50 protein-coding genes and 3 pseudogenes (1 of these 53 running past the window's edge) are annotated in these 57671 nt (G+C 37.0%); 12 read left to right on the top strand and 41 right to left on the bottom strand.

Translation table 11 applies throughout. The annotated features are described in order from the left end of the window. From PQ474_RS12565 to PQ474_RS12535, 7 genes and pseudogenes are all read right to left on the bottom strand, one after another. On the bottom strand, window positions 1-1055 hold the 5' portion of the coding sequence (locus PQ474_RS12565; RefSeq protein ID WP_273843719.1) for a SpoVR family protein. 358 nt of this gene lie to the left of the window's left edge; the window shows 1055 of its 1413 coding nt (coding positions 1-1055); the start codon lies at window positions 1053-1055; the stop codon falls past the left edge of the window. Window positions 1056-1270: 215 nt separating this feature from the next. Then, window positions 1271-2230, bottom strand: coding sequence for an arsenic resistance protein (locus PQ474_RS12560; RefSeq protein WP_273843717.1), 960 nt, complete (start codon window positions 2228-2230; stop codon window positions 1271-1273). Between the two features lie 305 nt (window positions 2231-2535). Further along, entirely contained in the window at window positions 2536-4272 is a 1737-nt protein-coding gene (locus tag PQ474_RS12555) for a phospho-sugar mutase (protein WP_273843715.1), read from the bottom strand. A gap of 122 nt (window positions 4273-4394) precedes the next feature. Then, window positions 4395-4916 (bottom strand): FixH family protein, encoded by a 522-nt coding sequence (locus tag PQ474_RS12550; protein ID WP_273843713.1) that lies wholly within the window; start codon window positions 4914-4916, stop codon window positions 4395-4397. A gap of 76 nt (window positions 4917-4992) precedes the next feature. Next, window positions 4993-6534, bottom strand: a complete 1542-nt coding sequence (locus PQ474_RS12545; RefSeq protein ID WP_273843712.1) for a bifunctional GNAT family N-acetyltransferase/carbon-nitrogen hydrolase family protein — start codon at window positions 6532-6534, stop codon at window positions 4993-4995. Window positions 6535-6741: 207 nt separating this feature from the next. Continuing rightward, complete coding sequence (locus PQ474_RS12540; protein ID WP_273843710.1) at window positions 6742-7200, bottom strand: chemotaxis protein CheX; 459 nt, start codon at window positions 7198-7200, stop codon at window positions 6742-6744. Between the two features lie 101 nt (window positions 7201-7301). Continuing rightward, window positions 7302-8000: pseudogene (locus PQ474_RS12535) on the bottom strand (DUF2225 domain-containing protein). Between the two features lie 297 nt (window positions 8001-8297). Between PQ474_RS12535 and PQ474_RS12530 the strand changes: the two are divergent. The 4 genes from PQ474_RS12530 to PQ474_RS12515 are packed head-to-tail and all read left to right on the top strand — an operon-like array spanning window position 8298 to window position 14490. After that, window positions 8298-9452 carry a glucose-1-phosphate adenylyltransferase gene (locus tag PQ474_RS12530; RefSeq protein ID WP_273843707.1) on the top strand — a complete coding sequence of 385 codons (1155 nt, stop codon included), beginning with the start codon at window positions 8298-8300 and terminating at the stop codon, window positions 9450-9452. Between the two features lie 30 nt (window positions 9453-9482). Next, window positions 9483-10589, top strand: coding sequence for a glucose-1-phosphate adenylyltransferase subunit GlgD (glgD, locus tag PQ474_RS12525; protein ID WP_273843706.1), 1107 nt, complete (start codon window positions 9483-9485; stop codon window positions 10587-10589). Window positions 10590-10613: 24 nt separating this feature from the next. Next, window positions 10614-12110 (top strand): glycogen synthase GlgA, encoded by a 1497-nt coding sequence (glgA, locus tag PQ474_RS12520; protein ID WP_273843702.1) that lies wholly within the window; start codon window positions 10614-10616, stop codon window positions 12108-12110. Then, window positions 12046-14490 carry a glycogen/starch/alpha-glucan phosphorylase gene (locus tag PQ474_RS12515; RefSeq protein WP_273843699.1) on the top strand — a complete coding sequence of 815 codons (2445 nt, stop codon included), beginning with the start codon at window positions 12046-12048 and terminating at the stop codon, window positions 14488-14490. The genes glgA and PQ474_RS12515 overlap by 65 nt, the downstream gene beginning before the upstream one ends. Window positions 14491-14738: 248 nt before the next feature. Here the strand turns inward: PQ474_RS12515 and PQ474_RS12510 are convergent, their stop codons facing one another. From PQ474_RS12510 to nfsA, 6 genes are all read right to left on the bottom strand, one after another. After that, complete coding sequence (locus tag PQ474_RS12510; protein ID WP_273843696.1) at window positions 14739-15608, bottom strand: protein-glutamine gamma-glutamyltransferase; 870 nt, start codon at window positions 15606-15608, stop codon at window positions 14739-14741. 340 nt (window positions 15609-15948) lie between these two features. Further along, a complete protein-coding gene (locus tag PQ474_RS12505; protein ID WP_390187440.1) occupies window positions 15949-16689 on the bottom strand; it encodes a glycerophosphodiester phosphodiesterase in 741 nt (246 codons plus the stop codon). 28 nt (window positions 16690-16717) lie between these two features. Next, window positions 16718-17326 (bottom strand): fumarylacetoacetate hydrolase family protein, encoded by a 609-nt coding sequence (locus PQ474_RS12500; RefSeq protein WP_273843690.1) that lies wholly within the window; start codon window positions 17324-17326, stop codon window positions 16718-16720. 163 nt (window positions 17327-17489) lie between these two features. Continuing rightward, entirely contained in the window at window positions 17490-18386 is an 897-nt protein-coding gene (locus PQ474_RS12495; protein ID WP_273843687.1) for a manganese catalase family protein, read from the bottom strand. Between the two features lie 95 nt (window positions 18387-18481). Further along, window positions 18482-19654: a pyridoxal phosphate-dependent aminotransferase gene (locus PQ474_RS12490; RefSeq protein ID WP_273843685.1), complete on the bottom strand. Its 1173-nt coding sequence runs from the start codon at window positions 19652-19654 to the stop codon at window positions 18482-18484. Window positions 19655-19865: 211 nt separating this feature from the next. Continuing rightward, window positions 19866-20606 (bottom strand): oxygen-insensitive NADPH nitroreductase, encoded by a 741-nt coding sequence (nfsA, locus tag PQ474_RS12485; protein WP_273843682.1) that lies wholly within the window; start codon window positions 20604-20606, stop codon window positions 19866-19868. 120 nt (window positions 20607-20726) lie between these two features. Between nfsA and PQ474_RS12480 the strand changes: the two genes are divergently transcribed. Then, entirely contained in the window at window positions 20727-21920 is a 1194-nt protein-coding gene (locus PQ474_RS12480) for a DUF418 domain-containing protein (protein ID WP_273843679.1), read from the top strand. A 74-nt stretch (window positions 21921-21994) separates the two neighbouring features. Here the strand turns inward: PQ474_RS12480 and PQ474_RS12475 are convergent, their stop codons facing one another. The 6 genes from PQ474_RS12475 to PQ474_RS12450 all read right to left on the bottom strand — a co-directional run bounded on the left by PQ474_RS12475 (window position 21995) and on the right by PQ474_RS12450 (window position 28093). Continuing rightward, the gene (locus PQ474_RS12475) at window positions 21995-22993 is read right to left on the bottom strand and encodes a siderophore ABC transporter substrate-binding protein (protein WP_273843677.1); all 999 of its coding nucleotides are present in this window, start codon (window positions 22991-22993) and stop codon (window positions 21995-21997) included. Between the two features lie 260 nt (window positions 22994-23253). Beyond that, the gene (locus PQ474_RS12470; protein ID WP_273843675.1) at window positions 23254-24012 is read right to left on the bottom strand and encodes an iron ABC transporter ATP-binding protein; all 759 of its coding nucleotides are present in this window, start codon (window positions 24010-24012) and stop codon (window positions 23254-23256) included. Continuing rightward, window positions 24006-24956, bottom strand: a complete 951-nt coding sequence (locus PQ474_RS12465; protein WP_273843673.1) for an iron chelate uptake ABC transporter family permease subunit — start codon at window positions 24954-24956, stop codon at window positions 24006-24008. Before PQ474_RS12465 ends, PQ474_RS12470 begins: the two co-directional genes overlap by 7 nt. Next, the gene (locus tag PQ474_RS12460) at window positions 24946-25899 is read right to left on the bottom strand and encodes an ABC transporter permease (RefSeq protein WP_273843671.1); all 954 of its coding nucleotides are present in this window, start codon (window positions 25897-25899) and stop codon (window positions 24946-24948) included. Before PQ474_RS12460 ends, PQ474_RS12465 begins: the two co-directional genes overlap by 11 nt. Window positions 25900-26286: 387 nt before the next feature. Continuing rightward, window positions 26287-26730, bottom strand: a complete 444-nt coding sequence (locus PQ474_RS12455) for a MarR family winged helix-turn-helix transcriptional regulator (protein WP_273843669.1) — start codon at window positions 26728-26730, stop codon at window positions 26287-26289. Between the two features lie 169 nt (window positions 26731-26899). Continuing rightward, window positions 26900-28093 carry an ornithine--oxo-acid transaminase gene (locus PQ474_RS12450; protein ID WP_273843667.1) on the bottom strand — a complete coding sequence of 398 codons (1194 nt, stop codon included), beginning with the start codon at window positions 28091-28093 and terminating at the stop codon, window positions 26900-26902. 213 nt (window positions 28094-28306) lie between these two features. Between PQ474_RS12450 and PQ474_RS12445 the strand changes: the two genes are divergently transcribed. Further along, entirely contained in the window at window positions 28307-29722 is a 1416-nt protein-coding gene (locus PQ474_RS12445; protein WP_273843665.1) for a sigma-54 interaction domain-containing protein, read from the top strand. Window positions 29723-30023: 301 nt separating this feature from the next. Here the strand turns inward: PQ474_RS12445 and PQ474_RS12440 are convergent, their stop codons facing one another. From PQ474_RS12440 to PQ474_RS26610, 5 genes are all read right to left on the bottom strand, one after another. Further along, window positions 30024-31316 (bottom strand): YjiH family protein, encoded by a 1293-nt coding sequence (locus tag PQ474_RS12440; RefSeq protein WP_273844043.1) that lies wholly within the window; start codon window positions 31314-31316, stop codon window positions 30024-30026. A gap of 127 nt (window positions 31317-31443) precedes the next feature. Next, window positions 31444-32349, bottom strand: coding sequence for an arginase (gene rocF / locus PQ474_RS12435; protein ID WP_273843663.1), 906 nt, complete (start codon window positions 32347-32349; stop codon window positions 31444-31446). Window positions 32350-32550: 201 nt separating this feature from the next. Then, window positions 32551-33468: a proline dehydrogenase gene (locus PQ474_RS12430; RefSeq protein WP_273843661.1), complete on the bottom strand. Its 918-nt coding sequence runs from the start codon at window positions 33466-33468 to the stop codon at window positions 32551-32553. Between the two features lie 21 nt (window positions 33469-33489). After that, window positions 33490-35034 (bottom strand): L-glutamate gamma-semialdehyde dehydrogenase, encoded by a 1545-nt coding sequence (gene pruA / locus PQ474_RS12425; protein ID WP_273843639.1) that lies wholly within the window; start codon window positions 35032-35034, stop codon window positions 33490-33492. Between the two features lie 210 nt (window positions 35035-35244). Continuing rightward, window positions 35245-35418, bottom strand: a complete 174-nt coding sequence (locus tag PQ474_RS26610; RefSeq protein WP_390187514.1) for a hypothetical protein — start codon at window positions 35416-35418, stop codon at window positions 35245-35247. Here PQ474_RS26610 and PQ474_RS26605 point away from each other — a divergent pair. Next, window positions 35370-35620 (top strand): annotated as a pseudogene (locus PQ474_RS26605) (AAA-type ATPase lid domain-containing protein); the annotation flags it as partial. The gene PQ474_RS26610 and the pseudogene PQ474_RS26605 sit on opposite strands and share 49 nt — an antisense overlap. Before the next feature lie 35 nt (window positions 35621-35655). On the opposite strand, the gene PQ474_RS12415 reads toward PQ474_RS26605, so the two are convergent. The 7 genes from PQ474_RS12415 to PQ474_RS12385 all read right to left on the bottom strand — a co-directional run bounded on the left by PQ474_RS12415 (window position 35656) and on the right by PQ474_RS12385 (window position 44122). Further along, on the bottom strand, window positions 35656-35787 hold the full coding sequence (locus PQ474_RS12415) for a hypothetical protein (protein ID WP_273843636.1): 132 nt from the start codon (window positions 35785-35787) through the stop codon (window positions 35656-35658). A 264-nt stretch (window positions 35788-36051) separates the two neighbouring features. Further along, on the bottom strand, window positions 36052-37035 hold the full coding sequence (locus PQ474_RS12410) for a Gfo/Idh/MocA family protein (protein ID WP_273843633.1): 984 nt from the start codon (window positions 37033-37035) through the stop codon (window positions 36052-36054). A gap of 12 nt (window positions 37036-37047) precedes the next feature. Beyond that, complete coding sequence (locus PQ474_RS12405) at window positions 37048-39282, bottom strand: MASE3 domain-containing protein (RefSeq protein WP_273843632.1); 2235 nt, start codon at window positions 39280-39282, stop codon at window positions 37048-37050. 134 nt (window positions 39283-39416) lie between these two features. Then, window positions 39417-39791: a PilZ domain-containing protein gene (locus PQ474_RS12400; RefSeq protein ID WP_273843630.1), complete on the bottom strand. Its 375-nt coding sequence runs from the start codon at window positions 39789-39791 to the stop codon at window positions 39417-39419. 220 nt (window positions 39792-40011) lie between these two features. Beyond that, a complete protein-coding gene (gene yhbH / locus PQ474_RS12395; protein WP_273843629.1) occupies window positions 40012-41187 on the bottom strand; it encodes a sporulation protein YhbH in 1176 nt (391 codons plus the stop codon). 368 nt (window positions 41188-41555) lie between these two features. Further along, window positions 41556-42086 carry a signal peptidase I gene (gene lepB, locus PQ474_RS12390; RefSeq protein ID WP_273844041.1) on the bottom strand — a complete coding sequence of 177 codons (531 nt, stop codon included), beginning with the start codon at window positions 42084-42086 and terminating at the stop codon, window positions 41556-41558. 140 nt (window positions 42087-42226) lie between these two features. Next, complete coding sequence (locus PQ474_RS12385; protein ID WP_273843626.1) at window positions 42227-44122, bottom strand: PrkA family serine protein kinase; 1896 nt, start codon at window positions 44120-44122, stop codon at window positions 42227-42229. 271 nt (window positions 44123-44393) lie between these two features. On the opposite strand from PQ474_RS12385, the gene PQ474_RS12380 reads away from it, so the two are divergent. Further along, window positions 44394-46268 (top strand): transglycosylase domain-containing protein, encoded by a 1875-nt coding sequence (locus tag PQ474_RS12380; RefSeq protein WP_273843624.1) that lies wholly within the window; start codon window positions 44394-44396, stop codon window positions 46266-46268. A gap of 80 nt (window positions 46269-46348) precedes the next feature. Here the strand turns inward: PQ474_RS12380 and PQ474_RS12375 are convergent, their stop codons facing one another. From PQ474_RS12375 to queG, 5 genes are all read right to left on the bottom strand, one after another. Further along, window positions 46349-46906 carry a YufK family protein gene (locus PQ474_RS12375; protein WP_273843622.1) on the bottom strand — a complete coding sequence of 186 codons (558 nt, stop codon included), beginning with the start codon at window positions 46904-46906 and terminating at the stop codon, window positions 46349-46351. Window positions 46907-47221: 315 nt separating this feature from the next. Further along, window positions 47222-47695 carry a tRNA (uridine(34)/cytosine(34)/5-carboxymethylaminomethyluridine(34)-2'-O)-methyltransferase TrmL gene (gene trmL / locus PQ474_RS12370; RefSeq protein ID WP_273843621.1) on the bottom strand — a complete coding sequence of 158 codons (474 nt, stop codon included), beginning with the start codon at window positions 47693-47695 and terminating at the stop codon, window positions 47222-47224. 175 nt (window positions 47696-47870) lie between these two features. Then, window positions 47871-48749, bottom strand: coding sequence for an amidase domain-containing protein (locus PQ474_RS12365; protein WP_273843619.1), 879 nt, complete (start codon window positions 48747-48749; stop codon window positions 47871-47873). A 112-nt stretch (window positions 48750-48861) separates the two neighbouring features. Further along, a complete protein-coding gene (locus PQ474_RS12360) occupies window positions 48862-49392 on the bottom strand; it encodes a methylated-DNA--[protein]-cysteine S-methyltransferase (RefSeq protein ID WP_273843617.1) in 531 nt (176 codons plus the stop codon). 71 nt (window positions 49393-49463) lie between these two features. Next, a complete protein-coding gene (gene queG, locus PQ474_RS12355) occupies window positions 49464-50603 on the bottom strand; it encodes a tRNA epoxyqueuosine(34) reductase QueG (RefSeq protein ID WP_273843615.1) in 1140 nt (379 codons plus the stop codon). 79 nt (window positions 50604-50682) lie between these two features. Here queG and PQ474_RS12350 point away from each other — a divergent pair, with 79 nt between their 5' ends. Both PQ474_RS12350 and PQ474_RS12345 read left to right on the top strand, forming a co-directional pair. After that, a complete protein-coding gene (locus tag PQ474_RS12350) occupies window positions 50683-51354 on the top strand; it encodes a B3/B4 domain-containing protein (RefSeq protein ID WP_273843613.1) in 672 nt (223 codons plus the stop codon). A 165-nt stretch (window positions 51355-51519) separates the two neighbouring features. Further along, a complete protein-coding gene (locus tag PQ474_RS12345; protein ID WP_273843611.1) occupies window positions 51520-51960 on the top strand; it encodes a Dps family protein in 441 nt (146 codons plus the stop codon). Between the two features lie 60 nt (window positions 51961-52020). Here the strand turns inward: PQ474_RS12345 and PQ474_RS12340 are convergent, their stop codons facing one another. Then, window positions 52021-52626, bottom strand: a complete 606-nt coding sequence (locus PQ474_RS12340) for a DUF3298 and DUF4163 domain-containing protein (protein WP_273843608.1) — start codon at window positions 52624-52626, stop codon at window positions 52021-52023. 120 nt (window positions 52627-52746) lie between these two features. Continuing rightward, window positions 52747-53253: a ferritin gene (locus PQ474_RS12335; RefSeq protein ID WP_273843607.1), complete on the bottom strand. Its 507-nt coding sequence runs from the start codon at window positions 53251-53253 to the stop codon at window positions 52747-52749. Window positions 53254-53460: 207 nt separating this feature from the next. Between PQ474_RS12335 and PQ474_RS12330 the strand changes: the two genes are divergently transcribed. Beyond that, window positions 53461-54249 carry a GNAT family N-acetyltransferase gene (locus PQ474_RS12330; protein ID WP_273843605.1) on the top strand — a complete coding sequence of 263 codons (789 nt, stop codon included), beginning with the start codon at window positions 53461-53463 and terminating at the stop codon, window positions 54247-54249. 921 nt (window positions 54250-55170) lie between these two features. Here PQ474_RS12330 and PQ474_RS12325 read toward each other — a convergent pair. Then, complete coding sequence (locus PQ474_RS12325) at window positions 55171-55329, bottom strand: hypothetical protein (protein ID WP_273843602.1); 159 nt, start codon at window positions 55327-55329, stop codon at window positions 55171-55173. A 68-nt stretch (window positions 55330-55397) separates the two neighbouring features. Beyond that, complete coding sequence (locus PQ474_RS12320; protein WP_273843600.1) at window positions 55398-55784, bottom strand: DUF4181 domain-containing protein; 387 nt, start codon at window positions 55782-55784, stop codon at window positions 55398-55400. Window positions 55785-56204: 420 nt separating this feature from the next. Here PQ474_RS12320 and PQ474_RS12315 point away from each other — a divergent pair. Beyond that, a pseudogene (locus PQ474_RS12315) lies at window positions 56205-57101 on the top strand (IS110 family RNA-guided transposase); the annotation flags it as partial. 393 nt (window positions 57102-57494) lie between these two features. On the opposite strand, the gene PQ474_RS12310 reads toward PQ474_RS12315, so the two are convergent. Continuing rightward, a partial coding sequence (locus PQ474_RS12310) for a VanZ family protein (RefSeq protein WP_273844038.1) occupies window positions 57495-57671 on the bottom strand: 177 nt, incomplete at its 5' end.

Genomic DNA, 57671 nt, shown 5'->3' with positions numbered 1-57671 from the left:
CGGATAAATGAAATGTCTGATTCGATCTCCCTGACCTCAAACATTTTTTCTCGCCCACTTCCTGGTTTCACTCCTTGACGTTCAATCATATCTTTCGTTGGATTATTGTAACGTTCCTCAATATCTTCGAAAACTTTCAGACCTAAGTAATACGGGTTAATTGTTGTTTTTGATGGTTGGACTACGCCTGCGTTCAATTTCGCAAATTCAATCGTTTCCTCACTCGTTAAATCCATTTCTCTTAGTATTCTTTGGTGCCAATATGATGCCCAGCCCTCATTCATAATTTTCGTTTCTAATTGAGGCCAAAAATAAAGCATTTCTTCTCGCATCATCGTTAAAATATCACGTTGCCAAGGCTCGAGTTCTCGACTATACTCTTCTATAAATAAGAGGATATCTTTTTCAGGGTTAGGTGGGAAGTTTCTTTTTTTGGCTTTTGGTTGTGGTCGTTTTGGCTTTTCTTCCATCTCCCATAAATCATCGTATTCCGATTTTTTGGAAGGCCTTTTTTCTTCCTCTACATCCTCAATACTCCAATCTAACTTCGGTCTTAGAAGACTTGGATCTATATGTTCTTGGATAGCAAGAACTGCATCTAAAAAGTTCTCTACTTCTTCTTTTCCATATAAATGTTCGTAATGAGCGATTCGTTCTGCTGTTGCACTCATGCTCTCCACCATATCTCGACGTGTATTGGAGAAACGTACATTATTTTTAAAGAAATCACAATGGGCGAGGACATGAGCAACAATCAATTTATTTTGGATAAGCGAATTACTGTCGAGTAAAAAGGCATAACACGGATCTGAATTAATAACTAGCTCATAAATTTTACTTAATCCAAAATCATACTGTAGCTTCATTTTATGAAACTGTTTTCCAAATGACCAGTGGCTATATCTTGTTGGCATTCCATAAGCACCAAATGTATAAATGATTTCAGCTGGACATATTTCATATCTCATTTCGTAGAAATCTAACCCAAACCCCTCAGCAATTTCCGTGATCTCAGCAATTGAATGTTCAAGCTTCTTCCAATTATCTGGCGACATTCGAACCCCTCCTTGAACGTGCTTTCTTCCAATTTATGATTCGAATTCAAAAATCATGAGTACAACAATAGACATTCTCTAGATGGAAACGAAAAAAGCCTCCATATTGGTGATTTTTTTCGAGTAAATAAGTGAACAAATAATTTTGCTCCCTTAAGTACTGATCTTGTTTTGTTCTATTGAAGAGTTATAGTATTCTATCCCCTCCCCATTAATTAGTCTTTATTGATTTCTCCTCTAGAAATAAATAATAAAAGTTGGCTGATGCTAGCAAGAATAGGTAACTCTAACAGTGGACCTATCACTAACGTTAAAGCGATGAAAGGTTGATCTGGGAATGCGGTCATAGCGATTGCTAAGGCAATTGGAGAATTCCTAGCTAGCGTAGTTAAATTTAAACTCGCCCGATCGCTAGATGAAAATTGCATAAGCTTTCCCACTTTTTGTCCAATGATCAAGTTCAATGCAAAAAATAATAGAATTGGAATGCTTATTTGCCAGAGTAAACTTAAATGTTCAAGCAAGAGTTGTCCTTGAGCAGCAAACATAGCTACGATTGCCAGACTTAAGAAGAGAATTGGTAACATATTAAGTCGAGCTATTAGTCGCTCTCTTAATTGCTGCTTGTTTCTTAGTAACATTTTTGTTAAAAACGTTAAAGCTAATGGTAGAAATAAAACCATTACTATACTTTCTATTAGATATTTTAGCTCTATAACTTCTGTAGTTCCGTCAAACATAAGTAGGTAAAGAGGAAGCAAGATAACTTGTAAAATAAGATTTAATGGTAAAATGGCCACAGATAATGCTACGTTCCCTCTAGCTATCTTCGTGAAAATTAAGTACCAATCCGTACAGGGAGTAACCATTAACATGATAAATCCAATATATAAGGCAGGATGATCAGCTAAAAATAAGGTTGCTAACAGCCATGCTAAAACTGGTGTCCAAATAAAGTTGATAATCATTGTGGTAAATGTAAATTTTTTATTGCAAAAGGCCATTTTTATTTCTTCAAAGGGGATTTGTAAAAACGTAATATAAAGCATCGATACTAACAACGGGATTATTAAAAACTCCGCATTTATTCGTATAAGTTCCATTTGTCCTATGCTGATTCCAACTAGAACAGCTAACAAAATGATCAACGTATACCACTTTTCAATTAAACTCACTGTGAACTCCCACCTTACGACCACAAATTCTATTGCTACTTTAACACAACATTCAAACTAGGATTAACTTTTTCCATAGAAGAACTTTGATCTAATTCAGTAAAATGCTTATAGGAGAGTTAAGTAATGCGCAAATCATTAATAGTAAAAGATGAAATTCGTATCCTATTTTAGTTGAAATTGAAAAAGGCTTGGGTTATATTTTCATAACCCAAGCCTTTGCTATAATACTTAAAAGATAGTCTATGCTAAGAACGTACCGCAACTAGCTAACAAAAGCGCGTCATCGTTGCATCAACATTCGTTTATACAAGTTGATTTACAAGCCCCATAACATCTTGTTTTAATTGTTCAAGTGAGCGCTTACTTCCCTCAAGCGTTTCTTTATTTACGCCAAAATAAAATTTAATCTTCGGCTCGGTTCCCGATGGACGAATGCAGAACCAAGATCCATCTTCAAGCTTGTATTTTAATACATTTGATTTCGGAAGTTCAATCGTTACTTGTTCTCCCGTTGTTGTATTTGTCGCAACACTTGACTGATAATCTTCAACTAATGCTACTTTGCTAGATCCAAGAATAGTTGGTGGTGTCTCGCGGAATGAAGCTAGTATTTGATTAATTTGTTCAATTCCTGCTTTACCTTTTAATGTTAATGATTCTAATCCTTCTTGGTGATACCCGTACTTCTCAAATACTTCAATTAATCCATCATATAAATTCATTTGACGAGATTTATAATAAGTAGCTAATTCAGCAGCTAACAAACAAGCTTGAACCGCGTCTTTGTCTCTAACAAAGTCACCGATTAAATACCCGTAGCTTTCCTCATATCCAAACAAGAAACGATGCTCACCTGTTTGCTCATACTCTTTAATCTTTTCTCCAATAAACTTGAATCCTGTTAACGTATCAACTGTAAGTAAATGATGCTTTTCTGCAATTGCTCTACCAATTTCAGACGTTACAATTGTTTTGAGAACAACTCCATTAGTTGGTAACGTATTTAACTCTTTCTTTTGCGTGAGAATATAATCAAGCATTAAGGCGCCTGTTTGGTTTCCTGTTAAAACAACATATTCTCCAGCAGGGTCTTTTACTGCTACTCCAACTCGATCGCCATCTGGGTCCGTCGCTAAAAGGACATCTGCATCTAGCTTCTTTCCATGCTCAATCGCTAATTCAAATGCAGCATGTTCTTCAGGATTAGGTGATTTCACCGTTGAAAAATTAGGATCAGGTAGCTCTTGTTCTGGAACCACTGTTAATTGAGTAAAACCACTCGTCTCTAAAACACGGCGAACAGGTAGATTAGCTGCACCATGAAGAGGAGTGAATACGATTTTTACATCTTTTCCGTATTCTTTGATTAACTGTTCTTGAATAAGGATCGTTTTCAACTGCTTGTTATATTCTTCATCAATTTCCTCTGATATCACTTGGAGAGTTCGATCTCCTTTAAGCTCCATCTCACTTGCCACTTCAATGACTAGTTCATCCTCAATCCCATTCACAAACTGAACTAGTTCTTCAGCAGGACCAGGTGGCAGTTGTCCACCATCCTCACCATATACCTTAAATCCATTGTATTCTGGAGGATTATGACTAGCTGTAATCACAATTCCTGCGTAAGCATTAAGGTGTCTTACAGCGAAAGAAAGTTCAGGCGTAGGACGTAAATCGTGAAATAAATAAGAACGAATTCCATGTTTTCCTAATGTTAGCGCTGATTCTAGCGCAAATTGTCTTGATTTATGTCGGGAATCAAACGCAATAGCAACACCACGTTCCTTTGCCTCATTCCCATCTTTACTAATAAAACGCGCCAATCCTTCAGCAGCACGACGAATCGTATATGTATTCATTCTGTTAGGACCTGGACCAATTTCTCCTCTCATCCCACCAGTTCCAAACTCTAAATTTTTATAAAAGCAGTCTTCTAGTTCAACTTCGTTCCCTTGTCTTTGTTCTAATGCTTCTTTCCATTCGGCTTCTAATGCTGAAAAATTAGACCACTTGCTGTATTGTTCCTTCCAACTCATCCTATCTCCTCCTAAGGCATCAATCTTTTCTATTATATCAAACTATGAATTCTAGATTTGATCTCTATTTTCCTTTTTTTAATCAAACAAAAAGAGAGTGACTACACTCTCTTTTCTTTACATCATCTGTTAAAATCAGGTATATTATTTAATTCACGTTCTAAATCACGGGGCAAGGGCTGCTCCAAGTGAAAGAGGTCTTTGGGGTCCCGATTATTTTGTGCTGCAATTGTTCCTCGTACGTTAAATAAGATTTGATTGTAATAGGTACTTCCATCCTTATTAACCTCAACCATCGCAATCCATGTACCAGGTACTGAAAAAATAATCTCTGTTTCGTAAAGTCCACCATCCAACCTACTAAAAGTCTTCTCAATTTGGTGAACGGTGCCCGGTCGGTCAAATACCGCCTTCATATTCGCATTTTCAATTGGAACGCCCAGTTCATCTTCAAGAAATAGATGAAAATCAATCGCTTGACCTGTTTCAAACAAATCATTAGCCCCAGCAAATGACAATGTCCATTTCGTTTCTAACTCGCTCTTAGGTAATGTCATAAACAAGAACAAAGAACTAATTAGAATAAAAACAAGGCTTATTGTGATAAAAATTCGGTTTAAATATTTTTCTTGTTCTAGACGCAAAGTGCTTACCTCCTCTAAGCTGTGACAACAATCAGCTTTTCCAAACTAGCGAGGAGGTAAACGGTCTTACTTATAATTATTGCTTATAGTTAATTTGATAAATGTCATGTCTCCGGTCTCTTAGCTGATTTACACTTCCAGCACGACGGTTCCGTCTAAGAATCTCCAAATCTACATCTCCAACAACAACGGTTTCAATGTTCGCTTGGCATTCTCCAACAATTCCATCTCGTGCAAATGTAAAGTCGGATGGGCTAAATATTCCTGATTGCGCATATTGAATATCCATATTTTCAACATCTGTCAGATTTCCAACCGTTCCTGACAAAACCGTATAGACTTGATTTTCAATCGCACGAGCCTGGGAACAATATCTTACTCTTAAATAGCCTTGACGATCGTCCGTGCAAAACGGTGTGAAGATGATGTTGGCTCCTTTGTCTACTGCAATTCGAGCTAATTCAGGGAATTCAATATCATAGCAGATTTGAATGGCAATTTTTCCGCAATCGGTATCGAACACATTAACATGTTCTCCACCTGAAATGCCCCAGAATTTACGCTCATTTGGTGTAATATGAAGCTTATATTGTTTTTCAATTGTGCCATCTCTTCTAAATAAATAGGCAATGTTATAGATCTTACCTTCTTCTTCAACGAAATGTGAACCACCAATAATATTCACATTGTATTTCACTGCAAGACCCGTAAATAACTCAATATAATCTTCTGTAAACTCAGTTAAGCGTCTGATCGCAAGACTTGGGCTTTTTTCAGGCAAAAATGATAATAATTGCAAAGTGAAAATCTCAGGAAAAACAGCGAAGTCTGATTGATAACTAGCTGCTACATCTGTATAGTACTCGCACTGTACAGCAAAGTCTTCAAAAGACGAAATTTTCTTCATCGCATACTGGATCGTTGTGATTCGAATAGGAAAAGACGTCTTAAACTGGCGCTTAGGTACAGTCGGTCGATAATCGATATTGTTCCACTCCATCAATGTCGCATAACGCAGTGACGCACGATCATCATCTAAGTAATTCGGATTAATACGTTTTAACGTAAAGCCATTCATTACTTGGAACGTAAGAACCGGATCGTATATATTATGCATCGTTACTTCTTCCACATAACGTCGTGGTGTCATCTCTTTCGCATGTTTAAAATAATTAGGTATACGTCCACCAATAATAATACTTTTTAAATTCAACTCACGAGCTAAATCTTTTCTTGCCTCATATAGACGGTGACCAATTTTCATTCTACGGTACTCTGGATGAACCATGACCTCAATGCCATACAAATTATAACCTTCATAGTCATGATTCGTAATATACCCATTATCCGTTATCTCGTCCCATGTATGTTGATCATCATATTCATCAAAATTAATAATTAAACTTGAACAAGATCCAATAATCTCTCCATCAAACTCTACACAAAATTGGCCTTCAGGAAAAATGTCAATATGGCTCTTTAAATGTTCACGTTCCCATGGTTCCATATTTGGAAAACACAATTTTTGCATATTTATGATAGCATCGAAATCTTTAGCTTCAATGTTTCGAATAATCATCTTTTTTTCAAATTTAGATATATCTATCTTTTCTGACACATCATCATCTCCTTTACCTTACACACAAGAAGTTTACCCGTTTTTGTATAGATTGAACACTTTTTTGCTTTTTTTCAAGCTCAGCTTCATCTATGGATTAAAGACTAATGACCTTTACTATTATTTCCTGTATTCTCCTTAAACAATGACTGCTTTCTCATATAAAAAAGAAAACCACCTTACTATATAGGGTGGTTGATCAAAAGTCTACTCTTCTTTAACTGCGATATGCACATGAATTTCACCAATTGGTGTGTCTAAAGGCACGCTAACAAATGGACTGCTTGAATGGAACCTTGACTCTCCTTCATTCACAATCGGTGTAGTTACATCGATAATACATGATTCTTTTGATAGTTCGGTTGCGGTTGTTCCCGCTACCCAATTGCCAAACTCTTGAACAGCACTCCATCCGATTTCATCGAGGTGATCGATCTGTATTCCACCCATCATTACACCAACAAGCTTTTTAGCTGTATCAGAAGTGAAAGAACAAATAATTTGCCCTTGTAATTGACCTTTCACTCCTAAAATAACAGATATATCATTTGAAGGAATGGTTCCTGTACCTGCGCTAGCTACAAGTGGTGAAACAATAAGGCCAAAATGGTTAGTTAATATTTCTTTTGTAGCACGGCAAATCGCATTAATATGGTTTACATTCACTTTGTATTCCTCCAAGGGTTCTATCAAGATAGAATTGTGTCGAAACATGTAAAATTGTATTAATTTTATCATACGTTTTTACCGTTGTGGGTGGTTAATTATTACTTTGCAGAATTTACCTGTTTCTGATTGCGCATGACATACCATTGTTCTCTTGCCATCTCAACCATCTTTACTTCGGTCGCTCTTTTTTTATGTTGAATCACTCTCGTGAAGTAAAGTCCGGCTTCTTCTTCTTTTTTCAATCTCCTTGCTAGTTCACCTAGTAAATATAAAAGTCTCAATTCCGTCATTTGTGTTCCTATATAATCTCCTCTCTCGTAGGAGATTTTATAATGCGAAAGAGCAGCTAGTAAGAAACGCATCTCTTCATTTATATCTTCTATTGATCAATAAATCCATGCTAAGCGAAGACAAACCCCACCTGTGACAACCCGACTTTCCTTTTTTAAATTGGCTGAAAGGATAGCCAACTTCATTGCTTTCGTAGCTTCGAAAACCGTACGCTCCTTACCGAAATCTTGAGATATCCAATTTATGAATTGGTTTGCAATTTCTTCCTTAGCCCCTGTAGGAAAATCTTGGCTGAAGGACTCTGTTGATGTAAAGCCACAAGCTGGACAAACATCTGCCTCATAAAATAATCGATTTATCGTCTCTTCTTTATATACCTTACAAAAATCGCTCTCTATTTTTTCCATACGGATGAAACTCGACCGCACTCTCTTTGAGTTAAATGTACGTCCACAGAATAAACAAAGGACTTTTTTATCATATAAAGGTGAAAGTTGGTTTGTCATAGCGTTCATCCTAGTTTTAAAGTTATATAATCATTTTAGTCTAAAAGAACTGTATATTACTAGTCTTTTTAGTTGTTTAGTTTTTTCTATTCTGCAATTTAAATAAGGGAATCGTAGGAATTCATTCATAAATATTTTTTTTGGAATTTCTTTGGAATGAGAAGACCTCCTTGGTGCATAAGCTTATATAACAACAGTGGCATGACCACTTAAGGAGGGATACTCCTTACATCAAACGATTCAGTCCATCAAGGTGTCCCTTTAAAAATCAAAACCAATTAGACAGGGGCTGGAAATATGAATAGAGGAAAAGAATGCGTAGCTATGCTGCTTGCAGGGGGGGAAGGGAAACGACTGGGTGACCTTACAAGAAAGTTAGCCAAGCCTGCGGTATATTTCGGTGGAAAATATAGAATTATAGACTTCCCGTTAAGTAATTGTATTAATTCTGGAATAGATACGGTTGGAGTTTTAACCCAATACGAACCGCTTGCTTTAAATTCTCACCTAGGAATAGGTACACCATGGGATCTAGATCGTCGTAACGGAGGACTCACGTGTCTTCCGCCTTTTGTTGAAAAGAGAGGTGGTTCCTGGTATTTAGGAACAGCCGATGCCATCTATCAAAACCGTTACTTTATTGAACAGTATGATCCTGAATATGTGCTTATTTTATCAGGCGACCATATTTACAAAATGGATTATAGCTTAATGCTTGATTATCACAAAGAGCGCGGTGCAGAAGCTACCATCTCCGTTCTTGAAGTGCCATGGGATGAGGCTAGTCGTTTTGGAATTATGAACGCTACGGAAACGGGTCATATTACTGATTTTGAAGAAAAACCTGTTAATCCAAAAAGCAATCTCGCTTCGATGGGTATTTATATTTTCAACTGGTCCGTTTTAAAGGCCTACTTGAATGAAGATGCACAACTTCCGACATCTAGTCATGATTTTGGAAAAGATATTATCCCTGCGATGCTAAATGACAATCGTCAATTATTTGCTTATCCGTTTTCTGGGTACTGGAAAGATGTTGGGACTATTCAAAGCTTCTGGGAAGCGAATATGGATTTACTCGCTAAACAACCTTCTTTAAAACTCCATGAGTATAATTGGCGTATTTATTCCGTTAATGCTTGTCAATCGCCGCAATACATTTCACCCCATGCAACGATAACCGATTCTCTTATTAATGAGGGTTGTCTTATCTATGGGAACGTTTCAGAATCGATATTATTCCATCAAGTTGGAATTGGTTGTCATAGTGAAATAGAGCAATCTGTCGTTATGCCAAATGCGAAAATTGGGCAACATGTCAAGTTAAAAAAGGTCATTGTTGCAGAAGGAGTAACTATTCCAGATCATACAGAGATTCTCTCACCAAATGATGAGATTTTAGTCATCGATAAGGACACTCCCATTAAAAAACACGCCACTATTTCAAGATAACTAAATACTAAGTGAGAGAGGAAGAAATCAATGGAAAAACTTATGGGTGTTATACATTTAGATAGTGAACAAAACTTGCTAAAGGAACTGACTTATTTCCGTTGCGGTGCCGCTGTCCCTTATGGAAGTCGCTATCGTCTAATTGACTTTGTTCTTTCCAATATGGTGAACTCGCAAGTTCAAGATATTGCCGTCTTTACTAGAAAGAAATACCGTTCGCTTATGGATCATTTAGGAAACGGGAAACCATGGGATTTAGACCGTAAACGAGGCGGTTTATTTATCCTCCCTCCTGATTGGAACGACCCAACAGATTTATCAAAGGGCGATTTACAACATTTTCATAATAATCGTGATTTCTTTGATCGTGGTTTAGCAGAATACGTACTTATTACAGGTACTCACCATATATGTAACATCAATTATGAAAAAGTGTTTCAAGAACACTTAGAGTCAGGAGCCGACGTAACTGCTATCTATCAACCTATTCAAATTCTTGAACACGAACATGCATCGGAGAAAAAGTTAGAACTGAACGAAAAGGGAGAGGTTACTAATATAACGACAGACACGAGCAACCGAAATTTATTTATGGATATGTTTATTATTAAAAAGTCCTTGTTAATGGAACTCGTTGATTACTGTATTGCTAGAAAAAAAGAAAATTTACTCCTAGATGGTATTATTGAAAACCTTTCTAGTCTAACGGTCCGCTCATACGAATATAAAGGATATCTAGCAGTCATTAATTCAATTGAAAGCTACTATAAACATAGTATGTCCTTACTCGATATCGATGTGTACACTCAGCTTTTCCTAAATCGAAAGCCTATCTATACAAAACCAAAAGATGAACCACCGACAAAATATACAAAGTCAGCCCAAACGTCGAGTTCGTTATTAGCTAATGGATGTGTCATTGAAGGTACGGTTGAAAATAGCATTCTCTTTAGAGGTGTGCATGTTCATAAAGGTGCGGTTGTCCGTAACTCTATTATTATGCAACGTTGTGAAATTCAAGAAGGCACTCTGTTAGAGAACGTTATTTTAGATAAAGACATAGTGATTTCTCCAAGACGTACGTTTATTGGCGCACCAGAAAACCCTTATGTAGTGGCTAAAAGAAAAGTGATGTAATCTATTAAAGAAGGAGTTTTGTCTATGAATATAGTGATGGTTTCTTCCGAATGCGCACCATTTTTTAAAACAGGAGGATTAGCTGATGTTGTAGCCGCTCTTCCAAAAGCACTTGCCAAGAAAAGCCATAAACTCACCGTTTTTCTTCCAAAACATCGAGGTCTTCCACATGATATTGCTTCTCAACTCAAATTTATTGGTTCATTTGACGTCCACGTTAAATGGCGGAAACAATATTGCGGTCTTTTATCTTATGAAACTGATCAAGTCACATACTATTTTATTGACAATGAATATTATTTTAACCGAGCTCATTTATACGATGAAATGGATGATGCTGAGCGCTATGTTTTTTTTACTCATGCCTTTTTCAAAGCACTTGAACATCTTGATGCGACTCCTGACCTAATTCACTGTCATGATTGGCAAACAGCTCTTATTCCTCTCTATATCAAAGCTGGCACTTACCAAAGACAAGTGAAAACTGTCTTTACTATTCACAATTTAAAGTATCAAGGGATATTTCCTCTTTCTGTTTTTAACGAACTCCTGCACTTAGACCAGATTCACTTAGGTGGTCTAGAGTTTAGAGGAGCCATTAATTTTATGAAAGCAGCTCTTATTCATGCCGATTGGGTAACAACAGTAAGTCCCTCCTATGCAAATGAGATATTAGATCCTTATTACGGTGAAGGACTTGAATCCTTTTTACACGAACGAGGTACGAGTTTATCAGGAATTGTTAATGGAATTGATGAAGATGTTTATAATCCTGGAAACGACCTTTACGTGTCTATTCCCTACAAGAAGCATTATGCAAGAAAGAAAGAGAACAAACGTATTATGCAGCAAGAACTAGACTTAACGATTTCAAAAGATATTCCTATGTTTGCCGTCATTAGTCGTTTAGTCGAAGAAAAGGGTCTTCCTCTTCTAGTTCATATTCTAGATGAGTTATTAACAACCGAATCTGTTCAAGTTGTGATTATGGGAACCGGAGAATCTAAATTTGAAGAACATTTCCAAGCGATATCAAATCGTTACCCTAATTCATGTCGTTTCATGAATGTGTTTCAGGAAGGACTAGCGCGAAGGTTATATGCTTCTTCAGACTTCTTTCTAATGCCATCACGGTTTGAACCTTGTGGGTTAAGTCAATTAATCGCCCTTCGCTACGAAACAGTCCCTCTCGTTAGGGAAACAGGAGGGTTAAAAGATACGATCCAACCATATAATGAATTTACTGGAGAAGGAAATGGCTTTTCTTTCACGAATTATAATGCAAATGACTTTTTAAACACCATTCGCTACGGTATTCATTTGTATCATCAGCCAAAACACTGGAATCAACTTTTAAAAAACATCTACAAGAGCAAATTGAACTGGGAACATTCTGCGGGACAGTATGAAGACATATACAAGAAACTACTGAACCCCAAAAATGAGGAGGAACCATATGACCATGACAGTCGACAATCTGAGCCAGATCCTGAAAGAGAAGCTCACCTCGTCATTCGGTAAAAGCCTTGAAGACGCAACAACGAAAGAAATGTTTCAGTCAATTTGTCTAACCATGAAAGAATCGATACATGCGAATTGGCAAATGACACAACAAACGTATGATGAAAAGGAAAGCAAACAGGTTTATTATTTTTCAATGGAATTCCTTCTCGGTCGTCTAGTAGAATCCAACCTATTAAACATGGGCATGTTGAACCTTTATAAAGAAACGCTACTTTCCTTAGGATTCGATCCAGAAGATGTATTTCGAGAAGAACATGATGCTGGTTTAGGGAATGGAGGACTCGGAAGACTTGCTGCTTGTTTCCTTGACTCTCTTGCTTCTCTTCAATTACCAGGTCATGGAATGGGGATTCGATATAAATATGGCCTTTTTCAACAGAAGGTCGTTAATGGATATCAAGTAGAACTTCCTGACAACTGGCTCAAAGATGAATACATGTGGGAGACAAAACGAGGAGATAAAGCGATTGAAGTGCGGTTCGGGGGCACCGTTGAAACAACCGTTGATAACGGGCACCTCCAATTTCACCATCACGACTATGAACGAGTACTTGCTGTACCGTACGATGTCCCTATCGTTGGGTTTGACAATAATACAGTCAATACGCTTCGATTATGGAGTGCAGAATCAACGACGAACCACTTTCACTTCCACTCAAGTCGCGGACATGATTATTATCACTACCTCGATTATAAGAGGTCAATTGAAAAGATATCTGAGTTTCTGTACCCGGATGACTCTTATTACGAAGGGAAAATTTTACGTTTAAAGCAACAGTACTTCTTAGTTTCGGCTGGCCTTCAAAGTATCCTGCATCGTTATAAGAAGAGAAATAAACCGCTCGAACAATTATCTGAGCATGTTGTGATTCAAATCAATGATACCCACCCAACTCTCGTTGTTCCTGAACTGATGCGCCTCTTAATGGATGAAGAGAAATTAGGTTGGGATGAAGCTTGGTCAATCACGCAAAAAACGGTTGCCTACACCAATCATACAACATTGAGCGAAGCCCTAGAAAAATGGCCTGAGGAAATGATTAAAACATTGTTTCCACGACTGTATTTAATTATTCATGAAATTAATGAACGTTTTTGCAAAATGCTTTGGTATGATTACCCTGAGTTGAGAGAAAAAATTCCGGAAATGGCTATCTTATCTTATGAACAAGTTCATATGGCCCATCTTTCAATGGTTGGAAGCTTTAGTATTAATGGGGTTGCAAAGTTACATACAGACATCTTAAAAGATCGTGTGATGAAACCATTTTATACTGTTTTTCCAAAACGTTTTAATAACAAAACGAACGGGATCACACACAGACGCTGGTTGTTAAATGTAAACCCCAAGTTGACAGATGTAATCTCTCAAGCAATTGGAACGGATTGGATCCACCAACCAGGACAGTTAACGGATTTAATTCCTTTTGCTACTGATTCAGCTTTTCAAGAATCGATTGCGAAGGTAAAACATGAAAATAAAGTGAAATTAGCAAATTTTATTAAGAAACAGTATGATCTAACAATAGATGATCAGTCCATTGTTGATGTTCATATAAAACGTCTCCATGGCTATAAGCGACAGCTTTTAAATTTATTTCACATCATTCATTTATATAATAGATGTCTTGAAGACCCGTCTCTTGATCTAATACCGCGAACGTTTATTTTCGGGGCTAAAGCGGCTCCTGGTTACTCATTTGCCAAACAAGTCATTAAATTGATTAACGCAGTTGCCGAGAAAGTGAATAATCATCCTGACATTAGCTCAAAGATTAAAGTCGTCTTTCTTGAAAATTATTCTGTCAGCCTTGCTGAGCGAATTATACCCGCAGCCGATTTAAGTGAACAAATCTCCACTGCGAGTAAAGAAGCATCAGGGACAGGAAATATGAAATTGATGATGAATGGTGCGCTAACGATCGGTACACTCGATGGAGCGAATGTAGAGATTGGTGAATTGGTAGGGACAGAAAACATCTTTACATTCGGATTAACTTCGGATGAGGTATTTCATTACCAACGTGAGGGAGAATATCGTGCCCGTGATTATTACAACAACGATAGACGATTGCGTAATGTAATGGACCTCCTTGTCAACGAACATTTTTCAGGTGATGACGTAGAGTTTAAAGACATCTTCTATTCACTTCTATATAATAATGACGAATATTTTGTCTTGAAAGATTTTGATAGTTACATTCATGCACAGAGTCGTGTACAAGAAGCGTATCAAAATCAATCAGATTGGTTAAGTAAAAGCATTGTCAATATCGCTCAATCTGGTATGTTTTCTAGTGATCGAACGATTCAGGAATATGCTAATGATATATGGAAAATCAAACCAACAACGATTGGGAATTTAATTATTAAATAAGTATGTAAAAAAGGTACTCTTATACGATTAACGGTTTAGGTAGAGAAAGCACTTTAATTAATCGTTATTTTAACATTACAACTACACTATCAACAAAAGCGTATTGGAATTTATTTCCCAATACGCTTTTGTATAATAACGGCCATAATTCATTAATAGTCATCCAGTTTTATTGCTATATGATAACTTATTCACTAACGTTTATATTGTAAGAAATTTATTACTTAAAACAACGAAACCCAATCTCATTATAAGAATGGGTTTCGACCATTCAGCTGATTGTACAGTGTATTTAAATAGAATAAATATCGACCACATGGAATCGAACTTTCGTTATGGTGTATGACGGCATGTTGAATCTTATAAGCCATATAACCTCGTGGCAACATCGAGAAGTTCGCCAAACCTTTAAAAGATGGTCTTGTTACTAAATTTTCTAGATAAGCTGATTGATTACTCCCCGGATTTCTACTCTGATTTAGAGCCTGAATGATTTGTTCAGCGGTCAAAATTCCTAATCCATGTCCATAATACGTACCATCTTCGAGAACAACAGCATTTTCACCTCTCCACCATGGCGTTTCCAAATGAAAGTCCGGGTTATTAAAATAGACAACATCTCCAGGTATTAGATGGTCAGTATAAATTGAGTTAACTCCAAGATCAGGATCAAAGTGCCAACTGTATAAATAGATGTTTTGAAATAGTTGATTAAAAACATGTTCATCCAAACTATTTAGGGTCGCATGATAATAGATAATGATTATTGCCGTTGCACATTCAAACGCATATTGTGAACTGTTCGTGTAAATATCTTGAATGGCATCTGACGGTTTTACACCAGGTCGCAATTGAAACCCTCCCGTATTTAACAAATCCCAATAGTAAGGGTTACAACGCGACTTCTCAAAGGGTTCAAACTGTACATTACTTTGGCTCATGGCTCTTGCACTTAACATGATCTGTTTTCGTAATTTCAGTTCAAACAATAATTCGCCAATCGATTGATATGAATAAACAATCGAACCTTCATTCATTTTTTGAAAAATGATACTTTCAACACTCCCAGGTGGCCACATGTCAATTTGTTCAAAGGGTATCTCTGATAAATGAATCATGCTATACCTCTTTCCCGCAATAGCGCAATTTTGCAATAGTTACCTAGTAAATAAACATAACGGCTTTATTTTAAGGCAAACACCTCTTACTCTGTTTAGTTAGAGATTATGTTCTCTTTTGAAGAACATTCCATGTCTTTATCCCAACTCTTCATCATTTTTGAGAAAATTAAAAGTACCCTATACGCAGCCTTTTTTACTGTCTACTCTATAGGGTACTTTATATATTTATGGTTGACTCTTATGCTCTTAAAATAACGTTAATCGGCGGGACAGGCTATACCCTTTGAGACATCAGTCAGATAGGCTCCAAAGCGGATTCGATTAAAGAATTTTTTCCTTAGATCATTCTTCCCCTAATTCTTAACGCTTTTTCTACCTCATCCGTAAATATCGCATCACAGCCGAGTTCAAAAAACTTTTTAATCCACCTTTCTTCATTTACCGTATAAGGTCTTAAACGAAACCCTTTTTTTATTAACGCCTTCACTTCTTCATCTAGCAAACTAACATAGGAAAAATGATAACCCAACACATTTACATGTCTTAAATAGCTTTCTGGTTCATACAAAGCTGCTGCAACAATAACAGCTGTTTCTAAAAAGGGATTATGCTTTTGAAAGGTATGTACAGACTTGTGATCAAAGGAAGACAGAATAATTCTCTCTTCAAGATCGTATTTCTTTAATAAAGGTAAAACAGTAGCTACTGTTAAATTTCGGTCAGCTACAGAACCTTTTAATTCTATATTAAGGGTTAAGGAATGGGTCTTTGCCCAAATGAGGACCTCTTCCAACGTAGGGATGGTTTCTGCTTTAAATGTATCGCTAAACCAAGAGCCCGCACTGAATTTTTTTAGCTCACTAGCTGTATAATCGCGAACAAAACCTTTTCCTGTTGTTGTCCGGTCTAGAGTAAGGTCATGAATCACAACCGGAACATGGTCTTTTGTGAGCTGAATATCAAACTCTATCCCATCCGCTCCTATATCAGCTGAGGCCTGAAAAGCGACCATCGTATTTTCAGGGTATTGACTCGAGAACCCGCGGTGTGCAAAAACCTTCGTGCCTGTCAAAGTCATCTCCTCTTTTCTATTTAGCTTCCGCCATCTATGCTACTGTAAATTGTCCTTTTTCTTCTGCTCCCCACAACAAACGGCAATGATCTCCACTTGTTACCGGGCCCACGCCTTCAGGTGTCCCTGTAAAAATAAGATCTCCTTCACCTAGACCAAAACATTGAACACATTCCTCCATAATTGCTTGGAAATTAAACATCATATCTTTACTATTTCCGTGTTGCACCGTTTCTCCGTTTTTTATTAAGTGAAAATCCGTTTTTTCACACTCTTCCTCTCCTCCAAAGCTCCAAAATGGCGTGATAATCGCTGAATTTCTAAAGCCCTTTGCTCGTAACCATGGATGCCCCTTTTCTTTTAATTTCGATTGCACATCCCTTAAAGTTAAATCTACTCCTAGGGCCATTTGACTTACAACATCAGATAGTCGGTCTCCCGCTTTTACTTCTCTATCAATTCTAAGTACAATCTCTATTTCATGATGGATTTCTCCTAACTCCCATGGTAAACCAATAGACTGACCTTTTGTTTCTACTAAAGCATGAGTAGGTTTAGAGAATAAAATGGGCTCTTCTGGGATCGCGTTTCCTAACTCGGTTGCATGCTTAGCATAGTTTCTTCCAATGCAATAAATATTCAATAGTCATCACCCTTCTCTGACGTATGTTAAATTGTTTATCGTCAGTATGATTCTTTCTTTATTGTACTAAAAAGCAACTATCTATTGAAAGCGCTGCGCAAAAAAAGATGAAGCTCTTACACTTCATCTTTTTTAGATACAGTCATTAAATTACAAGTATAAACTATATACCTGCAGACCGCTGAAGCCTCTTCGCAATTTCTAGGAAGTCATCATGTGAGATCCCTGGTGCAAATTCCTCTGGAATCTCAGGATAATCTGGCATCGGTGCCCCTTCTGGTGCTCCTCTAATCACTTCAACTGGCGATCCATCTGATGGATGCGTACCTTTCCAAATTTTATCAATGTCTTGATAATCTGTAGGACTAAATGTATACAACTTACGGTGAATTCCTTGATCCTCAAATTTACGTGCATAGTCAAACGCTCGGTTTTCCAGATTCGGTATTGGCACCATTTTTGTCATATCAACACCAGTTGCCACTTCTAGTGCTTTTGCATAAGCCAAGACATGAACACCGCCTCGAACGAGGAGATAACCAATCATTTCTCTTGCAACAGGGTTATCCGTCATTTCGTATACACGCATTTTATGTGTTCTTGCTCCACACTCGAGAAAGAAATTATGCAATAAATCTAAAACAAGATTTCCACTATTAAAGACATTATCTCCCGTCCAAGGAGCTCCCATTGAACTCATTGGATAAGAAGCCTGAGCTGTTTCAATAAAATGCCGTGTCACACGCTTATCTTTTGCATTTTGCATCGGTGTCAGGTCAGGGTCTCCAGGAAAAGTCGTTCCTTCAATCATATGATTAATCGTGTTTGCAACTAACTCAACATGCCCAAACTCTTCCGCTGTAATACTTGCAATTAAATCATAAAAAGGCTTCAGCTTCTTTTTACTTCTGAAATTAAAAGATTGATACATGTAGTTATTTAGAGTAGACATCTCACCAAACTTACCACCAAGTAATTCTTGAACAGCCGCTGCTGCATTAGCATCCGGATGTTCTGGCTTTGGCAAGTCAATAAGTAATTTATCTAGACGTATAATCATAGACCTTCCCCTCCAATAAACAAAATTAGACTCATTATGTTCATATGAGAGGCGACGATTGTCCTATTCCATTAAACTTCACTAGGAAAAACCGATTAAAAAATTTGGAGCTCACCTATTCTCTTCATCGCTTCTTCCAATACACTTTCCTCACTTAATAGACCGATACGAACGTATCCTTCTCCATATTCCCCAAAACCGACTCCTGGAGCGACGACGACTCTTGCTTTCTCTAATAGGAGATCAGCGAAGCTCTCTGATGTATACCCTTCCGGAACAGGAAACCATGCAAAAAACGATCCTTTTGGAGCTTGAACGTTCCACCCAATGTTTTTCGCTGCTGTGACAAGAGCTTCTCTTCGTTTTGCATACATCTCTACAAGTTGGGTAACGCTCGACTGATCGGACTCTAGAGCGTAAGCAGCCGCTTCTTGAATTCCACCAAAAACACTGCAATAATAATGATCTTGGATGAGTTCAATGGCTTTTACAACACTAGGGTTTCCAACAACAAATCCTACTCTCCAGCCAGCCATGTTATACGTCTTAGATAGGGTAAGCATTTCTACTCCCACTTCTTTAGCCCCTGGAATTTGAAGAAAACTAAGAGGTTTCTCTCCATCAAAACCAATCGCTCCATAGGCAAAATCATGGACAACACAAACATCGTGTTCATTTGCTAATTCGATCGTTTCTTTAAATAGTTCAGGTGTTGCTACCGCCCCAGTAGGATTGTTAGGGTAATTTAAAAACATAAGCTTTGCCGCGTCCCAAACCCGATCATCAATTTCTGTAAAATCCGGGTGAAAATCTTTCTCCGCTCGAAGGGGCATCCCATGTATTTTAGCTCCCGCTAAAGCTATACCAGACCAATAATCAGGGTAACCTGGATCTGGAACTAACGCTACATCATCCTCATTTAATAGACATTGGCTAATCTCGACAAGACCAGTTTTGGTCCCCGCAAGAACCGCTACTTCATGAATTGGATCAATTTCTACTCCATATTGTTTTTGATAGTAATTGGCCACGGCCTTTTTTAAAAAAGAGTAGCCCTCAAAAGGTGGATACTTGTGATAAAGTGGATTGTCTGCTGAGTTTTGTAATGTTTCAACAATTGGTTTCGGGGTTGGTTGATCTGGATTACCTTGCCCTAAGTTGATGACATCCTTATGCTGCTCTTTCACTTTCATGACCTTTTTAACAAGTTTCGAAAAAAATTGCTCTGGTAATCGTTGTAATGCATCAGACTGTGGGAATGCTTTCATCTTGTTGCCACCTTTTCTATTCATCAAAAGAGCCATTTCCAGGAACACTGAAAATGGACTCGTTTAAAATTTGGCTAAATTCAGATATTTCCATTTATAATAGATTAAACATTTTGTGCTAATTCATAAAAGAGCGATCAAAAATCAAGTAATCTTAGCACTATTATTTTCAAAGCTTAGTTGAAGTAAATCCTTCTGTCAAGCTTGTTTTTCACTTTAAGAACCCTTGCTTCTTTATAAAGCTACCGACTTGTGGTCGCTTTGGTCTAGAAAGAAATGAAGCCATTTGTTCAGACCAAGCGTCCGACCTTTTTCCCTGTGTTCGGTCCTGATAATATTGTTGCATCAATTGATCGTATTCTGTCATCGCTCTGCCTATTTTCGTTGGATCATACTTCTCATAATGAACGACAGCTTCATGAGGTAATCGAGGTTTTTGGTCAGGATTTTGTGATGGATAACCTAGACAAAGGCCCATAACTGGGAAAGTAAATTCTGGTAGTTCTAAAAGCGATGAAACAGAGTCTGGATCATTTCTAATCCCACCTATCATAACTCCCCCCATCCCCAATGAGCGTCCAGCTAGAAGCATATTTTGAGCCACAAGCGCTGCATCAACGGCTCCTACAATGACTTGTTCTTGCTCGCCTATTTCAAATGGTTGTGAATGTTGGTCGCTTGCTTGTTTCAAGCGATAGTAATCAGCACAAATAACAAAAAACACAGGGCATGTTTCTACATAAGTCTGATTACCAGCTAACTTCGCAAGCTGTTGCTTGGTTTCTTTATCCTCTACAACAATAATGCTGTAAGCTTGAACATGATGTGAGGTAGGAGCCCACCTGCCTGCTTCAACAATCGTTTTCACTTGTGTGTTCGTAAGTTCCTTGCTTGAAAACTTACGAATTGAACGATGACTATTTATTAAATCAATCACTGGACTTGTTTCCATATCATACTCCTCCTTTTATATCAGTGTACAAGAAGTTTTCTCACAATTCAAAAACAAGGGACTAAATTTTAGTTGCCTCTTTACTGGTTATATCTTACAATTTTAAATAAGGGGGAAATTATGAATAACCGATCTGCACCTTTACAGGATAAAGACCGAATCGCTTCATTAGACATGATGAGAGGTTTTGCCCTTCTCGGTATTTTAATGGCAAACAGCCTACACTTTCAATTTGGATTGCTTTTAATTCCTGACATACACCAGTTCTATCCTCTTGGTCCACTAGATAGAGCGGCTGAGATCTTCGTTCAAGTTTTTGCGGCTTCTAGCTTTTACACCTTATTCTCTTTCCTTTTCGGCTATGGAATGGCCTTCTTAAAGGAACGTCTTGAACAACAACAGCTTTCATTTAATAAGCTATACTGGCGGCGAACTTTTATTTTACTCGTAGTCGGTTTCATTCATGGAATTTTCATTTGGGATGGAGACATTCTATTTACCTATGCCCTTACTGCGTTTGTCCTATTTTTCTTCTTAAAATTAAGTGAAAGAGGACTTCTCAACTGGTCGCTCGTCTTATTATTTATGATGGCTCTTTCCATTGCTACACCTGAAGAGGATTCTACCATCTATGATGCACAATTCTTACAGTATTCAATAGAAGAAAAAGAGGCACTTAGCCTAAAAAGTTACACCGACGTGGTACACTTCCGATTATTCAATGATCCACTTGGTATCGGTTTTATGGGTGAGGTGATTCTACAAGTATCAGTCATGATTAGCGTACTAGGTATGTTTTTACTAGGTGCTTTTGTTCATCGAAAAAAATGGCTTGTACACCCGATCGAGTCTCGTCCACTACTTATTCGAGTTTGGTGGATTACACTACTAATAGGCTTTCCAAGCAAAATCATATATATTTTTAACGATCGTTACACATATGAGATGCTTCATACAACGGTCGGCGGACCTCTTGTCGCGATGTTTTATGCCTCAAGTATAGCGCTAATGGCTTCCTCAAAAAATACGAATAGACTCCTTTATCCACTCACGTATGTAGGAAGGCTTTCTTTAACGAATTATTTATTACAATCGATTGTGTTTACTACTTTATTTTATGGGTATGGCTTTAACCTTTTCGGTCGTATTGGTATTTTTGCTGGATTGCTTCTGTGTTTTGTCTTCTTTGCCCTTCAAATTTTTGCAAGCAAGTGGTGGTTAAGCCGTTTTTATATCGGACCGTTTGAGTGGTTTTGGAGAGCAGGGACTTATTTACGTCTACCTAAAATACGTCGAAAACAAATATCTAGATAAAGAGATCTACATCTAAAATTTGGTAAAAAAGGAACAGCAACAGATTTTTCTGTTGCTGTTCCTTTTTAAACCTATTATTCAATAGCTGCATCCACTTCTGCAATCATACCAGCTGTAGAAGTTAATCCGCCGCTAGTAATATACCAGTAGACTGGATCTAAATAAACAATCTTTCCATTTTGAAAAGCTTGAGTCGTTTTCACTACTTCATTCTCTACTGTTTGTTGTCCAGAAGATTCCCCACCAACAATAGCACCTCTATCAACAACAAATAGATATTCAGGATCTTGTTCTGCAATATATTCAAATGAAATATTTTGACCATGGCTAGAAACTTCAATATTCTCATCAATCGCAGCTACTCCAAATTCATTATGAAGCAAACCAAATCTTGAACCAGGACCATAAGCACTAATAGATCCATCATTCGCTAGGATAATTAAGCCAGTTGCTTCACTTGCTACTGCTTTTTCTTGCAGTTCAGTGATTGATGTTTGAATGTTAGCTAATTCCTGCTCAGCCACATCTTCTTTGCCAAAAATCTCAGCTAATAGTTGAACATTACTCGTAACGGATTCCATATAATTGGCTGCATCAACTTGAACAAATAAAGTTGGTGCAATATCAGATAAATCATCATATGCTTCTTGTGCTCTTCCAGAAATAATAATTAAGTCTGGTTGAAGATCGTAAATTTTCTCAAAGTCTGGCTCAAATAATGTCCCTGCATTTTCATATTCTTCCCCTTGGTACTTAGCAAGATATTCTGGAACACTCTCTGTCGGTACAGCTGTTACAGCGTCTACACCTAATTTATCCAATGTATCAAGAACGCCAAAGTCAAAGACAACAACTTTTTCTGGATTTTTAGGTACAACTGTTTCTCCTAATTGATGAGTAACCGTTATTTCTGTTTCTTCTGCTGGAGCTTCTTCTTCCGTTGTTTCTTCTGGCGCCTCTACCGTTTCTTCAGCAGGCTCTGCTGCTCCTTCTGTTTCTGTGCTTGAACCGCAAGCTACGGCAAACACCGCTAATAACATGGTAACGGAAAGTAACATTAAAGACTTTTTCATCCTCTACTCACTCCTAATTTTTATATTTTATTTAAAACATGCAATGACTCCCCTACTGCGTTTTCTCATGAGAATAATTCTCATACTTAATTAAAAAAATACAGTGGTTTCTCTCACTGCTAGAGTTTGTTCCAAACAGAACAAACTCTATATATAATCAAAGAGATTGATAGTCTTGGTAGCGAGGTGCAATTGCTTAAACCTAGGCCTTAGGAACTCGAAACGTAACGATCAATTTCATTAACTAACCAAAGTTAAATTTACGCAAAATAAACACAAATCTTTTTGTCACCAACACAGTTAATCGGAATATCCATATCATAAATTTCTCTTAAGACAGCATTATCAATGATCTCTTGAGCAGGACCTTCCTTCACAATCTTTCCATCTTTTAATGCCACTATGAAGTCCGAATAACAGGAAGCAAAGTTAATATCATGTAAAACAATGACAATCGTCTTCCCTAATTCATCTACCATTTTTCGCAAGACCTTCATAATTTGAACAGAGTGTTTCATATCTAAATTATTTAGTGGCTCATCGAGTAGAATATACTCAGTGTCTTGAGCAATGACCATTGCAATATGAGCTCGTTGTCTCTGACCACCACTAAGCTGATCTAAGAACTTATCTTGCATATCCTCAAGGTCCATGTATCGAATGGCTTCATCCACATGTTTAATATCTTCCTTTGTTAAATTTCCTTGTGAATAAGGAAATCGTCCAAACGAGACAAGGTCTCGAATTGTAAGACGAATAGCTAAATGATTAGACTGCTTTAAAATGGAGATTTTTTTAGCTAACACATTACTTTTCGTTTTACTAATATCAATATCATCAATCTTTACTTCCCCACTGTCTTTCGCAATTAAACGACTAACGATGGAAAGTAGTGTACTTTTTCCAGCTCCATTTGGACCTATAAATGATGTAATTTTACCTTTTCTAATGCTAACAGAGACATTTTCAACAACACTCTTTGAAGCATATTGTTTTGAAACGTTAATAACTTCTACCATTTTTTAGTCTCCTTTAATAATAGATATAGGAAGTAAACACCACCGGTAAAGTTGATTATGACACTTAGCGGCGTGGAAAACGTAAAGATTCTTTCAACAATTAGCTGTCCCCCAACAAGAGCAATGATACTTATCAAAATTGAGCCCGTTATTAAATATTTATGTTGGTGTGTTTTCATAAACTCATGGGCAACGTTTGCGACAAGTAAGCCTAAGAAAGTAATCGGACCTACCAATGCTGTTGCAATAGAAACGAGAATGGCAACAATAATTAATAATCTTTTTATAACATGATCATAGTCAATACCTAAATTCACCGCATGATCTCTTCCAAGAGACAAAATATCTAAGAATTTAACATAACGGTAGAAATATATGGTTAATAGAATGATCATGATAAAGGCGAAACCTAGTATATCGGTGTTCACATTGTTAAAGCTAGCAAACATTCGATTTTGGACCATTAAGAATTCATTTGGATCAATTAACACTTGCATAAATGTAGTTAAACTACCAAACAAAGTACCAAAAATGAGTCCCACTAGTAGTAGAAAATAAATATTATTTCCTTCTTTTTTAAAGAGTATTTTATAAAACAGCCCTGCAAAAACAATCATTAAAACGACTGAAACAGCAAAATTTAAGTGTTTATTCACCATCACAATACTTAAAGAACCGAATGTAAAGATAATGAATGTCTGTATCAACATGTATAGCGAGTCTAATCCAATAATACTTGGAGTTAAAATCCGGTTATTCGTAATGGTTTGAAACACCATCGTTGAAAATGCGATTGCAGCACCCGTTAAAACAATGGCTGCTATTTTGTAGCCTCTCCTTGGCAACACATATTCCCAGTTGCCATTTGCACCTATCGTTAAATAGAGAATGATGAGCCCTATTGCTATTATAAGTAAAGTAACTAATTTTCCTTTATAGCCCATAAGTCTTTCTCCTTAACAATAAATAAAGAAATATCGCGCTACCAATAACTCCAACGGTGAGACCAATCGCAATCTCATATGGAAAGATTAGTAAACGTCCTAATATGTCACAGAACAGAACAAATATCGCCCCGAGTAATGCTGTATATGGCAAATTTTCTCTAAGGTTATCACCTTTATAGATGGTTACTATATTGGGAATTATAAGACCTAAAAATGGAATCATTCCTACTGTTAGAACAACGACTGACGTGATTAACGCAACAATAACCAATCCGATATTCACCACTTGTTTGTAATTTAAACCTAGGTTAACGGAAAACTCTTCTCCCATTCCAGCTACTGTAAATCGGTTAGCAAAAATATAAGCAATAATTAACACCGGAATACTTATGTATAGAAGTTCATAGCTCCCTTTTACTATTGAAGCGAAGTTCCCCTGTAACCAAGCAGACATGTTTTGAATTAAATCATATCTGTAAGCAAAAAACGTTGTAATGGAACTTACAATATTTCCAAACATTAATCCTACAAGAGGGATGAAAATCGTATCTTTAAATTTAATACGTTCTAATATTTTCATAAAGATGAACGTCCCCGCTAAAGCAAACGCAAAGGCAACCGCCATTTTTTGAAGAGGACTCGCAGAAGTAAATAGAATTAAAGACACTAAGATTCCAAGCCTAGCAGAATCCAATGTTCCAGCTGTTGTTGGTGAAACAAATCGATTTCTTGTTAACTGTTGCATAATCAATCCACAAACACTCATCCCTACACCAGCGATAATAATACTCACTAATCTCGGAAATCGTACAATCCATAGTGTTTTAATTTGATCTTCAGTCAATCGGAAAATATCTAATGGGGATAAATCTCTAACCCCTATAAACAAAGAAGTAATGGATAAAACAACTAATATAATGACTAAATAGCTTTTGCGCATAAAAGGTCCTGCTCTTTCTACTTAAAAAATTTATTCCAATGAGACCGAATCATATTCCTTCTCTTAGCCTAAGCCTCCTTACCCCCGCAAATGATAATCATAATCAATTACGATCAAAAAAAGAAAACGAATAACATTGATAATGATTATCGTTCTATTGTCATTCTAAAGCTAACCGATAATGATTGTCAATATTAAATATCCAATTAATTGTTTAAACAACTAAATCATTTTATTGATCTATTATTAAAACAGCACAAAACTAAAACATATTTATCATTTATTAACTTCATAGTTGTCTAAACAAATAAATACAGCACTTTTTACCTGACCTAATTTTAAAAATAAAAAAACACTCCATTCTCATTTATGAAAAGGAGCGTCCTATTAATCTGTTAAATTACGGTCAATTTTTTCTAAGACTTTTAAAAATGTGGCCATCTCTTCTTTTGAAATTCCAGTGGATATTTGATCAACCGTCAATTGTGCTTGTTCGATCATCGCTTCTTGTAATTTCTTACCTGTAGCAGTCAAAAAAATCAAATTCGTCCTTTTGTCAACAGGATGAACAATTCGTGTTACGAGATCTCTTTTTATCATATTATTGATCAGTCTAGAGATGCTTGGCGAATCTCTATTAGTCATCGCAGCCAATTTATTTTGCGTTAATCCGTCTTCCTCCCACAATCTAATCATGATGGACCATTGTTCATGCGTGACAGGTAAGTCATGATTTTTAAAGTTTTGATTAAGTCGGCTTGTCACTAATTTAGCTGTATTCGTTATTTTATAGCCAATTGATTCTGCTAATCTGTATGTCTCTGCGCCCATGTTTTTCCCCTACTTATTTATTTAGATAAAGAAATCGTACATGAACGACGAGCATTAATCAAGTAACCGAGGAAAGCGTTTACTACCCAACTGCAAATAATCGAAATAAAAGCGTTTATTTACCCCCTTTTCCTTCCCCCTCCATTTTTTATTTGAAACCATCTTAGCCTTACGCTTGGAGTACCTTATAAATTTTTTCGATAGCCCAGTCAAGGTCTTCCTTCTTAATAACAAGAGGTGGTGCAAAACGAATAACATTTTCATGCGTTTCTTTACATAACAAACCTTCTTCTTTTAACTGTTCACAGTATTTTCTTGCTGGTTCTTTAAGTTCAACTCCGATAAACAAACCTTTACCTCTTACCTCTTTGATAAGCGGATTAGTAATTCCGCACAACTTTTCAAACAAATAATTGCCTAACTCAAGCGAACGTTCCACTAGATTCTCTTCATCAATAACTTCAAGTGCTGCAATGGAAACCGCACAAGCTAGTGGATTTCCGCCAAATGTCGAGCCGTGAGAACCAGGTTCAAACACTCCCAAAACATCTTGATTTGCCGCAACAACTGAGATTGGAAATACACCGCCACCTAAGGCTTTCCCTAAAATATACATATCTGGCTTTACCTCTTCCCAATCACATGCAAATAATTTTCCTGATCGACCTAAACCTGCTTGAATCTCATCAGCAATAAACAAGACATTTTCTTGCTTACACAAATCGTAAGCAGCTTTTAAGAATCCAGTTGGAGGAATGATAATGCCCGCTTCCCCTTGAATCGGCTCAAGTAAAAAGGCTGCTGTTCTGGGATTAATAGCCTGCTTTAATGCTTCCAAATCACCATATGGAATGATCTTAATTCCAGGCAACATTGGACCAAATCCTCTTTTGTACTCATCGTTTGAAGATAAGGAAACAGCAGTCATTGTCCGTCCGTGAAAATTATCCTCACAAACAATGATCTCAGCTTGGTTGTCGGCCACTCCTTTTATGTCATAAGCCCATCTTCTCGCAGCTTTTACCGCTGTCTCAACCGCCTCAGCCCCTGTATTCATTGGCAAAATCATATCTTTACCTGTTAAGGCAGATACTTTTTCATAAAAGAGTCCTAATTGATCGTTATGAAACGCTCTAGAGGTTAAAGTTATTTTTTCTGCTTGATTTTTTAAAGCTTCCACAATTTTAGGATGGCAGTGCCCTTGATTTACAGCCGAATAAGCGCTCAGCATGTCTAGGTAACGGTTGCCTTCAGGGTCCTTCACCCATGCTCCCTTTGCTTCTGAAATGACAATTGGAAGTGGATGATAGTTCTTTGCTCCAAATTTCTCAGTTTTTTCAATAATGGTCTTTGTATTAGTCATGGTTGTTTCCTCCCTTATTAACTAGCTATTTATTCATTACTTTATACTATGCAAGTTCTGTGCCATATAAAGAGAGAATTTCCATAACGTGGATGGCTTCTAATCTAAGAAAAGGAAAATTTTTTTTGCTTTTTATACATGAATAGAAAATTTTCTTTGCGTAAAGCCTCGAGTAGACGTAAGATAAAGATGAAAAGAGGAGGTTTACAAATCATGAAAGACGAAACTCTTCATAAAGTAATTAAGATTTATGAAACAGCTCTTGATGAAATAGATGTGGGTATTCATGCCATTGATGAGAAAGGAAAAACCGTCATTTATAATGAAAAAATGATGGCCATTGAATCTTTAACTCAAGAAGATGTATTAAGCAAAGACTTGCTTGATGTCTTTCAGTTTGAAGACGGCCAAGGAAGCACCTTGCTAGACGCTCTCCAAAAAAAGAGAGAAACAAAAAATGTAAAGCAAACCTATTTCAACAACAAAGGCAAAGAAATTACGACCATCAATAATACCTTCCCTATTTATGATAACAAGAAGGTAATTGGAGCCATTGAGATCGCAAAAGATGTGACAAAGCTGGAACGGCTTATACGAGAAAATATGGAGAAGAAAGGAAATACCAGGTATACATTCGACAGCATAATTGGAAGTAGCTCGGCAATAACCGAAGTCATTGAAAACACAAAAAGAGCGACTAGAACCCCATCCTCTGTCATGATTGTGGGAGAAACAGGTACGGGTAAAGAATTATTTGCTCAAAGTATTCATAACGGCAGTGACCGATCACAAGCTCCTTTCATTTCGCAAAACTGTGCTGCGATGCCAGACACTTTAATAGAAAGCCTTTTATTCGGTACAAAAAAGGGGGCCTTTACCGGTGCTTCTGAGCGACCTGGTTTATTTGAGCAAGCAGAAGGTGGTACTTTATTACTCGATGAAATTAATTCTCTTAGCCCAATGTTACAAGCAAAGCTACTACGAGCGATACAAGAAAAATCGATAAGACGTATAGGTGATACGATCGACCGCAAAGTAAATGTAAGAATCCTCTCTACGATTAATGAAGATCCTATAGAAGCCATTGCGAATGATCGTTTAAGAAAAGATTTGTATTATCGTTTGAGCGTTGTTTCATTGTTTATTCCTGCTTTACGTGAGAGAAAAGACGATATTTTGGACTTAGTCGATTTCTTCATCAGAAAATATAACCATTTGTTTCAAATGGATGTTAAAGGTATACATCAAGATGTATGGCAGCTTTTTAAGCAATATGACTGGCCAGGAAACGTAAGGGAGCTTGAGCATGTAATTGAAGGTGCGATGAATTTAATGATTGATGAAGATCTCATCGAAATCAATCATCTACCTTTTCACTTTAGAAACAAAACAAAAGCGACAGCTGTCGAAGCACCTCAAACTATTGTAGGTATATCACCAGCTGAATGGGAGAAAGAGTCGCAAACTCTTCGTAATCTCAAGGATTACCTCTTAGAAGCCGAAGAGCTCTACATTAACAAAGCACTAGAACGTCATAAATTTCATATTACCAATACAGCAGCCGAGCTTGGACTAAGTAGACAAACACTTCAGTATCGCATGAAACGTTTAAATATATCAGTTAAGTAAATGAACTTCCTCTAGTCTTTTATAGGACTGGCGCTCGGAGGATTATGTCATACAAGAGTGGATGGTGCATATGTATGAAACTAGGTTATTCATATGCGTAAATAGGGAATATATCGTGGGTTTCTTTAAAATACTAGTCTTTAAAAAATGAACTACTAGAACCCTCTGTTTCCCATTAAAAAGTTACGTTTCTATTGAAAAAACATTAATTTTACAACTCCATTTTAAATATATGAACACAAAAAAAGGAGGTCAAACGCGAGTTGAACTGCGTTTGATCTCCTTTTCATATACACTAACCTCATAAGATTAAATGAGCCATTAACACGATAATCGGTAATGTAATCAGAGTCCGCTCTAGAAAGATAATGACCAAATCGAAGAAAGATACTGGTAACTTAGATGCTAGTAATAGTCCACCGACCTCTGACATGTAAATCAGTTGCGTTACCGAAACACAAGCGATAACAAACTTTGTAAATTCACTTTCAATTCCACTTCCGATGACGGCGGGTAAAAACATATCAGCAAAACCGACAACCATTGTTTGAGCGGCTTGAGCCGCTTCCGGTACTTGCATGATTGATAATAATGGTACAAAAGGTGCTCCTAGGATCTCAAATACTGGTGTGTGCTCTGCTGTCACAAGAGCGATCGTCCCTAAAGCCATTACGACAGGAATGACACCAAACCACATATCAAATACATTTTTAAATCCGTCTTTAGCGGTACGACCAAATCCGTTATCTGAATTCGCTCGTTGCAAAGCTTTTTTCATTCCTAATTGAAATAAGCTTAATCCACTTGTCTCCGTATCTTCGATCTGCTTATTGGCAACCAAATACGTATTAGGTTTTCGGGATAATGGCGGAATTCGCGGACAAATCACAGCCGCTACAAATCCCGCTAACACAATCGTTACATAATACGGAACAAATAAATGCTCTAACTCTAAATAGGTTAATATGACAATGCTAAATGTAATGGAGACTACTGAAAAGGTCGTACCAATGACAGCTGCTTCACGTTTTGTGTAATAGCCTTGCTCATATTGCTTGTTCGTCAACAGAACGCCAATCGTTCCATCCCCCATCCAAGAGGCCAAACAATCAATCGAAGATCTTCCTGGCAAGGTAAAGATTGGTCTCATAATCTTGTTTAGCATCACGCCAAACAACTCCAACAAGCCAAAGTTTAGCAGCAAAGGTAAAAACAAACCTGCAAATAAGAAAATTGAAAACAACAATGGGATTAATTCATATAAAAGCAAACCACCTGTATATTCTGACCAAATCCACACAGGGCCCATTTCCAAAAGAGTCATTGCTGCAAAGATAAAACCCACTATACGAACAATTAACCAAGCCGGATGAACCTCAAAGAGACTTCTCATAAATGCATTCTCTGCCAAGGATTGCGGCTTCATAATCGTCATCCAAGCACTTAACAAAGCTACTATGAGTAGAAGCACCGTCATAAGAGCCGGTAATACACCAATTAATAAACCCTCCAACTGGTTTGCAACAAAGGCTATAGGAATCGTAATTTTGCCATCTATGCTTAAAGGAACCATAAATAAAAAGATTCCAAGCATTGATGGTAAAATAAATCGCAAATAATCTGCTGCTTCTGTTTTGTCTTGTATAGGTTCTTTCACTTTTTTTCTATCCTCTACGGCCAAACTAAAACCTCCTTTATCCTGCAAAAATTTTATTATACACTTAGATCAACTTTTTTCCCAGTAGTGAAGAAACTAATTCTGTTGCCACATCTGCTGTTTGGTTTTTGTTATCTAAAATGGGATTGATTTCAACAAATTCTGCCGATGTAATGATCTCGGCTTCCGCTAGCATTTCCATCGCTAAATGACTCTCGCGATAGGTTACCCCTCCGAGCACTGGAGTTCCAACCCCAGGGGCATCGACTGGGTCAATTGCATCAAGATCGAGACTTAAATGCACCCCATCCGTTCTCTCTTTTAAATAAGCGATCGTTTCTTCCATGACCGCTGTCATGCCTTTACGATCAATTTCATGCATAGTAAATACTTTAATCCCCATTTCACTAATTAAAGCTTTTTCACCCTCATCTATCGATCTAGCCCCAACAATCACTATGTTTTCCGGTTTAATTTTCGGTGAGTAGCCACCGATATTTAAAAGGTAAGGGTGTCCAAGACCAATATTTGTGGCCAAAGGCATTCCGTGAATATTTCCAGATGGCGATGTTTCTGCCGTGTTTAGATCTGCATGAGCATCATACCAGATTACACCTAACTCTTTATAATGTTTACTAATTCCCGCAATTGATCCGATGCTAATACTGTGATCACCGCCTAGCACAAGAGGAAAACCACCTTTTGAAATAATTTCATCTAACTCCAGGCACAACTCCTCACTCGTTTTGATCACCTCTTGCAAGTTCTTCAAATTTTGTTCTTGATCTGTACCTGTAGTAGAACGATGAATATGAATATCCCCATAATCTTGTACATCAAACCCCAAGCTTTTAATTTCTTCGATTAATCCTGCATATCTCAATGCACTTGGTCCCATGTCAACGCCTCGGCGAATTTGTCCCAAATCCATCGGAACTCCTACGATTGAAACTTTTTTTTCTTCGTTCATAAAATGTAACCCCTTTCAAAAATGAAATACATTAATTCTAATGCAAAACTTGTGCCATCTGAGGTAAACTCCTATTCTATCTAATTTTACATGATTAAAAGATTTCATTTATTGTTTTTTTGGCAATTCGCAAAAATATTTTTCTATTTGTAAAATTAACAGTTAAAAAAGTCGTAACATTAACGTTACGACTCCTTCATCTCATTTCTTTGAGAACAACCCTTTCAAAGCAAATGAAACATTTTGAGGCCTCTCAGCCAACCTTCTCATAAAGTAACCATACCAATCTTTTCCAAAGGGGACATACACCCGCATCGTATACCCTTCGGCTGCAATTTTTTCTTGCAACTCCGTACGAAAACCATAGAGCATCTGAAATTCAAACTGGGTTTTAGGTATTTGTTTCTCCGCACAAAACCTCTTTACATTTTCAATGATCTCATGGTCGTGACTTGCAATGGCTGTGTAACTACCATTTAACAAATGTTGTTTAATAATAGCTAGATAGTTTTTATCAATTTCTTCTTTTGATTGAAATGATACGTCTGTAGACTCCTTATAAGCTCCTTTTACTAAACGCAATGACCTTCCCTTTAAATTCTCCAGGTCTTTCGACGCGCAATAAAGATACGCCTGCATTACGGTTCCAACATTGTCATATTTTTTTTGTAATTCATCTAAAATTTCTAGGGTTACGTGGTAGTGCGCGTAGTCTTCCATATCAATCCGAACGAAATTGTTTGTTTTTTTGGCAACTTCTAGGATTCGATGCATATTGTCTATACAGAGTTGACGATCAATATCGAGACCTAGCTGTGTTAATTTCAAAGATAAATTACAGTTTACTCCGGTTGCCGAGATCGCTTCAAGCGTATCTATGCAAACTTGCGTAGATTCTACCGCCTCTTCTTTATTTAACACAAACTCACCTAAATGGTCGACTGTACATACAAGCCCCTTATCATTTAGATGTTTAACCGTCTTCATAACGCTATCAATTGAGACTCCAGCGACCACTTGGGCCGCTCCGAGTTTTAATCCCCACTTTTTTGCACCTTTGTTTAACACTTTATTTTTTGATAAATAGAGAAAGAAATTTTTGGAAAACTTTTCAACCATTACAATCTCCTCCCTTAAGCATTATAGTTGCTCAGTTAATAATTTCGCTTGAGTAAACAGAAGAAGGTAGTCTGGTCCGCCCGCTTTTGAATCGGTTCCTGACATATTGAATCCTCCAAATGGATGATAACCAACAATCGCACCCGTACATCCACGGTTAAAGTATAAGTTACCGACATGAAAATCTTCTTTCGCTTTTTCGATATGCTCACGATTATTTGAAATAACAGCACCTGTTAATCCATAATCCGTGTTATTAGCAATCTCTAAAGCATGATCAAAATCTTTCGCTTTACAGAAGGCTACAAATGGACCAAAAATCTCTTCTTTCATCACTCTTGCGTTCTCATCTACTCCTGCAATAATAGTTGGCTCAATAAAGTACCCTGTTGAGTTATCCCCATTTCCACCTGAAACTAACGTACCTTCTTCTTTACCAATTTCAATGTAGCTCATTACTTTGTCAAAAGCAGCTTGATCATTAACAGGTCCCATATATGTTCTTTCTTCAGGATTTCCTACTGTTAAGTCCTTTGTTAGTTCGATTGCTTTTGCTAATACTTCATCATATACATCTTCATGGATAACGGCGCGTGAACAAGCCGAACATTTTTGCCCTGAAAACCCAAATGCTGACTTAACAATAGATTCAGCTGCCAAATCAAGATCTGCTTGATTATCTACAACGATGGTATCTTTGCCTCCCATCTCTGCGACAACACGCTTTAACCAGATCTGCCCCTCATGTACTTTTGCCGCTCGCTCATAAATACGAACCCCAACATCTCTTGAACCTGTAAAACTAATAAAACGAGTTTGAGGATGATCTACTAAATAGTCTCCCACTTCACTTCCGCTTCCCGGAATAAAGCTAACAACTCCTGCAGGTAATCCTGCTTCTTCTAATACTTCAATGAATTTAGCTGCAATAACAGGTGTGGTACTTGCTGGCTTTAGCAAGACCGTATTGCCCGATACTAAAGCTGCTGAAGTCATCCCTGCCATAATGGCAAAAGCAAAGTTCCATGGTGAAATAACGACTCCAACACCAAGAGGAATATATTGAAGTCTATTTTTCTCAATTGGACGGCTTTCAATTGGATATCCTTTTTTTAATTCAATCATTTGACGTGCATAGTACTCTAAGAAATCAATTGCCTCTGCTGTGTCTGCGTCCGCCTCATTCCACGGTTTACCAGCTTCATAGACAAGGTAAGCCGAGAATTCATGCTTTCTGCGACGAACGATCGCAGCTGCCTTAAATAAGATATCCGCGCGAACTTCAGGATCCCATTTCTTCCAAGTTTTAAACGTCTCAACTGCTACTTGCATCGCTTTTTCTGCTAATTCTTGATTGGCTTTTGATACAGTACCTACTACTTCTGAAATATTTGAAGGATTAACAGATACGATTTTATCTTCTGTGGAGATTTTTTCACTTCCAATAACTAAATCATAGTCTTTTCCTAATTCTCCTTTAACTTGCTTCAAGGCCGCCTCAAATTCACGAGTATTTTCCTCAATTGTAAAATCTGTAAATGGTTCATGCTTATAAGGTACTGTCATTATAATCGACTCCTTTATCTTTTTAAGTTTACAATTACTTATTTGCAAGATTTGTGCCAATATTTTTTGATTCAAAAAATGTTCGTTTTGCGCTATTCCCATTCTTTCTAAAGGGACCCGTATAGGTGCAGTTGAACTTGCAAGTGATATTACAAAATACGAGCGCTTAAAGGAAAATATGTTGAAAAGTGGATGAACTAGGTACACTTTTCAACATATCATTGGAAGTGGTTCATCTCTCAAGGAAGTAATTGAGAACGCTAGACGGGCGACAAGGACATCCTCTTTCGTTTTAATCGTAGATGAAACAGGAACAAAGGAGGGCCATTCCTGATCACCTTCGAAAGGATCTCGATCTCTATTACAGGTTGAGTGTGGTTTCACTCTTCATCCCTCCCCTTCGAGATCGAAAAGAGGATATTCCGTTACTAGTAAACTCTTTCATTAAGAAATACAATCGCCTATTTCAAATGGATATAACAGGGGTGGATGAACACGTTCGACAAGCTTTAAGCAATACAATTGGCCAGGAAATGTAAGGGAATTAGAGCATATTATTGAGGGATCGATGAATCTAGTAACAGATGGTGTAACGATTATTAATTCCTCGTCCCTTACCCTCTAGTTTTTACTAGTTTCTTCAATCTGCAGACTTATTTTTGATAATAATCGCATAAGTTCTGCTAACCCTATTAAAAATAAACCACCAAATAAACTACCTATTTCTGCTAATAAATTTGTTCCATCATTCATATCAAACTTACTTTGTACATATATTCCAAAAACGATTGCAGTAATTGCTGGAATATAAAATTCCTGCGATTGCGTCAAAATTTTTCAAGAGTAAAAACTCCATCTCTTCATAGATACCCTTACTAAAAAAGAGACGAAAATCGATTCGATTCACGTCTCTAAATGGTATGGTTTTAATGTTGTTTTCTTCCTCTGTTTGGCCTCTTAAAAAATCGATTCCCTTTATTAACACCCTATCATTAGTTCTTACGGGTTCGGTTGATTTTATAAATCAGCCGGAAAAACAATTTTCATTTGCTTTCTAGCTTCTTCTAATATTTTAGCTGTAGTTAAAGAGTTCTCATACGTATTTACATTTGATTCGTATTGCTTATTTTGAAGAAGACGAATAAATTCCTCAACTTCATAATACATTGCATTTTCCTCCTGTGGTTCGCTAATATCTTCAACAGAACCATCACGGTATCTGATTTCTACTTTTTTCGGCGTATTCATTTGGTCCATTAAAATACAGCCGTCTTCTCCTTGAATCTCAGATGGAACATAGGAATTCGTAATCTTAGAATACATAATAACCGCATCCATTTGATCATACTGCAATAGGAGACTTCCCTCACCGTCTACGCCTGATTCCAGTCTTAATCCTTTAGCTGCTACTTGCTTCGGTTCACCGAATAAATTCACTAATGGATAAACACAATAAATTCCAATATCCATTAATGACCCATTCGAGAAGGTAGGATCAAATGCATTTAAAACTTCTCCATTTTTGTACTTATCGTAGCGCGAAGAATATTGACAATAGCTAGCAAAGTAACGACGAACCGTTCCAATTTTGTGTAGATGTTTCTCGATCGTCTTAAAATTAGGAAGAAAGGTGGTCTTTAATGCCTCCATTAACAGAACATGATTCTCCTTAGCACAAGCAATCATGGCTTCCACTTCTTTCGTATTTGAAGCAAATGGTTTTTCACAAAGAACATGTTTACCATGGTTCATCATAAGCATTGCTTGGTCTGCGTGTAGAGAATTAGGACTGGCGATGTAAACCGCATCTATCTCTTTACTTCTTGCCATCTCTTCTAAATCCGTATAGATTACTGAAGCCTGATGTTGATCAGCGAACTCTTGCGCACGATTTTCCGTTCGCGAATATACTGCGACTAATTCAAAGTCACTTAGTTTCTTAGCTGCATCAAGAAAACTCTCTGTAATCCAGTTTGTTCCGATTATACCAAAACGAATCATAATAGACCTCCACTACTGTTGTTTATCAACTGGCAGATTAATCGTCATTGTTGTACCTACGTTAACCTTACTTTTTATTATAAGTGACCCTTGGTGTGATTCAATAATTTTTCGACTTACCATTAATCCTAAACCAGTCCCCTTTTCCTTTAGGGTATAAAATGGTTCACCTAGGCGAGGTATTAAGCTCTCTGGAATACCAGATCCCTCATCAGTAATACTGATCGATACACACTCACCCTCTACCGACATCACTGTTGTAATCGTTCCACCGTTTGGCATGGCTTCCATAGCATTTTTATAAATATTGATAAAAACTTGTCTCAATTGATTACGGTCACAGTAAACATAAGGGATGTCTTGCTTGACGACCATCTCCATTTCTACATTTTTTAATAAAGCTTGCGGATTAAGGAATTGATTAACACTTTCTGTGAGTAATTGTAAATCCTCCATTTGATGATTGGCAACTTGGGGCTTTGCTACCGCCATAAATTCATTTGTTATCATTTCCAATCGATCGATTTCATTTAACATAATCGACATATATGCTACATGCTTTTCATTCGTTTCCTTTTTTAATAATTGTAGAAAACCTTTGATTGTCGTTAATGGGTTTCTAATCTCGTGAGCAAAGCCAGCAGCGAGTTCCCCTACAACAGAAAGTTTCTCAGTCTTGCGCAGCAGTTCTTCTGTTTTGATTAATGTCGTAATATCAATAACGGTGCCAAGTACCTCATGGACTTCCCCATCTCGTTTGATTGGAATTAATGAAACTAAATAAATGAGCCCTTCTACTACTTCCATTTGAAACTCCACTTCTTCTCCGTTCCAGGCTCTTTCGTTGTACCTATCAAATCTTTCTATATCCGAATTGACATATAGGTTTTGAACCGGTTGACCGATCACCTCTTCAGGTATGATACCAGATTCACGAAGGACTTTCCCATCAATTAACGTATAGATGAAAACATCATCTATTTTCTTAAATTTAAAGATGACTCCTTGATGCTGTTCCAACGTTTCTTCTAGCTCTCTTCTTATTTCTAAAAGTTGTAATTCGGCTTTTCTTTCTTCTGTAATATTACGTATAATTGAAGCACAAAAGATTTCACCGTTTTGCATTTTCATTGGTGAAACCGTCATACTAACGTCTAACAACGTTCGATCCCTATGTTGCCGTTGCGTTTTGTAATCGATAATTGGTTGCCCATTAGCCAATTTACTAATGAGAACCTCAAATTCTCCTTTACGACTTTCTGGTACCAAACATTCCGTACTTAAAGGTAGATCTTCATCATACCCAAACATTTTTGTAAATGCAGGATTTCTTCGCATAAGCTTTTTATCCTTTAGATTATAAATAAAGATGGCATCATCCGTATTTTTAAAAAGCAACTCTAGCTCACTTTCAATGTTTGATAGTTTTTCTTCAGTCATTTTTTTATCTTCAAACGGTGCTTGAATATTTGCATTATAAAAAGCTTTCAGTATGAAAAAATATCCAACTACCTTAAAAACATGTCCTAATACAATAGTTAAGTCTTGTCCAGTCTGATACAGCGTCACTGTCACTCCACATAAAATCAAAAAGAAACAGGCACGCATTAAATTCAACAAAAAGATACTTCTTTTCCTTTTGTACTTTCTCCAAAGGTAAGCGATTGCACCCAAATGAACAATAGCAATCACATATTCTACGCTTTTTTTCAAAATCGTTGTACCTGAAGCTGTAATTAATTGCGGGAGGAACTCATCATAAGACATGATAAAATACGACGTAATGAGAGGAAATAGACTAAATCCAACTAACCATACATACTTTTCTATTTTGTGTTTTATCTTTTTAGGATGATTCAATATATATAAGCCTAAAACAAAAGCGAGCGCTTCGGTGACTCGGGCCATCAACCATAACCATGTAGTAACTTGATGATTAACCTCTAGAAAAAAAGACATACCCATATAAGTAAATGTATGAATAACATCAAATATGGCTATTGTCAAAAAAGAAACGGCAATAAAAAGCAAGATTCGAGTTTGAATATAAGGAAATGTTAGCCACCCATAAATAAAGATTGATACACAAACTGCAATACTAATTAACTCTAGTGTCGTATGTAGTAATAAGTGATGGTCCAATTCATAAGAATTGGTTTGTATAGCTTGAAAGATAATCAAAAACAAAAGAGCCAACCCTGCGATAGCCAAAAAGACCGAGTTTTTTTCACTTTTGTTAAATTGCAAAATTTGTCACCTCGACAATTTCGTAGTAAGTTTATTATATCACTAGCTTCAATGAAATTATCTAAAATGTTCTGAATACATCTATAAGAAGCTCTTACTTTCTAAAAAAGTAGATCTTTTTATTAGGTATGTACTTACACTGATTTTAGGTTTTTCGTATACCTTTTTAATTCTTCAATAATCGTTTTTTCCATACCTTCATCTAATAAATGGATACCATATAAATATCCACTAAGATAATTGCGTCTCCAGACAATCTCCCCCTTTAAAGTCAAAGGTGTCTCTGCTATTGTAAACGTAATTTCAATGTTTGTTATTTTCTCTTTTTCTAGGTCATTCGTACCAATTGATACCTGTAAGCCTTTAGGACTCATATTGATTAAGTCACCAACATAAGGTCCACCTTTCTTTTCCCCATCCTCGGACTTCGCAAAGAACGATAACGAACATTCTAGCGGTTTACCAAATTCATACCTAAAGGCTTCGTTACGATTGTATCTTTTTGACAATATTTTAATTCTCCCATCTTTTCTTGGTCATCTTAAGATCTATCATTAGTTAGCTTTTCTTAAAAAAACATGAATCCTGTCTCATAGTAGGAACGTTTATCGTCTCTCTGTATGACGATTTTCTTTGAAGTAAGTCAATCCTTTTTTATATCGACACAACTTACATGAAAATAAAGAGTAGATCCATAAAAATGATCTACCCTCATTTGGTTCATATCGTTTAAGCCAACGCTTCATTCTCTTCCTTTTTAAAGAAGGTCTTCATCGCATGATACACATCGCCTTTTTCCTTTAAGATGTAATGACGAAAACGAATATCATCAATGTTCTTATAAGCACTCATTAGTGTCGAATGACGACTGTATTGATTAACTTCACCATATCCAAACATACTCGATACATCCATCAATTGCTCAACAAGCTTTAAGCAACGAGCGTTATCTGAAGTAAGGTTATCTCCATCCGAGAAATGAAACGGATAGATGTTATAACGTTTTGGATCATATTTACCATCAATGACTTCAAGTGCCTTACGGTAAGCAGAAGAACAAATTGTACCTCCACTTTCTCCTTTTGAGAAAAAGTCTTCTTCTGATACTACTTTTGCTTCCGTATGATGAGCGATGAATTCAATATCAACCGTTTCATATTTTGTTCTTAAGAAGCGAGTCATCCAAAAGAAGAAGCTTCGAGCCATATACTTTTCCCATCTGCCCATAGAGCCACTTGTATCCATCATCGCTATAACAACCGCTTTTGATTCTGGTTTTGTTACCTCATTCCACGTCTTAAAACGAAGATCATCATTGTAGATAGGAATTAGCCCCGGCCTTCCTTCAAGGGCATTTCTTTTAATGGCTGAAAGAATGGTGCGGCGTTTATCAATATTACCCATTAACCCTTTTTTACGAATATCGTTAAAGTCAATGTCCTCAATGACGATTTCGTCTTCTTCCTTCTTTTGCAAGTTCGGTAACTCTAGTTCCTGAAACAGCATTTCCTGCAATTCCAAAATGGATACTTCCGCTTCAGAATAATCTTCTCCAGCTTGATCTCCTGCTCCCTGACCTTTCCCAGGTCCTTGCTGTTGTTTTTTAGCATTTGGATCTCTTGCAACCACATCTCCGACCTTACTATCACCCTGTCCTTGACCAACATGTTTATTCTTATCATAGTTATAGCGAATTTTGTATTCATCTAGAGAACGGATCGGAATCCGAATCACATCTCGACCATTCGACATGACAATATTCTCTTCGCTAACAAGATCTGGCAAATTTTTCTTAATAGCTTCTTGTACTTTTTCTTGGTGACGTCGCTGGTCTTGATACCCTTTTCGATGAAGAGACCAGTTTTCTTGTGACACGACAAATTGACGTTGATTGTTGTTCGTCATGTGATTCCCCTCCCTTTTTTCTAATCATCCCGCTTATTCAAAAATTTCATAAATTCTCTTTCACAAATTGCAGCTTCGTTGCATATGATGGTCTCGAGTCGCGATGTAAATCAGCCTGAAATAAAAATGGCTTACTTTATCCTATGCAAACAGGGAAGAGAGTTGCTAATAAATTCTGACAAATCCGCTATTTTTGAAAGAGGACAAGCAAAGAAATGAACAAATTTTCCCCTTTCCCATGAGCTAAAGAACAGACCTTGCCCATTTAAAACACTAAGTTCAATTAAAATACTAAATATTTATAAGAACAAAGAAAAAAAGCTTCAAGACTTTACTAGTCTCAAGCTTTACGATCTAAAATGATAAAATTATCTAACTAGCCCTGCTTCTTTTAAAGGCCAAAAGCGTAAATCTACTTTTCCAACAATTTGTTCATTAGAAATAGGTCCAAGCCTTCGACTATCTAGGCTATTCGGTCGATTATCGCCCATTACAAAAACATGACCTGCTGGAATTGGTTCAGGAATTGCAAAGTCTGTCGTATAATTTCCCCACGCATATTCTTCAATGTCTTTTTGTAAAAATGGCTCTCTGACCGGTTCGTTATTAATATAAAGAACATCATCAAAGTAATAAACTATATCACCGGGCAACCCGATCACTCGCTTAATATAATCGTCATCTTCCGTAGCATGAAACACGATTAAGTCGAAGCGTTCGGGCTCTTTCCATCCATAACCAAATTTATTGACGATAAACCGTTCCCCGTCATATACATTAGGCATCATCGATTCACCTTGAACTTCGTAACTAGTAAATAAGAACACTCGAATGAACGTGGCCAAGACGAGAGCGATCAGTAGCACTTTTATCCATTCTAGCCATTGCGGACTTTTCATTTTCACCTAATTCCTCCGACACCTTTTCTTCAATGTACCATTAGATTAATAAGCCGACAAGCAGGAATCAAGCTTCCCGACATCCATTCTTAATAATAAGTAGAAAAAGCAGTCCCCACCTAAGTGAAGACTGCTCTATGTTACCTATTCAGAAGACTTCCAACATATCGAAGAAGTTCATTAGCAGATGTTGAGTTATAACCGTGCTCATCAATTAATCTAGCAATCACTTCGTTGACTTTCTTCAACTGGGACTCATCTGGGGTCTTCGTTGAAGTCGTGATCTTCACGATATCCTTCAGATCAGCAAACAGCTTTTTCTGAATAGCTTCACGTAAACGCTCATGGGAATTGTAATCAAATTTCTTTCCTTTTCTCGCATAAGCTGAAATACGAATGAGAATCTCTTCACGGAATGCTTTCTTTGCGTTTTCAGAGATTCCGATCTGCTCCTCAATAGAGCGCATTAACTTTTCATCTGGTGTCATTTCTTCACCAGTTAGAGGGTCACGTAATTTATTCTTATTACAATAGGCCTCTACATTATCTAAATAGTTATCCATTAACGTCTTCGCTGATTCATCATACGAATACACAAACGCTTTTTGAACTTCTTTTTTCGCAATCGTGTCGTATTCTTTACGTGCTACCGCAATGAAATCCATATACCGCTCGCGATCTTCTTTACTGATGGAAGCATGCTCACTTAGACCATCTTTAATTGAGCGCAGAACATCAAGTGCATTGATCGATGTTAATTGCTTTCTAATAATCGCAGAAGAAATCCGGTTAATGACATAACGCGGGTCGATTCCGCTCATACCCTCATCTGGGTCTTCCTGTTTTAATTCTGCTAAGTCTTGAGAGTTAAATCCTTCTACACTCTCGCCATTATATAACCGCATTTTCTTAAGTAAGTCTACACCTTGTTTGGTCGGTTCTTTAAGCCTTGTTAAAATAGTGAAGATAGCAGCAACCCTTAACGCATGTGGCGCAATATGAACATGTGATAAATCGCTATCTGCAATCATCTTCTTATAAATTCTTTCTTCTTCATCAACCTTCAGATTATACGGCACTTTCATCACGATAATCCTTGAATGTAGGGCTTCATTCTTTTTATTAGATATAAATGACTTGTATTCGGATTCATTCGTATGAGCAACAATCAATTCATCTGCACTAATTAATGCAAATCTACCTGCTTTAAAATTCCCCTCTTGTGTAAGTGAGAGCAAATGCCATAGGAATTTCTCATCGCATTTTAACATCTCTTGGAACTCCATCATCCCTCGATTTGCCTTATTTAATTCACCATCAAATCGGTAAGCCCTAGGATCTGACTCTGAACCATATTCAGCAATCGTTGAAAAATCAATACTACCTGTTAAATCAGCAATGTCCTGTGACTTCGGATCTGATGGACTAAACGTACCGATCCCTGTTCGCTTATCTTCTGAGAAGAAAATGCGTTCAACGATAACATCTTCAATTCTTCCACCATACTCTTCCTCGACACGCATCATGTTCAACGGAGACAGATTTCCTTCTATTTTAATTCCATACTCTTCATAAAAATCTTTACGAAGATGATTCGGAATTAAATGAAGGGGATCTTCATGCATTGGACAACCTTTAATGGCAAAGACGGCACCATTGTCGGTTCTTGAATATTGCTCTAATCCTCGTTTTAGCATGGTCACAAGTGTTGACTTACCTCCACTTACAGGTCCCATTAACAAGAGAATCCGTTTTCTAACATCGAGTCTTTTGGCAGCTGAGTGAAAGTACTCTTCTACTAATTTCTCAAGCGATTCTTCAACTCCATAGAGTTGCTCCTTAAAAAAGGAATACTCCTTCTTGCCATTCACTTCTTCAACTCCAGCATCTTTTATCATATTATAAACACGGGAGTGAGCAGTTTGGGCAACCAATGGCTTTTCTTTTAACATGTCTAAATAGTCAGCAAATGTCCCTTCCCACTTCAAACGTTCTTCTTCTTCTCTGAAATTTTCAATTTTCTTTAATATAGACATATAACGTACCTCCATCCTCGTGGTCAAGAGCGAGATTAATAAAACATATGCAAAATAGAAAGTGAACATGCATCACATTTCAATTTCTTCTGCTGTAATTCCTTGTTCCCTACTGTTTCCAACACCTAGAAAACTTTTTTAATGGTACAATACATGAGAATAAACTGAATGAGCACGAACAAGGATTTAACAAATAAAAAGGCGACTAAACAAGGTTAACGCAACCTTTGTTAGCAGCTTTTATTACAATTTGAAAAGAGTGTGTACAACAATGCTTAAATCTAGTACAGGGTGGATTTTAATTGGCCTTATCTTTATCGCATTTACCTTTTTATTAGTCGAAGTCACAGCTGAAGTCAAAGAAGTAAAAACTTTATCGGATGTGTTACAAGATCATGTTGACTTAAATGACATTTCTCTTTCATCAAATAGTTTCATGACGGACCGAAATGGAGATGTCATTAGTGAAATATATCGAGACACGAATCGAGTTTATTTAAACTATGACGAAATTCCTGCGCTTGTGATCGACGCTTTTATTGCAACAGAAGATCAACGTTTTTTTGAACATAAAGGCTATGATGCCATTGCGATTGCAAGGGCGATTATGGCTAATGCAAAACAAGAAGGAATTGAAGAAGGCGGAAGTACGATGACGCAGCAGCTCGTTCGTAACCTTTTCCTTTCGCATGACCAAACCTACAATCGGAAAATGAGTGAAATTCTTTATGCACACGAATTAGAGAAAACATATTCCAAACAAGACATTATTGAGCTTTATATTAACACTGTCTATTTCAGTAATGGAGTTTACGGAATTGAAGCAGCAAGCAGGTATTATTTTAATAAGCCGAGTGAACGTTTAACACTTGCCGAAGCTGCATTTTTAAGTGCAGTGCCAAACAATCCAAGCCATTACGATCCAATTATGAATAGTGACCGCACGAAATTAAGGCAGGAATGGGTTCTTAAGAAGATGCTAGAGGCTTCCTATGTCACTGAAGATCAATACGAACAAGCATTAACCGATTCAATAACGTTAAATGTCCGAACGAAAGTCGACAATCATCCGGATTATGTTACTTATATTCATCAAGAATTGATCGATCTTGTAGCTGAAAGGGAAGGGTATGATCTTAAACTTAGACAGGCCGAAACAGATGAGGCTAAACAGAAGATTGAACAATCCCTACAACAACACGTTCAACAATTATTAGTGCAAGGGATTCAAATTGAAACAGCGCTTGATCCATTTATGCAAAGCTTAGCGATTAAATCGATCCACAGGCAAGTACCGCAGTCTGATGTACAAGCTGCTGCTGTTGTGATTGATCACCAAAACCATGAATTAATTGCCCTTACAGGAGGGAAAGAGTATAAGAAATTTGATCTAAACCGTGGTTATCAAATGTACCGTCAACCAGCTTCCGCTATTAAACCATTACTTGTTTATGCACCTTACTTTGAAGAGTTAAATATTCCTCTCCAAAGTACAATAAATGCTGATCGTGTTTGTATAAAAGAAAAGAATGGTAAGGAGTATTGCCCTAATAATTACGGAGGTGGCCAATATGGCATGGTCCCTTTAATGACAGCCTTAAAACATTCTTACAACACACCGGCAGTACGTATTTTAGACAGAGTAGGAGTAGACACTGCTTTCACTTATCTCGATAAATTTTCATTTTCTAAAGTTGATTCAGGCGATCATTTGCTTGCCTCTGCACTTGGAGGGTTTACTCACGGAGTATCGCCGATTGAATTAACAAGAGCCTACACAACGTTTGCTCAGAATGGCTCTTATCGACCAGCTTATGGAATTAGACAGGTAACTGCTAAAGACGGAACCATTCTTTACAGTTGGGAAGAAAAGAAGGTTGAAGTATGGAGTAACACAACTAATGACAAGATGCGTAAACTTCTAGCAGAAGTCATGGAAAGCGGTACAGCAACTAGAGCTCAAGTCTCTGCCCCTTACTCTGGGGGAAAAACAGGTACTTCGAGTGATTACATTGATCTCTGGTTTGTCGGATTAACCGATCAGTATACAACTGGTGTTTGGGTTGGAAAAGATACATGGTCAAGCATTGCTCATATCTCAAGTAAGGCCCCTCATTTAGAAATATGGAAAGAGTTAATGAAATAGGCCTTTCATTCCATACGGATTGTAACCTGTTTTCTAAAAAAGCCACCACTCAAATTCATTTAGAGTGATGGCTCTTCCTTTTAAAATGGTAAACTAGCCATAAAACTGTTATAAAGTTTCACTAATGCTAGAACAACAGCAAGTATAAATACACTCCAAAAAATGACCTGAAAAAAGATAAAGCCAATTAGTCCTGCTGTAGTTAATGTGTTACTTATCTTATAAACCAGATAAATAAAATAACACAAGCTTGCTACAAGAAATAAAATAACAATGAGTAAAACGTACTGAGCGAGCAAAAGCGCCAGAATACTTGAAACAAGATAAATCCATGACCCCGCTCTAACTTTGTTTAATTCATTTCCCTCTTCATCCTTTGAAAAAAAGAGCATAGAGAGTTCAATTGTAGTATCTGCAATTAATTTTAACGCTGAAAAAACCATAAAGAAGAATAATTGCAAAAGAAAAAGTAGCGTTAGTTTAATTCCACTCTCTGATATAAATTCTCTCATACCATTATAGATACCTAAGTCAACCAACTGATTTAAAAGAAACCCTTGAAAAAAAATAGCAAAAGCCAAACTGAATAAAAGGATAGATATTAGTGGAAAATGACTGGTAATATAGCGATTTGTCAACAGACATGTCTCCCATTCTTTTCTTACTTTTTTGGATATTTCTAGCTAGCTGCTAGAAACTAATTTTGACTAATCCGTCACAAAATTGCTCTTTTCATTTCTTTTGTAAACGAATTGCATTATAATGAGTTTATGATTTGTGACAAGGAGGAATAAAAATGGGTACATTACTCATCCTTGGTGTTAGTATTGTTTTCCTTACTGCTATTTTTACTGCAGGGTACGAAGACAATCCACACAAGAATTAATTACAGCCTCTTTATAGTTCTTAAAAATCGACCAAGCTCACTTGAGATGGTCGATTTTTTTTGTTTGTTAGGATAAGCCTGTGAATCCTTGTTGACGAATCGCTTCATAAATGACAATAGCTGCCGTATTCGATACATTTAAAGAGCGAATCTTATCCGTTTGCGGAATTCGAAAACAACGGTCTAAATTTTTCTCAATGATATTTTGTGGAATTCCAGTCGTTTCTCGTCCAAACACGAAAAGATGGTCAACCTCTTTATCTGAGTAATCAAATTCACTATAATTTTTTGTTCCCACTGTTTCAATATAATAAAATTGACCTTCAGGATAGGAGGCAAATAGCTCGTCCAATGAATCATAATACTTAATCGTCACGCTCGGCCAATAATCACAGCCTGCTCGTTTAAGCATTTTATCATCCGTCGAAAAACCAAGTGGACGAATTAAATGCAGCGTTGTATTTGTACCCGCACATGTTCTCGCAATGTTTCCTGTATTTGCAGGAATTTCTGGTTGATAAAGCACGATATGTAAGCCCACGTGCAAACACCTCAATTTCTTCTCATTCTTTGTCCCTCTGCGACAAAATTCATTATATCACCTCTAGTTGAAAGAAGAAATCTAAATAAGGATGACTCTTACCTCGTTTTCTTCCCCTCATCTGTCACATTTTAACCCTAAGCAAGAGCAACACATGTAAGAGTCATCCAATAGTCTACGTTACAATTTGAAAAAATTTATATTTAATATTCGGCGTCCAAGCAGTCGAATCTTCATACTTCCAATAACGCATTCGACTATTCGCCGTCTGGGCGTTCACAAGTGGTTCCCCATTTGGGTCTTTCGCAACGACAATCGTTGTATGTTGCCACCGCCCATCTCCGTCAAAGTCATAGCAAATTAAGTCGCCTGGTTCTAGTTCTGACGCTCGCTCTTTTTCTATTCCACGTAATCCATTTTGTGCCCCGCTCAAGTACCATCTTAAAGAATGGGCAACGGCCCAGCTTAAACTCCATTTATCAGTACGATACCACCATCCCTTCTCACGATTAGAATGGCCCGTCATAGATGCTCCCCCAGCACGCAAGCACTGAGAAATAAAATTAGTACAATTATCTGTGAATTTTCGGTATCCTGGATTATAGTCATCCCACCAACGTTCTGCATACCGAACCGCTTCCCGGCGATTATAAGGTCTGGAATTCATATTCCGTTGATGCATCGTCACAGTTGGATCCGCTACAGCTTCTCGTTCTAACTCAAATTGATGATTGAAAGCATCTTCCACTAATTCTTCATTCGTAAAAATAGCTCTGCGATTCTCTCGTTCTTCTTCTATATAAAGTTCATCTTTTAATTGAATTAAATATTCAGTTCGCATACAGTAATCAACAAATAGCTGATGGTCTAAACTAGAGGATCGAACGATGTCTCCTTCTACAGAGACTTTTACGATTTCAGCTCCCCTTTCTTTATGCATGTTTCTTTTTTTTTCAACCTGTTCATCTTGCTGCCCTTCTCTGACCTCTTCTACAAATTGTTTATTCCTTCTTTCAATATGTTCATGTAATTTTTTTACAATTTCTTCCCTCATCATTCATTTCCCCTTTCCATTTAAAACCTATGCATAACTGTTTGCATTTAGAAATAGGGAGGGCCTAGGTCGTTTCATCCAACAAAAAAAAGAGTGACACAGTCACCCTTCCTTAAGAAATTTTTTCGATAGCTCCTTCAAGACTTAAAAGTAATTCCTTTTTATCTAATCCACCGCCATATCCCACCATATTTCCATTACTCCCAATCACACGATGACACGGAATAATAATAGGAATTGGATTTTGATTATTTGCGCCCCCGATAGCTCGAACAGCTTTAGGCGCTCCAATGCTTTGAGCAATCTCTTTATATGATTTTGTTTCTCCATAATCAATTTCACTTAATGTATTCCATACTTTTTTTTGGAATTCAGTTCCACATAAATCTAATGCTACATCGAATTTTCTTCGTTTCCCAGAGAAATATTCTTCTAGTTGTTGACAGATGGGCTTTAGTGTTTCGTCACAATGAAGGACTTCACCTTTTCTACCTTGTTTTTTCAACCAGGCTTTTAATGATGCCATACATTTAACTAATTCTCCAAAATGAATATGACAAACGCCCTTATCTGTTGCAACGATCGTAAGTGTGCCTATGGGACTATTCATTTCCGTGACATAATGAGTTGTTTGCGCTGTCATCTAATCCCTTCCTTCCGATTGTCCAATCTTTTCCTTATCTTACATTAGTAAGCTTAAATGGTGCTAGAAATTTAATCCTTGTATTCAAGGATATTTAGCCCTTTTTCGATCTCTCGAAGCACCTCTTCTTCTTTTTCTACATTTTTTGCCTGATTAAGTAGCTTTTTCTCTTCTAAGCTCCCTATTACACCAATAGCCCAAGCAGCTGTGCCTCTAATTACAGGACGGGGGTCCTTTTTTAATAATTCCGTTAGCACTGGCAATGCTTGCTGATCTTTAAAGTGAGCAAGTGCAATAATGGCATTTCTCTGTATCGGCTTTTTGCCGCGCCATGAACCAGATACATGCCCGAATTTATTTTTAAACTCTCGATTACTCATCGTTAGTAATGGGATTAACTTAGGTTTAGCAATTTCAGGGTCTGGCTCCATTTCAGGATGTAGATGAAAGTTTTTTCCTTTGTTTTCTGGACACACTTGTTGACATGTGTCACAACCATAAATTCGATTACCCAGTTTTTTTCGGTATTGATCTGGCAGAAACGTTTTTGTTTGTGTTAAAAAAGCGATACATTTATTCGAATCTAACTGTCCTCCCTGTACAAGGGCATCAGTAGGACAGGCATCAATACATTTCGTACATGTTCCACATTGTTCAGTCATAGGCGTATCCGGTTCAAAAGAGATGGTTGTGACTACTTCTCCTAAGTACACATAACTTCCAAATTCCGGTGTGATAATTGCACAGTTCTTACCACTCCAGCCAATTCCTGCACGTTCTGCCACAGCACGGTCTGAAAGTTCTCCTGTATCAACCATCGAAATCGTCCTAGCTTCAGGAACATGCTCTTGCAAAAACTGTTCAATCTTCTTCAAGCGATCTCTTAAAACATCATGATAATCCTTCCCCCATGATGCACGACAGAAAATCCCTCTCCGCTCTTCTTTCGTGTTTTTAGGTGGATTCGACATTTTCGAAGGGTACGCAAGCGCTATCGAAATAATCGTCCTCGCTCCTTGAAGCAGCTTCTCAGGTTCAACTCGCTTCTCTATATTCGGTTCCTCAAAACCAGATTGAAACCCTAATTCTTGCTGAGTAAGAAGACGATCTTTTAACTGAAGAAATGGGTCTGCAGAAGCAAAACCAATTTTATCGACTCCTATTGTTTTACTATATGCAATAAGCTTATCCTTTAATTGGGCAAGTGTCATAGGCCCTTCACCTTTCTTCTATCTTTTGTTACCCATATGCTACAATTAGCATAAAAAGATTTATTTGGAGGTTTTATCCATGGTTAACGTTTCAATCAATGAATCTGTTTCATTTCATGTCCCTCAGTTTAAAATAGGGGTTATCCATTACCATAATATCGTGATTAGCGACTCACCACAAATGTTAAAAGGTCGTTTACAATTTTTTCAAGAAACATTAAAGATCGAATTAGATACAAAACCGTTAGCAGAGTTTGCAGGTATTTCAGAATGGCGCCAAACGTTTAAAGCGTTAAACATGGATCCTGGGAGATATCGTCCTTCCCATGAAGCTCTCTTAAGACGAGTGAAAAAAGGTGATCCGTTACCACTCGTTCATTCAGCCGTTGACTTAAATACGTTCTTTTCTTTGCAATATAGTATTCCTTTAGGTATTTACGACTTGGATAAAATCAAAGGAGATATTACTCTTCGTCTTGGAAGAGAAAATGAAAGCTATGAGGGAGTAAACGGACGTGTAAATGATATGAGTGGAAAATTGGTAAGCACAGACACAGAAGGAGCTTTTGGTAGTCCGATCGTTGACTCGCTCCGCACAAAGGTAACCACAGATACCACCTCTGCTCTTCATCTATTTTATCTACGTTCATCCATGGAAGCAGAAGAGGCTACCAAATTGGTACAAGCTGCCGGAGAGATGTTCACACAGATTCACGGTGGGAGCTTTCTCCATAATGTTGTCACACCCTGAGTTTTACTTGGAAACGTCAAGGTAACCGAGTTAATGTCACTAAAATGCCCTATTTATTTCCAAAATCCACGAATTTATCACAGTATTAAAGAAAATTTTGGTTTATAATTTTCCTGAAATGGGAAATAGTAAAGTGAAGTGAAGTGAAAATGAGGAGGTAATCGTATGAGTCAAGACAAAGTATCATTAATCCTAAACAAGCAAATTGCTAACTGGAGTGTTTTATTTATCAAGCTACACAATTATCACTGGTATGTAAAAGGACCAGCCTTCTTCACACTACATGCAAAATTTGAAGAGCTTTATAACGAAGCATCTACACATATCGATGAATTAGCTGAACGCCTTTTAGCACTTAAAGGACATCCTGCTGCCACAATGAAGGAGTTCTTAGAGACCGCATCTGTTAACGAAGCTAGTGGCAGTCAAGATGCTGAAGCTATGGTAGGCGAACTTGTTGAAGATTTCAATACACTAATTGATGAATTAAAAGAAGGTATGGAAGCGGCTGATTCACTCGGTGATGAAACGACGGCAGATATGCTATTAGCGATTCACCAATCGTTAGAGAAACATAACTGGATGCTACGTTCATTCTTAAAATAATAGAAAAACGATGCTTACTGTTTAGAAATCCTCTCTATCTTTATAGAGAGGATTTCTTTGTTAGTAACTCATTCTCCCAAGTGCCCCATCCTCTAGCAACAAATCTTGAATATCAAATAGCGATATGACAAAGTAAGGAAATCCCCATGCGTAAGGAACTAACTCATAAAGTTGAAAGTACAGGACGAGAGCTTTATCAGCAATATAAAAATATTGATTAGCCGTAATACCTTGAAATTCATTTAAAATGGGAAGGTTTCTTTCTTCAATTTGTTTAGAGATTAATTCATTCAACCTTTCTTGATAATTTACATTAGGCTTAAAGAGATCTCTCAATGTATAAATACGACCATCTCTCACATTCATCGTTAATGAACGTTGAATCGTTATTCCATGGGCCCCCCCTGAGTAGGAATAATGGCTGTTTGTTAAACTTATGACCTCTCGCTGATTATTTTTTATTTCAAATCCCCCTGTGATCGTTGTTTGCTCATTATACGTTTGCTTTCTGATCATGGTCGTTACTTGTTTTCTAACCCTTTCGTTCAATCGTCTTTGAATATGTGAATCGACAAGTCCGGCTAACTCTGGATAATATACATCCAACCTGGGTGGTTGAATCATTTGACGTGAAATAATGTCAACTGGTAACTGAGTTGTATTCATGTTGAGCCCCTCCCTTATTAATGTATATGCAAGGAAAGGACTCTACATTTTTAAGTGTGATATCATGACAAAAAAAAGAGTACAAAACCGTTGTGGTTTTATACTCAATCATAAATCATATTATTCCGCCTCTGGTGTAAATGTACGCTTAGCAAATTCATCATCTAACATAAAGAAGGCATTACTATCATCATCAATACGTTTCAATTTTTGAATAACACTATCAAACATATCTTCTTCTTCAACTTGCTCTTCAATGAACCATTTCAAGAAATTGATTGTTGCATGCTCTCTATCATCAAGAGCCAGATCAGATAAGTAATATATTTTCTTTGTAACATCCTTTTCTTGAAGCAATGCTTTTTCAAATGCATCAAGAATCGAACTAAATTGATTATTAGGTTCTGCTAACTCTTGAATCGTTGCTCTTTCCCCGAGCGCATTAATGAAGTTATAGAACTTCATTGCGTGGAAGCGTTCCTCTTCCGCTTGAACTAAAAAGAATTTAGCAAATCCATCATAACTCTCTGCTGAACAATAAGCTGCCATCGCTAAATAGGAATGTGCTGCATAAAATTCATAATTCATTTGATCGTTTAACCCTTTTAATAATTTTTCACCGAGCATGTCATCACCCTTTATATTAATGTATATCGATATTATAACACTTCCCAAAACGAATCAATTCGAAACTAATATAAAAATTTCTTATTCTTCTACTTTCTAACATTTATCCTTAATTTCCTTTTAAACAAACGTTTAACTTTCACTTTTAGATATAGGATTTTGGGTTTTATGTTAAAATAGGTAAAAAATGAGGAGAGGGGCTCACTTATGATTAGGTTATTAAGTCAACATGATTACACTAGTTGTTTGGATTTAATAAAAGAACGCCCCGCTGAGAATTTATTTCTCATTAGCGATATTGAGACCTTTGGGTTTGAAGAAGACTTTCAACAAGTTTGGGGAGACTTCACAGAAGATGGCGAGCTAAGAGCTATCTTGCTTCACTATGAAGGAAATTTCATTCCATATAGTTCAGGTGACTTTGATGCTAAGGGGTTTGCAGAAATCTTTTCAGCGAGTAAACAGGCTGTTATGCTTTCAGGGTTAGATAAAATAACATCTAAGATACTCCATTACATAACCGTTTCACTTAAGGATCCTAGAAAACTATATTACGCAAAATGCAGCAACGCTTCAAAACTTCAGCAATCTAAACCGCAACATGTAAAAATTGCAACTCTAGCTGATATTAATCGTATTTGTGAGCTTTACACAAAAATCAAAGAATTCGAACGCCCCTCTTCCCCAGAAGAGAGAAAACGTTCCATGGAAAAGGGCGTATCAAGAACCTATTATGTCGAAGAAAAAGGTGAAATGGTTTCTGCTGTTTCCACTGCTGCAGAAAATAATTACTCGGCCATGGTTGTTGGGGTATGTACACTCGACTCTCATAAAAGGAAAGGACTTGCTAGCCGATGTTTAAGTAAGCTCTGTCATGATCTTTTAGCAGAAGGTAAAAGTTTATGTCTCTTTTACGATAATCCAGAAGCAGGTAGAATTTATAAACGCTTAGGCTTTGAAGACATGGATAGGTGGACAATGATTATGCGGAAGTAAATATTTACTATGTTGTAGTGCCAATTTGGATTAATTGGCACTTATTTTTTGAGTGCAACTTTACTGCCTTCAGACACCCACAAAGATATTGGGGCGCATGTTGTTCGACCTGGATTTTACGAATTTTTCAGTCTATGTTGCTTTGAAATAAAGTTTGCTAAATGGATTCTTTTTCAGCAGATTTAAGTTTGATTTTTATAAAAAAGCATTTTCTACCTACGTTGTTCCACAATCGCGCCCGATCGTTGAAGATCGGTAGCATCCTCCAGTAAAGAACTTTTTTGCAAAGTAAACAATATTTTTCTATGGAACAGCAAGAGGTACTTGAGCAATGTCTACAATCTACTTTGCCCCTGGTTGCACGAACGCTGGTACTACTACCCCTAATTGGATTGAAGAAAGAGCAAAATAACAGGTCTCGTTTAGCTGTAGACCATATAAAAATGATAAAGGTTGGATCATATGCAAATAACATTTATTAACTCTGTAAAAGCAAAGAAAATTGTTAATTATTATCTGGTTTTTCTTATAGGTGCAGTCTTTCTTTTAGCGTATTTAGGTGGAGACAACGATTATTTAACTAGCCAACAAAGCTGGGTTATATTTTATATATTAAGCGTGATCATGTTTGTAATTGGGTATATATATGTGTTTACCTATCCGAAAGAAGAGCGAAAAGAATTTTGGATTACCCATATCATTACGATAGCCTTCTTTGCTTGTTTGAATCTTTATCTGATTTTTTTTAGATGAGGCAAAGTAATATGGTAAAGTTAGTAAGTTTATTCAATAGGGAGATTCCTAGGTTACGAATGATATTGAGGTGGAGAGAGAAGTGCTAAAATTACCGAAGAAATCTAAAAATGAAGATGGTAACGTTACGATGATCACCCTTTTATGTAGCATTGAAATAAAGTTTGTTTAAATTAACTCTTTAAACCTTGATAAAAGAGCAAATAGAAAAAGCGTGTTTTGAAAAAAAGATTGATCAAAACACGCTTTTTCTATATTCAATTGAATCATTCTTTGCGTCCCATTCATAAAGAAAACGACCGTCATCAAGAAGGTTTCCATTCTCATCATAATTCCACTTGGTCATGGTGGTCCCGTCTTGAATGTCCGTAAGCTGGAAAAAAGAGCAATTACCTTTATTCAGCAATCGGCGCAAAACCAAAAATACCCAAGGTTAACCCTATACAAATAACAAGCGCTGCATAGACACCCATTATGATCGTGACTTTATACTCATTTGATTTTTTAAAAAAACGCCACTCCATGTAGGCTGTTACGCCAAAGAGAGAGGCACACCACATGAGAACAACCCAAAATACAAGAGTAGGATTGTAGTCTATTGCCAAATAGACACCGATTACGAACACAAAAGTAAGGATGTTGTCAAAGCGATTTTTTAAATATTTAGTGCTTTTAGAATCAGGTGTTTTTTCCACTTTTAGTATTTTCCTTGCCCATTGATCCACGTTTTTCGCAACGATAAAAGCAAGGATAATATAAACAATCATTTTTATTAAAAACATTCTCCACCACCCAGCACAAGAATATTAATATAGCTCAAGTGAAAATTCTTTTTTTAAAATGACCTAACCTGCTTTTTTCACTTTGATAAGGAGAGGCGATTCAACTTTGTTCGACCCGATTGTTGAAGATCATTGTCAAAGTCTTATTGAACAAAAGCACCCGTTCGTATTATAAGGTTAACCAGATAAGAAAATATTTCTGGTTGACCTTTTTTTATATGGTCTTATTATAACAGTAGCCAGGGTAGAACGTAAGCGCCCGTGGGGCTTAGACCCCGTCAGTTAAACCGTTCACCCCCTACTGGTAGAAACATGTTTGAGGCTGGTTGGGACTTAGATCTCGTATAACAAACGAAGCTATGATACTACTAGGAGGAATTAGGGGTTACTGGCAAGTTTAATTTGAGGAGGAGATTTAGAATGAATCCAGTCGTTGGTCTGGATGTTTCAAAAGGAGAAAGTGAAGTTCAGGCTTTTTTAGATAAGGGAAAACCTTACGGTAAAAGTTTTAGTATCAAACATGATCTTGATGGGCTAGGATCTTTACTTGAGTTTCTGGGTGGCATAAAAGATAAAACTGGTATTCAACCTTCGGTTGTTTTAGAAGCTACTGGACATTATCATGCACCAGTTGTTCAGTTTCTAGAGGAACATCAATATTTATTAATCATCGTTAATCCATTGATCTCTCATAGAGCCAAAAGTTCTAGTTTACGAAAAGTTAAAACCGATGCCATAGATGCCTATCGTCTTTGTGAGCTTTACTACAAAGAGGATTTAGAGCCATATAAGAAGCGTGGAATTCAACTCTTGAACCTTCGTAATCTCACAAGGCAACATGAGAATATAACGGGAATATATGTTCAAACCAAGTTACAATTTCAAGCAATATTAGATCAAATATTTCCTGAATACAGAGGGGTTTTTGGTGACTTATATTCTGTTGTTTCTTTGCTTACACTAAAAGAATTCCCAGCATCAGAAGATATTTTAGCTGTTAGTGAAGATACGTTGGCAAATAAAATTAAGGAATTCTGCAAAAGTCGCTCAAAGAAATGGGCAGAAGAAAAAGCTCAAGATCTTAAGAAAGCAGCAGCACGAAATCCATTTCAAAAGACACTATATCAAAGTCATTTACTGAGCCTTAGTATGTATATTGATATGCTTCTTCAATACAAAGAGCACCTATCAGAGTTGGACGCTGAGATAGATACTCTCGCAAAGGAAATTGAAGAATATAAGATTATCCAATCTATCCCTGGTATCGGAGAAAAAATCGCGGCAACAATCATTTCTGAAATTGGGGAGATAGATAAACTATTAGCTGGTTTAGCTTAATAAACAGATGTTTCACTTTCTAACTTCAGTTCCTTTAAAGAATTTAATATTTAAAATGAAAGACCAAGCAAAAGCAGATATCAACCCAATCCAAAAAATAGCGAAGTTTGAAAACAAGTAACTATTAAGAATATAGTAATATGTTTGATTTATAAACAAAGTTATTAAGAAGGTATAAAAGCCAAAAACACACCCTTTACCCCAATTATCAATTTCCTTTCCAGACATCTTTTTGAAAAATATCCCCATCCTATATCCTCAATTCTATATGATTTCTTTTAAAATAACCTTATTCAACTCTTCTGTCTCAATAGTAGAATAAGCGTTTCTTCTTGTTCCAGAAACGCTCCCGGTTTGTTTAAGAATAATCCTTCACAAACTTTCAAATGGAAATGCAGAATCTTCAAGGGGCTTTTTCAGCAATTTCTGAACGAACTTCATTTTCCAAATCCCGAATCCTAACAAAGCTCCAAGCATATTAAGGATGAAATCATCAATATCAAAACTTCCTCTTCTTGTAACTAATTGTATTACTTCAATAACGAATAA

Origin of the sequence: Halalkalibacter alkalisediminis, from assembly GCF_028610705.1 — a bacterium.
Lineage (GTDB): Bacteria > Bacillota > Bacilli > Bacillales > Bacillaceae_D > Halalkalibacter > Halalkalibacter alkalisediminis.
This window is presented reverse-complemented; position numbering and strand designations above follow the sequence as displayed.

Bases quoted from the DNA above. Each gene is read 5' to 3' on its own strand.
- PQ474_RS12555 (WP_273843715.1), bottom strand. From the start codon at position 4,272: ATGAGTTGGAAGGAACAATACAGCAAGTGGTCTAATTTTTCAGCATTA.
- PQ474_RS12530 (WP_273843707.1), top strand. From the start codon at position 8,298: ATGAATAGAGGAAAAGAATGCGTAGCTATGCTGCTTGCAGGGGGGGAA.
- glgD (WP_273843706.1), top strand. From the start codon at position 9,483: ATGGAAAAACTTATGGGTGTTATACATTTAGATAGTGAACAAAACTTG.
- glgA (WP_273843702.1), top strand. From the start codon at position 10,614: ATGAATATAGTGATGGTTTCTTCCGAATGCGCACCATTTTTTAAAACA.
- PQ474_RS12515 (WP_273843699.1), top strand. From the start codon at position 12,046: ATGACCATGACAGTCGACAATCTGAGCCAGATCCTGAAAGAGAAGCTC.
- PQ474_RS12510 (WP_273843696.1), bottom strand. From the start codon at position 15,608: ATGATTCATTTATCAGAGATACCCTTTGAACAAATTGACATGTGGCCA.
- PQ474_RS12505 (WP_390187440.1), bottom strand. From the start codon at position 16,689: ATGACTTTGACAGGCACGAAGGTTTTTGCACACCGCGGGTTCTCGAGT.
- PQ474_RS12495 (WP_273843687.1), bottom strand. From the start codon at position 18,386: ATGATTATACGTCTAGATAAATTACTTATTGACTTGCCAAAGCCAGAA.
- PQ474_RS12490 (WP_273843685.1), bottom strand. From the start codon at position 19,654: ATGAAAGCATTCCCACAGTCTGATGCATTACAACGATTACCAGAGCAA.
- nfsA (WP_273843682.1), bottom strand. From the start codon at position 20,606: ATGGAAACAAGTCCAGTGATTGATTTAATAAATAGTCATCGTTCAATT.
- PQ474_RS12480 (WP_273843679.1), top strand. From the start codon at position 20,727: ATGAATAACCGATCTGCACCTTTACAGGATAAAGACCGAATCGCTTCA.
- PQ474_RS12475 (WP_273843677.1), bottom strand. From the start codon at position 22,993: ATGAAAAAGTCTTTAATGTTACTTTCCGTTACCATGTTATTAGCGGTG.
- PQ474_RS12470 (WP_273843675.1), bottom strand. From the start codon at position 24,012: ATGGTAGAAGTTATTAACGTTTCAAAACAATATGCTTCAAAGAGTGTT.
- PQ474_RS12465 (WP_273843673.1), bottom strand. From the start codon at position 24,956: ATGGGCTATAAAGGAAAATTAGTTACTTTACTTATAATAGCAATAGGG.
- PQ474_RS12460 (WP_273843671.1), bottom strand. From the start codon at position 25,899: ATGCGCAAAAGCTATTTAGTCATTATATTAGTTGTTTTATCCATTACT.
- PQ474_RS12455 (WP_273843669.1), bottom strand. From the start codon at position 26,730: ATGGGCGCAGAGACATACAGATTAGCAGAATCAATTGGCTATAAAATA.
- PQ474_RS12450 (WP_273843667.1), bottom strand. From the start codon at position 28,093: ATGACTAATACAAAGACCATTATTGAAAAAACTGAGAAATTTGGAGCA.
- PQ474_RS12445 (WP_273843665.1), top strand. From the start codon at position 28,307: ATGAAAGACGAAACTCTTCATAAAGTAATTAAGATTTATGAAACAGCT.
- PQ474_RS12440 (WP_273844043.1), bottom strand. From the start codon at position 31,316: ATGCTTGGAATCTTTTTATTTATGGTTCCTTTAAGCATAGATGGCAAA.
- rocF (WP_273843663.1), bottom strand. From the start codon at position 32,349: ATGAACGAAGAAAAAAAAGTTTCAATCGTAGGAGTTCCGATGGATTTG.
- PQ474_RS12430 (WP_273843661.1), bottom strand. From the start codon at position 33,468: ATGGTTGAAAAGTTTTCCAAAAATTTCTTTCTCTATTTATCAAAAAAT.
- pruA (WP_273843639.1), bottom strand. From the start codon at position 35,034: ATGACAGTACCTTATAAGCATGAACCATTTACAGATTTTACAATTGAG.
- PQ474_RS12415 (WP_273843636.1), bottom strand. From the start codon at position 35,787: ATGAATGATGGAACAAATTTATTAGCAGAAATAGGTAGTTTATTTGGT.
- PQ474_RS12410 (WP_273843633.1), bottom strand. From the start codon at position 37,035: ATGATTCGTTTTGGTATAATCGGAACAAACTGGATTACAGAGAGTTTT.
- yhbH (WP_273843629.1), bottom strand. From the start codon at position 41,187: ATGACGAACAACAATCAACGTCAATTTGTCGTGTCACAAGAAAACTGG.
- lepB (WP_273844041.1), bottom strand. From the start codon at position 42,086: ATGAAAAGTCCGCAATGGCTAGAATGGATAAAAGTGCTACTGATCGCT.
- PQ474_RS12385 (WP_273843626.1), bottom strand. From the start codon at position 44,122: ATGTCTATATTAAAGAAAATTGAAAATTTCAGAGAAGAAGAAGAACGT.
- PQ474_RS12380 (WP_273843624.1), top strand. From the start codon at position 44,394: ATGCTTAAATCTAGTACAGGGTGGATTTTAATTGGCCTTATCTTTATC.
- PQ474_RS12365 (WP_273843619.1), bottom strand. From the start codon at position 48,749: ATGAGGGAAGAAATTGTAAAAAAATTACATGAACATATTGAAAGAAGG.
- PQ474_RS12360 (WP_273843617.1), bottom strand. From the start codon at position 49,392: ATGACAGCGCAAACAACTCATTATGTCACGGAAATGAATAGTCCCATA.
- queG (WP_273843615.1), bottom strand. From the start codon at position 50,603: ATGACACTTGCCCAATTAAAGGATAAGCTTATTGCATATAGTAAAACA.
- PQ474_RS12350 (WP_273843613.1), top strand. From the start codon at position 50,683: ATGGTTAACGTTTCAATCAATGAATCTGTTTCATTTCATGTCCCTCAG.
- PQ474_RS12345 (WP_273843611.1), top strand. From the start codon at position 51,520: ATGAGTCAAGACAAAGTATCATTAATCCTAAACAAGCAAATTGCTAAC.
- PQ474_RS12340 (WP_273843608.1), bottom strand. From the start codon at position 52,626: ATGAATACAACTCAGTTACCAGTTGACATTATTTCACGTCAAATGATT.
- PQ474_RS12335 (WP_273843607.1), bottom strand. From the start codon at position 53,253: ATGCTCGGTGAAAAATTATTAAAAGGGTTAAACGATCAAATGAATTAT.
- PQ474_RS12330 (WP_273843605.1), top strand. From the start codon at position 53,461: ATGATTAGGTTATTAAGTCAACATGATTACACTAGTTGTTTGGATTTA.
- PQ474_RS12325 (WP_273843602.1), bottom strand. From the start codon at position 55,329: ATGAGAATGGAAACCTTCTTGATGACGGTCGTTTTCTTTATGAATGGG.
- PQ474_RS12320 (WP_273843600.1), bottom strand. From the start codon at position 55,784: ATGTTTTTAATAAAAATGATTGTTTATATTATCCTTGCTTTTATCGTT.